A 57,671-nucleotide genomic window follows, 5' to 3' on the forward strand; every position below is an offset into this window, starting at 1 on the left:
TAAATAAGCACTATTTTAGCTGTTTCGTCAAGTTTGCCATTTCAATTGCAGCTGTAGCTGCATCCCAGCCCTTGTTGCCAGCCTTCGTTCCGGCACGCTCAATTGCCTGTTCAATGTTCTCTGTCGTCACCAGTCCAAAGATGGTCGGCACACCTGTTTTCAGGTTAATTGCCGCTACACCCTTCGCCATTTCATTGCAGACATAATCATAATGCGTAGTCGAGCCGCGAATGACGGTTCCAAGTGTGATCACGGCATCATATTTTCCACTTTCAGCCATTTTCTGAGCAATCAGCGGGATTTCAAAAGCTCCGGGAACCCAGGCTACATCCACTTCGTTATCCTGTACACCATGACGTTTGAACGCATCCAGCGCCCCGCTGAGCAGCTTGCTTGTAATAAATTCATTAAAGCGTCCTACCACCACACCATATTTCAAGCCTTCTGATACTAAATGTCCTTCAAAATAATTAGGCATTCTCGTCATCTCCTGTCGATAGGTAAGTTATAGATTCTGCTGGAGCTTCTTAATACCAGCTTCAGTTCAGCTTCATTTCCATTATTTAATTAGTTCGTTTCCAGCATCTCACATCCATGGATTACACAGATGTTTAGATGAAGCTACTGTTCGTTCTGCTCGATATCATCAAACTTGAGCATATGTCCCAGCTTCGCTTGCTTTGTGTGCAAATAAGCCGTATTGTCTGCATTTTCCTTCATCTGAATCGGCACTCGCTCGACCACTTCCAGTCCGTAACCTTCCAGACCTTTGATCTTGCGCGGGTTGTTCGTTAACAAACGAATCTGGCGAACACCAAGGTCCTTGAGAATCTGCGCTCCGATACCATAATCGCGAAGATCAGCGGCAAATCCAAGCTTCTGATTGGCTTCCACCGTGTCGAGACCTTCCTCCTGCAGCTTGTATGCCTTGAGCTTGTTGATCAGACCAATACCTCGGCCTTCCTGTCTCATGTAGAGCAACACACCGTTTCCCTCTTCATGAATCTGTTTCAGCGCAGCATCAAACTGCGGACCGCAATCACAGCGATGAGAGTGGAATACATCTCCAGTCAGGCATTCCGAGTGAACACGAACGAGCACAGGCTTGGAGCCATCAATCTCTCCCTTGACCAGCGCGATATGCTCTTTATTGTCTACAGCATTGGTATAGGCCACCGCCTGGAATTCCCCGAAATCCGTTGGCATGCGAACAGACACCTCGCGCTGCACAAGCTGTTCCTTCTCATTCCGATAACGAATCATATCCTGAATGCTGATCAGTTTAAGATTATGCTTGCGTGCAATCTCCTGCAGATCAGGCAGTCTGGCCATAGTACCATCTTCCTTGATCACTTCACAGATTACGCCTGCCGGATAAGATCCGCACATGATTGCAAGATCAACAGCTGCTTCTGTATGTCCGGCACGACGAAGCACTCCTCCGTCCTTGGCAATCAGCGGAAACATGTGACCCGGCTTGCGAAAATCATTGCTTTTGGCATTCGGATCAATCAAACCTTTAACTGTGATGGAACGCTCATGCGCCGAGATGCCAGTTGTTGTGTCTGTATGGTCCACCGAGACAGTAAAGGCTGTCCCGTGAAAATCCGTATTCTGTTGCACCATCGGCTTCAAATTCAGCTCGTCTGCACGCTGCTGCGTAATCGGCACACATACCAGCCCTCTGCCTTCTGTAATCATGAAATTGATGACCTCCGGGGTTGCCTTTTCGGCCAGGGCGATAAAGTCTCCCTCATTCTCCCGATCTTCATCATCAACCACAATAACCGGCTTACCACGCATCAGATCATAAATCGCTTCTTCAATTGAATCCAGAACGGATGGTTCAGCTTGTTCTGACATGGATGCACCTCCTGCTTCCAGTTTTATTTAATACCTGATTCTGTGAATCCTTGCTACCCCTAATTATGCAAAGCCATGATTGGACAGAAACTCCTCACTGATGCTGCGCGGCTTGCCAGCACTCGGCTCTGCATGACCTTTACCGTACTGCAACAGATGATCTACATATTTCCCCAAAATATCACATTCAATGTTGACGGTATCCCCCGTCTTTTTTACATTCAGCACGGTTTCTCCGATCGTATGCGGGATAATCGAAACCGTAAACGAGCCTTGGCTCGTTTGAACCACTGTCAGACTTATGCCATCAACAGTAACAGATCCTTTCGGAATCAAATACTTGAACAGCTCTCCGTCATTCGGCTTGATCTCAAACACAACTGCATTCTGATCCCGCGAGATATTAGCAATTACACCTGTGCCATCCACATGACCTTGCACAATATGACCGCCAAAACGCCCGCCCGACAGCATCGCTCGCTCCAGATTCACTCTGCTGCCGGATTGAAGCTGATTGAGATTGGTATGACGATACGTTTCAGGCATAACATCTGCCGTAAAGCCTCCGCTCTCGAGCGTCGTGGCTGTCAGACAAACTCCGTTCACCGCTACACTGTCCCCAATCTTCAGATCATGCATAACGACAGACGCGCTGATGTTCAGAACCAGGGCTTCGCCTTTACGGCCAATGCGCCGAATCTGACCCACTTCTTCCACCAAACCCGTAAACATGCTGCCGCCTCCCCTAGTTTCAAAACGCTGTACACTTTTAATCCTATTTCTTATAAGACCTTATCTCGTTCCACTCCGCCTTATTCTGCCTGTCACTCCGGCCAGACTGGAATGCCGCCAATGCTAATATTATCTCCAACTTGCTCAATTTCCAGCTGATGCAGCTGAATTGCCTGACTCATTCGCTCCACACCTTCAAAACGGAAGCTGCCAGGGGTATCGTACCCACCCACTATTTTCGGAGCAATAAACATGAGCAGTCGATCCACCAAACGTGCTTCCAGCATTGCACCGTTTAATGTGCCGCCGCCTTCAAGCAATATCGAACCGATCTCACGTTCTCCCAGCTTGCTCAATCCATGTAACAGATCCACACGCGGTCCAGGACCACAGCGTATCACTTCAACACCGTATGCCTCAAGGCGCTCAGCCGCTTCCTGACTGGCCTCATCTGTCGTAAGCACCCAGGTAGGTGCAAGGCCATCCTTCACCATTTTAGACCCCACAGGCAGACGCAGCTTGGAATCCACCACGATTCTTACAGGACTGATGCCCTCTACCTGCAAACGCGTTGTCAGCTCAGGGTTATCGGCGATGACCGTATCCACGCCTACCATGATGCCCTGATGGCGATGACGAAGCGCATGTACAATTTCACGTGCAGGCTCGTTGGAGATCCATTTACTATCGCCACTGCGTGTTGCAATTTTCCCATCCAGTGTTGAAGCTGTTTTCAGCGTGACAAACGGCAGACCCGTCGTAATAAACTTGATAAATTTCTCATTCATGCGTCTTCCGCGTTCGCGCAAAACACCCACTTCAACCTCGATCCCTTGTTGACGAAGCATACTGATGCCTGTACCGGATACCTGCGGATTCGGGTCCTCACAGCAGACAACAACTCGTTTGACCTTCTCATGAATCAATCGTTCACTGCACGGCGGTGTTTTGCCATAATGACTGCAAGGTTCAAGTGTTACATAAACGGTGCTGCCCTGCGCATCACTTCCAGCCATGTTAAGGGCGTGTACTTCTGCGTGACCTGTCCCACGCTTGAGATGACTTCCCAAGCCAACAACCCGGCCATCTTTGACAACAACACAGCCAACAACTGGATTAATTCCAGTCTGTCCTTGTGCTCGCTCAGCCATATCCAGTGCTAATGCCATATAAAATTCATCATTGATCATTTCCATATCCGTCCACCCCGCGGTATATAATCTTGAATTAAAAAATCCCCGCCGAACAATCCGTTCGAGTGGGGATGATGAGAGACTAATGTCATCTGCAAGAGTAAAAAGAATACACCATACCCGTACTTCACCCAAAATCACATTTCAGGCAAGTGAAAACAAACACATACCCTGATAAATACAATGTTCAGGTAAAGAGTTTCTTATAAAACGGTATGACGTACAGGAAGCTTCACTCAACTACGAACCTTCCTTGCACAGCGTTGCGAGCTATTGTGAAACGGCTGTGCAGCATTACTCCTGCGGAGTGCAGCCTGTTAGGCATGCACACTCTCCTTCTCCCATCCAGACTATACTGTCGGTTCTGGAATTACACCAGATCAGCCATCTGCCACAGGCAGACAGGTCACGGACTTTGCAATGTTGAATACGTATGCTGTCTCAACATGACATCACCGCCGGTAGGGAATTTCACCCTGCCCTGAAGGATTCGCTATCGTTATTAATTGGATGTTAGCACTTTAGTGTCAAAAAATCAATTTATTTTTGTTTCTTTTTGTCACATACTAACTTTTAATAAGCATTTATGTAATCGAATCCTATTTCGCACGAGACACGAATTCTAATCCTACTCGAAAATAACCTTCTAAAGATGAGGAAAACACCATCTCGCCATATGCCTCAGCTCCTTAGCAGCACTGAACGGAATACGGTCCGGTGCTGGCTGTTCAGCAACAGGAGCCGGCATATTCCTGGCTACTCTTCTAACCCAGCTCGTAGAGTCCATTCCGATGGCTGAACGCTGCCAGCGTGCATCGTGCCTTGGGCGAACCGTCAGAATAAGGTCTTCTTTGCCTGGCATATCTGGAAACACTCCCTCCAAATACTCGACAATGGTAAGATCGTTACTTATGTTCTTCATTCCGGGACTCCATGCCATGTCATAATACCCCACTATGGAGTGCCAATCACGATGTCTTCAGCTTAGAATAATTCAGATTTCATCGACTCGCCAGCTCCTTTAAGCTTATTTTGACAAGATCAAACAAGACTTTCATTAAAAAAATCGAATACCTACACAAAACCCCTGGGACTTCTGTAATAGAAGTTACCAGGGGTTCAGTAGTTATATGTTTATGCTGTAGCCTGAGATTAAACCTCTACAACCTCAACCGTTTCCATCTTGTCGCGGCCTTCAAATGCATCAACAAACTCCATACCTTTCGTTACTTTACCAAATACAGTATGTTGTCCGTCCAGATGTGGCTGTGGTTGGTAGCAGATGTAGAACTGGCTTCCACCTGTGTTGCGTCCAGCATGTGCCATTGCAAGTGTTCCACGCTCGTGTTTGTTCGGGTTAATCTCACAGTTGATCGTGTAGCCAGGGCCGCCAGTACCGGTACCGCTAGGGCATCCGCCTTGAGCTACGAAGCCCGGAATAACACGGTGGAACACAAGACCGTTGTAGAAGCCGGAGTTTGCCAGCTTTTCAAAGTTCGCTACTGTATTTGGAGCTTCCTGATCAAACAGATCAATCAGAACTTCTCCGCCGTTTGCCAATTTAATTTTCGCTTGTTTCGCCATATGTAAATGACTCCTTTCAATTTTGAGCAAAGTGAATTGTTGTGACGTAACACCAACCCTGAGGTCGAGAATTACAGCACTTTTCTTAGTTTACACCGAAAATAGATGAATCGCAAAACAAACAGCAATTTTTTTGGATTTTCCTGTACGAAGCACCAGATCAATTCACATGCTCCAGACGTCCTTAATCCGCATGACAAAAGGCGGAAAAGGGCTTGCCCCTCTCCCGCCTCTTATTAATGAATCAACGAGTAACCGGCTGTTTGCCAATACGCGCTGGAACGAGGTCGTTCTGGATAATGTCCTGGTACGACTCGCGACGCACGACAACATCACCTTGACCGTCTTTGACAAACACAACAGCTGGACGACGAATCCGGTTGTAGTTGCTTGCCATTGAGTAGTTATATGCGCCTGTGCAGGCCACAGCCAGCAGGTCGCCGCTCTCCACTTTTGGCAGATCCAGATCCCAGATCAGCATATCACCGCTCTCGCAGCATTTGCCAGCTACAGAAACCGTTTCTGTAGCTGCTTCGTTTGCACGATTAGCCAGCACCGCTTCGTATTTGGACTCATACAGTGCAGGACGCGGGTTATCCGTCATACCACCGTCTACCGCAACATATTTACGCACACCAGGAATGTCTTTGCTTGTTCCAACCGTGTAAAGTGTTGTACCTGCTTCACCTACGATCGAGCGACCCGGTTCAACCCAGATTTCAGGCACTGCATAACCGATTTGAGCAAAATGATTTTTCACTGCATCCGTAATGGCCTTCACGTACTGTGCCACTTCCAGCGGCGTGTCTCCGTCAATATAACGAATGCCGAACCCGCCACCAAGGTTTACAACCTTAAAAGCAACGTTCAGGCGCTCATACACACTTGCTGCAAATTCAGCAACACGTTGAACCGCCATCTGGAAACCTTCCACCTCAAAGATTTGCGAACCGATGTGAGAATGCACACCAAGCAATACAAGGTTTGGCTGATTAGAAGCCAGTTCAATCGCTTCAAAGGCTGTGCCGTTCCCAATATCAAAGCCGAACTTCGAGTCGGTTTGTCCTGTCGAGATATACTCATGCGTATGTGCTTCAACACCTGGCGTCACACGCAGAAGGATGTTCACTTTGCGATTTTTATCCGCTGCAACAGCTTGAAGCAGGTGCAACTCGTTAAAGTTATCTACTACGAAGCAACCGATCTCGGCATCCAGTGCCATTTCGATCTCTTCCAGCGTTTTGTTATTGCCATGGAAGTGAATACGCTCGGCAGGGAATCCCGCCTGCAACGCTGTGAACAGCTCCCCGTCAGATACGACATCCAGGGAAAGACCTTCCTCAGCTGCAAGAGCACACATAGCCATGACACAGAATGCTTTACTCGCATACGCAACCTGGAAGCCCAGACCGGAAGCGCGGAATGCCTCCATGTATTCTCTGCAGCGCTCGCGAACCAATTGCTCGTCCACAACATAGAGCGGTGTGCCGAATTGTTCCTTCATATCTGTTACGTCTACTCCACCAATCTCCAGATGACCTTGCTCATTTATTCTACTTGTACCGTGTAAATACATCGTCTGCATTCCTCACTTTTTATATACTGGAACATTTGCTATTCCAATGATTTTACACCAGTATACCAAATTAAGCTGGGAGATGAATGGATTTTTCGGCACATCATTTGTGTTTTTTACTTTTTTGCAACTCGCCGTCAGGATCATCCGACATCTTGGTGTTGTCACGTGTTTTGTTGATTGATGGACGTTTCTTGCTAACAAGCAATGGAAGCCTGAACAGGAAGCTGCCAAATGCCTTTGCATTAAACGGTATAAACGGCCAAAGATAAGAAGAATTGTAGGAGCGGTGAATGGTCAGAGCTACAATCAGGATTGTCGTTCCAGCAACGAGACCGGGCACCTTAAATATCGCAACCGCAATCAGTAATAACAACCTGACCAGTCGATTTGCCAGACCTAACTCATAGCTCGGTGTAGCGAACATTCCAATGGCTGCAATAGCCATATACAACACCACTTCATTAACAAAATAACCTGTCTTCACCGCAATATCTCCGACCAGAATGGCCGCAATCAACCCCATGGCTGAAGCTAGCGGAGTTGGTGTATGAACGGCTGCCATTCGTAGTAGGTCTACCCCGAGTTCAATGAGCAGGAACTGCAGAATGATCGGCAGCTTTACACTTTCCTGAGGACCGATGAAATCAAGCCCCGGTGGTTTGAGAGAGGGTTCAATGACCATAAGCATCCACAGTGGCAGCAAGAACAACGAAATCAAAATGCCAGCAAAACGTACCCAACGCAGATAGGTTCCCATCAAAGCCGTCTGCCTGTTCTCTTCAGCATGCTCGCAAAGGTCAAAAAAGGTCGTAGGCAGGATCATCACACTCGGAGACGTATCTACAAAAATAACCACACGTCCCTCCATCAGATGAGAGGCTGTAACGTCAGGCCGTTCGGAATACCGAACCAGCGGGAATGGATTCCAGCCTTTATTGATAATCGCTTCCTCAAGCTGCTTATCAGCAGCGGGAATGCCGTCGATATCCACTCGCTTTATTTTTTCACGAACGGAATCCACCTGCACCTTGTCAACAATGTCGTCAATATACACCACACACACATCCGTCTGCGTTCTCCGCCCGACCTGCATGAGTTCAAACTTCAAGCCAGGGTCCCGTATTCTGCGGCGTACCAGCGCCACATTCGTCAGCAGCGTCTCCGTAAAGCCATCCCGCGAACCTCGAACGACACGTTCCAATGAAGGCTCCTCGGGCGATCTTACCGGATAACTCCGGGTGTCCATAATCAGAACAGAGCGGTCTCCTTCCACAAACATAGCACTCATGCCCATTAACACCTTACGGATGACAGCACTCATCTTATCGACACGTTCCACCTGAATATGGGGAATATAACATTCAAAATAGGATTTGAGCGCGTGCTCCGATACCTGGTCCGGGGAGAGATAGGTTAGTCTTTTTAACACTTCCAGCAATATTTCATCCTTCGCAAAACCTGTTAGCAGCAGCAATCCCACATGCTTGCCACCAAGCACCATTTCTCTCAGATCGACATCGAAGGACTCGCCAAGCCCGAGCACTTGTTTAAGCGTATTTTTGTTATCACTCATACGTGGGGAGATGTCATCGTTGTGCTGCCAATACTGTACGGATTCCTCAATGCTGTCGGACATCTCGTTTTGTTTTTTCTTCTGCTGTGCCCTCTCCTCCTCTTCCATCTGGATTTCGTATGCGGACTTGTGTATCATGCCTTCTGTAATCCCATCACCTTGTTCATAACCCGCGTGTTCTGAACGCTCTGTATGTTCGTCCATGTCCATCCTCCTTTAACCTGTGATGCCGATTTACCGCCGATATATGAAAAAATCAAACAACGAACCTGTCATTTTGCCCAGAATCATCGCCAGCAGCAGCCCAAATAAATACGATCTCATGCCCAGCCTTTTGGCCAGAATGGGCAGTACATTCAGCACCTCTGTCAGCGCCGCTGCCAGCAGACCGATAAACACACCACAGAACATCCCGACAATAGGACTTAGCAACATGACCCCATGCAACTTCCAATGCCAGAAATCCGCTACCGTTCCCAGTAATGAACCTCCAATGAGAGCACCCTCATACCAATGGGTTTTATCATAGGATTGTGTCACCTGTGCTAGTCTTGGAATCATATCCAGCACCAGAATGAGTGCAATAACCCCACTCCCCACTGCAATGCCTCCCGCAATGCCAAGTACAATGCTGATCGCCCCGTTAAGCACGCTCATCGTCGTTCAGCTCCCTGCGGTACCGCTCATGCATACGCTCGGTCTCTTCGATGACCACAAATTGATCCACATTTTGCTGATATAGAAACATCTCTACTTCGAGTGGTGTCGGTTCCTCATTCCATTTTTTCTTAAACAGATGATTAAAGAAGACAGCCATGCCAAAGCCGATCCCCAAGGAATAAGCCAGCTGAAACAAATACGGATGCTCATCCCGTTGACCCGTCAGCATCTCCACAATCCGAATCTGAACCTCCTGCATGTTGACGTCCGCATGAAAATTCATAATCGTCAGCGCCGAGCCAAAAAACAGCAGCAGCCATACGAGAATAAAGAGCGATTTCGAAGGCTGACCATTACCTGCCATCACTTCAACCAATGTATGTCCCGATCCCATCAGCTCCACGTTTACGTCCGGCAACTGCTGCCGAATCCGGGGAATAATCTGCAAAATATCAATGAGAATCAGGTTGCCATCCTCCGGTCCGGGCCGCAGCAGTTCGAGCTCCAACAATCTGTCCTCCTGTTGCTCGGATGAGGCCAGCACATGGGCAATATCCCGCAGCTTAACCACTCGACCTCTCTGGATGCGAATTCGACTGCGCATGCGAACGTAGACCGTCGGAGGGGGTGTCTGGAACATCCAAAGCACTCCTTTACTGCGTAATTTAGGGTGTATCTGAAAACACTGGAGGAGGCAGATTTTGCTGATTTTTCGCTCCAGGCCAGGAAACTTTCCGCAGGCGTGCCGGGGCATTTCAAGGGAAAGTAACGAGCATGGGGCGAAAAGGTGGTAAAAGATGCACTTCAGCGGTTTCAAGACACGTCCTTGGTTAGTATTTGAAGAATGTACAAATTTATTACATTTAAGTTGGAAAAGAATATGGAGGGGGCGTTGGACGCCGCGGCATGGATCGGTATCGGGCGCTGGTTATCCCCGCATTTCTGGTTTTCTCCTTTCCAAGGAGGAAATCAGGTGATAAACGCGCTCGCTTCGCTCCTTTTACCGATTCCATCCCTCCGCTGGCCAGCCTCTCTTTTTTCCGAAAGAGATGGAAGTGACAAACAAAACGACAAATAACCTCATCGCCAAATAGCACGAATTGAGGTTGTTAGTTGTCGTATTATGATGAATATGCACCATCATTATTGATGCAATCCTCCATGATTCATTTCTGAATCACTGTGCGATCTGATCGCGGATGGATTGTAATATTTTTTTCTCCAGACGTGATACCTGCACCTGGGATATACCCAGCCTGCTTGCCACCTCGGATTGGGTTTGATCCCGGTAGTATCGCAGATATACGATGAGTCGTTCCCGCTCACTGAGGCCGCCGATGGCTTCATTCAGCGCCAGCTTGTCGAACCACTTCTCCTGCGTTTCATCCGCGATCTGATCCATCAGTGTAATCGGATCACCATCATTTTCGAATACCGTCTCATGAATGGAGGTCGGTGGTTTATTCGCCTCCTGGGCGAATACGACTTCCTCCGGAGTAACCCCGAGTTCAGCGGCAACCTCCTTGATCGTTGGCAGCCGATCCAGATGTTTAGACAGCTCATCCCGCTTTTTGCGGACCTTGTTAGCCATCTCTTTCAGCGATCGACTAACCTTGAGGGTCCCGTCATCCCGCAGGAAACGCTGAATCTCACCAATGATCATCGGTACCGCATACGTCGAGAACTTTACGTCATAACTAAGATCAAACTTGTCCACTGACTTGAGCAGGCCGATACAGCCGATCTGGAATAGATCCTCCGGCTCATATCCCCTGTTCATAAAACGCTGCACGACGGACCAGACGAGTCTGATGTTGCAGTTCACCAGCGTATCCCGAGATACATGGTCACCCGACTGACTGAGCGCAATCAGCCGTTTGACCTCGGCATCGTCCAAGTAGGTCTGTGAAGATGGTTTCACTTCAGCATCCATAAGAATACCAACCCCTAATTATACAATGCTTTCTTGGATTCAATCCTTTTTTTCATCTTGATGGAGGTGCCTCTGCCGGGCTCGCTGCTGACTTCGAATTCATCCATGAAGTTTTCCATAATGGTAAAGCCCATGCCCGACCGCTCAAGTTCAGGTTTGGACGTATACAGCGGCTGTTTGGCCAAATCCAGATCTTCAATGCCTTCACCGCGGTCCTCTACAATAATCGTAATCATATCCTCACGAATCTCGGCCTGAATGGTCACTACACCTTCCGGGTTGTTATTGTATCCGTGAATGATACTGTTGGTCACCGCTTCGGAGACCACTGTTTTCAGGTCACTGAGCTCGTCCATCGTCGGATCAAGCTGCGAGATAAAAGCAGCAACCGTCACCCGTGCAAACGATTCATTCTCCGACTTGGCCGCGAATTGCAGATTCATGAAATTTGTCCCTGTTCCTTCATTCATGAGACGACCTCCAGACCTGAGAGAGCTGTTCCCTCATTTTCGTATATCGGCATGATTTTGAACAAGCCCGACATTTCCAGCAAACGATATACCGGCGCATTGACATCACAGACGACCATTTTGCCGCCTTTATTTTTGATCAGTTTATATCTCCCCAAAATAACACCAAGCCCTGAGCTGTCCATAAATTGCAGATCCTTCAGGCTGAGCACCAGGTGTTCACTTTGTCTACGCTGAATCGCTTCGTCCATCTGCATACGAACCATATCGGCTGTATGGTGATCCAGCTCCCCGGATAATCGTACAATCAAAATCCCGCGGTGATGCTCCATGTCCACATTCAAATTCACGTTTGCCCACTCTCCTCCCTGTCTTGAACAAGGATTTCTACGCTGCCAGAAGCTTTTCCTGCCCCACGACAAAACTAGAAGAAAACCCCTATTTAACTACATAAATCGTTCAAGGTGCAAGGAGAAAGACGTTTTTTGCCATTTAATCAAACAAGCCCGAGGTTGTACGCTTGAATAGCTTCCACCAGCCTGCTTTACCTACATCCTGTGGAGCCTGGATATCAAATTCCTTAATGACTTCGTTGCCTTGATATACAACGAGCTTGCCTATGCTTTGTCCTGCTTTGATCGGTGCTTTCAGTTCCTTGGCGACAATCAATTCATGACGAATATCATTCGACTTGGCCCCTTTGCGCATCAGGACACTGTAGTTTTGGGATGCATTCAGCGGAAGCTCGGCGACATCGCCTTTTTCAATCTTCAGGCTGCCCAGCAGATCGCCCGCTTTGTAAAGTGACTTCATTGTGTATTGAGCAAAGGCATAGTCGAACATTGAAGAAACTTCACTGTTTCGGGTTTTGGTATTCGGCTCACCCAGAACAACAGCAACGACACGCAGCCCATCCTTCGAGGCGGTAGCCGACAGACAGAATTTGGCTTCCGAGGTGTACCCGGTTTTCAAACCGTCTGCACCCTGATAGAAACGCACAAGTTTGTTCGTGTTCACAAGCCAGAACGGCTTCTCCGAGTCTTTACGCAGGTAATCCTGATAAGCACCTGTATATTTGGTGATGCCTTGATGCTTCAACAATTCACGGCTCATCACCGCAATATCGTGTGCAGACGAGTAATGATCAGTCACAGGCAGACCGTTCGCATTGGCAAAACGTGTATCCTTCATGCCCAGCTCCTGCGCACGCTCGTTCATCAGCTGCACAAAGGCCTCTTCCGAGCCAGCCAGCTTCTCTGCCATCGCAACCGATGCATCATTACCTGAGGCCATAGCGATCCCTTTTAACATGTCATCCACGGACATTTCCTCACCTGGCTCCAGAAAAATCTGTGAACCGCCCATAGATGCCGCATATTCACTCGTTCTTACTTTATCCGTTAACTTTAACTTGCCCGAATCAATTGCTTCCATCGTAAGCAGCATTGTCATAATCTTCGTAATGCTTGCCGGAGGCAGCTGATCATGACTGTTTTTCTCATAAATAACGGTGCCCGTGTCCGCATCCATCAGAATGGCAGAGCGTGCCGATGGAGCCAAATCCGCTCCTCCACTAGCCTTTGGTGCCTCTTCTGCCACCGCCGGAGCTGTCATCAGAGGCAGCAGCATACAAACAGTCATGAAAGATGCCCATATTCTTTTTCTCACTAGGTTCCCTCCTCAAATGAAATGCTTGGTGTGTGTCCTCGCATGTACTGCTAACCATTGTCGGCCCGTTCGCAGTAAATTATTCCATTCTCAGCAGGTTTTCCCTAACTTTTTTTGGTGAATTAAAAGACATAGCTATTCTTCGTTGAAAGAGTCTGGTTATTGAAGGACGATATTTCCCTGATTAGGAGAGCGTATACGTTCATAAAATGTTTCATTACAGCCGTGTTCACGATATCCTATCTCCTCATTATCACTAAAAAAGGAACAAATAATGGAGAATACCTCATCCCATTACTTGTTCCCTGCTCAATTTACAATTTATTAAACTAAGGAAGATGAATTCAATTCAACCTTAGCTCTATCAACATTACATCTTCGGAATTACAGCCAGCACAAGCGCAAGGAATGCTTCGCGAACACGCTCCGTTGTTTCCATCACCTCGTCATGTGACAGCGGCTGATCCAGTATACCGGCAGCCATGTTGCTGATACAGGAGATGCCGAGCACTTCCAGGCCCGCATGACGAGCAACAATGACCTCGGAAACGGTAGACATGCCCACCGCATCTGCACCGAGAGTGCGAAGCATTTTGATTTCAGCAGGTGTTTCATAGTTTGGTCCAAGCATACCTGCATATACACCCTCCTGCACCTTGAAGCCCTGTGCAGCTGCCGTATCCTTCGCAAGAGCACGCAAGCGGCGACTGTAGGCTTCAGACAAGTCCGGGAAGCGTACACCAAGCGCTGCATCATTCGGTCCAATTAACGGATTTCTGCCCGTCAGGTTCAAGTGATCCGAGATCAGCATCAAATCTCCCGCTTGATAAGACGTGTTAACACCACCAGCCGCATTGGTTACAAGCAGGCTGCTTACGCCCAGTGCTTTCATGACACGAACCGGGAATGCCGTCAGTTCCGGGCCATATCCTTCGTACATATGAAAACGACCTTTCATCATGACAACGGGGCGACCTTGAATCGTGCCAATCAGCAGCTCGCCTTCATGTCCTTCGACAGTGGACACTGGAAAATGCGGAATGTCCTGATAAGCAATGCTCACGCCATCTTCAATCAGTTCGGCGAGCACACCGAGACCTGATCCGAGAATCAAGCCAACCTCCGGCTTGATCGAACTTTTACTTTGAATATAAGATGCCGCCTCTGTAATCATTTGTTGATTTAAAGCTGTCATAAGATGTAGTTCCTCCTTGAATAAAAACGATCCGTTGATGAACAGCGACTGCGTCACCTGTACCCGTCTGGGCAATCAGGTATATTTCAACACACAGCTGTCTATGTATAACGGCGTTTGGTTTGTTCGAATTTATTTTACCCTAAAATGTTCCATCACTCTTCCCGCCATTGTGAAAAATATACGGCAAAGGTTATCTTGCCCGCGGATGATGGGTTTCATAAATTTCTTTCATCGTTTTGCGTCCATGCTGGCTGTATTGCTGCCCAGGCTGCTCAACATGACCAAGCATGTCCTGCACCGCGCGAGTGTCTGCACCGCTTGCGATCAGATGGGCTGCAAAGGAATGGCGCAGCGTATGCGGCGTAATCTCGCCTGAAATGCCTGCGTCCACTGCCGCTTTTTTCAACAGCTTCCAGAACCCCTGCCGGGTTAATCGTCTGCCCGACACGTTGACAAACAGCGCCTGCTCGTCCGCTGCACCTTTAAGCATTTGATTCCGAAAATCGTTGATATACACGCTGGCCCAATGGGCAGCAGGAGCACCTATTGGCAGTATGCGCTCCTTCCCCGCTCCGCCACATCGAATGAAGCGCATGCCAGGCTGCACATCGCGAACATCAAGTGCAATTAGCTCCGACACCCGTATGCCCGTGGCATATAACAGCTCCAGCATTGCCCGATCTCGTACTCCTTGCGAAGAAGTCACATCAGGAGCAGCAAGCAGTAATTCGATCTCCTCCACGCTCAGCACTTGAGGTGGTGTTTTGTCTGCCTTAGGTGCCTCGACATCAAATGTAGGGTCTTGAATAATCTCTCCGCGCCGCATCAAAAAATGAAAATATGAGCGCAGCGACACGATGCTGCGGGCAATTGTTGCATTCGCACGGCCATCCTGCTTGAGCTGACCAACAAACAAAACAACGTGTGTCCGCCTTACCTCGCTCGCTTCGCGGATGTTGTATTCCTTTCTCACAAATTCCACGAACTTGTCCACATCTCGGAGATACGATTCCAGCGTACTGCTGGACATCCCCTTATCTTCTTCCAGGTATAACGCATAGGCGTGTATGGTCTGATTCATGTTCAACACTCCTCATCTGACAGCAATGCCAACAGGCAGACTGCTGCTCCCGTATTTGCATCCTGGCTGCCCCAAACTGCCTGCATGGGCTGACAGCTATTCCCCGTACCAATAGAAGAGACGGAGCCGCTCGGCCATCGTAGGACGCGCTTCTCCAATGCCTGACCAATCCGTTTCCTGAAATACCTTGACTGCGTTGCCGGTTGGCATCTGATACTGATCCACAGGAGAGATCCAACCATTAAACAGATCAAGCACGTGATAGAACAAATACACAAGCGCTGCGAAAAATATAATAAAACGTATAAAACGGAGCCCTCTCCGTACAGATATAATCATGGAACGATCCCCTTCCGTGTTCAAGTCCAGTATGGCCCTTGAAACAGGGTATGTTCGTATAGAAAGGATTATACCTTGGTGAGAAGAACCTCACACGAGGTCCGGGACCAAAAAAGCTCCCCCGTCAAAACCGCCGGTGAGAGCTTGAAGATAGGCTATGTTATTCTTCATCTTTGGGCTTTTGTTCATTTTTAGCTTTGCAACGATAACAAATTCCATGAAAGTCCAGTCGGTGATCTACGACCGAAAAGTTAAATTCCCGCTCCAGTCGCTCTTCAAGCGGTCCAAGCCAGTCCTCACGTATTTCATCCATACTTCCGCACTGAACGCAGATTAAGTGATGATGGTGATGCTTGGATGTATCTCCGCGCAGATCATAACGCGCTACACCGTCGCCGAAGTTGATTTTCTCTACAACATGCAGCTCACTCAGTAGTTCGAGGGTACGGTACACGGTTGCCAGACCGATTTCGGGAGCCTTTTCTTTAACGAGCATGAATACGTCCTCTGCGCTCAGATGATCTTCTTCATTCTCTAAAAGGACTCTGACGGTGGCTTCCCGCTGGGGCGTTAATTTATAACCTTGGGACTGTAGTTGCTGCTTAATTTTATCAATCCGTGCTTCCATTTTCTCCCTCCCCCTAGGAAATCACTGCACACTGCAACTTAACCCACTCTTTTCATTATAGGGGGAGTTCAATATTAAAGTCAACATTTTAGACCATGCTGCCCAAGCTAGACGGGAAGCAGCATCGGAGTCACCCAGCGCATCATAGCAGGCGTGACCCACGCTTCAAATGACGCCACACCAAGCAGCAGCACAGCCATAGCCAGTGTCAAAATAACATAGGAAGCAAATGGTCTTTGGCGACTTGGTGAACGATGCATTAACACCCGATTTCGAATGATATACAATGAAAACGTCATAGCAGCCACACTGCAGATGAGCAGGATCGGAATGACAAACAGATTATGTGGAGCAACCGACACAAGTGCAAACAGCAGCCCTTTCCAAGAATACTGTCCGACGAGGTAGCCTACCGTAAAACCGATCAGCACCCCTTTCAAAAAATCAAGCACCAGTATGCCCGGCAATCCAACGACAGACAAGCCAAGAATAAAAATCAGCCCGACCCATTTCAGATGAAGCATGGCAATATCCCAGTAGGTTCCGCTATCCACGCCTTGGGAGCTATGCTGCACGGTCATGAAGAAGTTGCCCAAGTATCCTTCGAGGTCCTGCCTTTGCTCCAGGGACAGGGCGTTGACCATTAATGCACCAAAAATAACACCTACCAGAAACAACACGGCGACGAATACATATAACGAGGTTTGCCCTTTGAACGTAAAATAGGAAGAACGCATCCAGGTACGAGTCCCCTTTCCGATAATCCTGCTGCAAGGATTCGCTACGATCTCATCATCCTTATAGTTCAGCCTATGAACCGGAACTCGCCTGTATGACATCTTGTCCGTTTTGTAATGCGCTACGCCCTCTGTGCTTTTGAATCCACTTTACCATACGTACCACCGCCGCCGGAGGACAGCACCAATTGCCCTTCCCGTGCAGCAACAATTAGCTCGGCCAGCACCGAACCAACAACCTCGGCCAGCTGACCTTCGTCCGTGCGATGCAGTACAGCCATTTCTGTGCCGAAACGATCCAGCAGCTGACGCAGCTTGGCTTTCCCAAGCCCCGGAATGAATTCCAGCGGAACCTGATAGTGATACGGAGGACGACCCGCAGGAAGCTCCGGCTGCTCCCGATCCGCAATGGCCAGTATCCGATCAAGTACACCTTGAACCAGCTTTTGACTGCCGCAAAGCGCGCACCGCTCCGCTGATAGATCGTGCTCATCCATTACACTGCCACATGCTGCACAATACGTCCGGTGATACTTCCCAAGCCTTGGATTCAAGCCGTAATTCGCTGTAATACGTCTTCCTTCTTCGCCTTTTAGTGCCAGACGAAATTCATCAAAGGAAGGAGCGGCAACCAACAGCTCATTGTATTCTCGTCCGATCTTCCCCAATGAATGGGCATCCGAGTTGGTTAGAAATCCCATCTGATCCAGTTCTAGGATATAACTGGCCATCGACGAATCCGAGCTGAGTCCCAGCTCGATTGCATCCACAAGGGTTGTATCCAGCACATCCGCCATACGCGGCGCTGTACTGCCGTAGATGCCCTTGTGCGGTGTGAACACATGAGCAGGCACAATCAGCCCGCCGCGGGCCTTGATCTCCGCTTGCATCTCAAGGGCAGAAACGTAGACCCGCTGGGAGCTAAGGTTTACATTTTTCATGTACGGTGTCATCCATGCGGTAAAGGACTTGATGGTGCTCAGATCACGAAAGTAGGCCAGCATATGAAATTCACGCATTTCAGGCTCACGCAGCTCAATCTCTGTGCCAAGTAAGATCGTTGTATCCCGATAAGCGATGCCCCCGCCCTCAACCTCGGACATCGTTCCATTCTCCAATAGCTCATCAATATCTCGTTGCACCACAGGTGAATGACAATCAATGACACCAAGCAATGGAATGCCTTTGCGATGTGTGGCCTCCCGGGCAATGTTCTCAAAGGTCAGATCACGGCTGCCGCTGATTTTAACCGCTTCACCGCGGGAAGTACGCCCGATGTGAATATGCAGATCTGCATAGCAGGGCTGCAGCAGCGCCGTTGTTTCCATTTCCTTTGTCATCCCTAGAACCGCCCTGTCGTTCTGTAAATGTCCCATGCATAGACAGCCATCATCGTTTTGGCATCACTGATCCGGTTTTCATCCATCAGCTTGTAAGCTTCCTCGAGCGTGATCTCCGAAACTTCAAGAAACTCGTCTTCGTCCAGCGCCATATTTCCGGCCTCCAGTTCTTCAGCGATGTACAGATGAATAATCTCGTCTGCGAAGCCTGGTGAGGTGTAGAAGGATCGCAAGTGTCGCAGCGATTGGGCTGTATACCCCGTCTCTTCCTTCAGCTCACGTGCAGCTGCAACCTCTGGCTTCTCCCCCGGGTCCAGCTTGCCGGCAGGAATCTCCACCTCAGTACGTCCCATGGCCTGACGGTACTGATCCACAACCAGCATCCGGTCGCCCTTCAGTGCCAGCACCGCTACCGCTCCCGGGTGCTTGATAATCTCCCGGGTTGCGGTCTGACCATTTGGCAGCTTGACCGTATCCACTTGAAGGGAGATCACCTTTCCCTCAAAGATCGGTTTAGTGGATACCGTTACTTCATCGAGCTTCGGGTTCGCGGGTTGCTTGGCATAGATTGATTCAGCAGATGTTTTGGATTTCATGTTTTTTTTCAGCTCCGTTTCTAATGGTGGTAAGTTCAAGTGAACTGAGATGTATAAATCATTGCTTTTGGGCATATGGTGAGTCTATAGGAAGCTAACCACGCTTTACTAAGAGCAAACGAAAGGTTAGTTACAAGGGGGACAACTTAAATGAAAAGTTATCTTACACCTCAATCTGCGCATGTTGTTGGACAAGCCAGACAAGTACAGCTCATTATCCGACAGTGGGTACGCGAATGGGGCCCTGACACCAAATTAAGCGAGATGCTGGCTGGACGCAAGGCTTAATTATACGGTTGTTCAAAAAGTCCGAACCCGGCCTTCACCGAATTCGGACTTTCTTTTCCGTTGTATCTTTTGTCTCTTACTTCCCTGTCGCCGTTTCCTGTACAATTGCTACAACCACCTGGGATAACTTAACGATGTCCGCAGCACGAATCCGCTCTTTCGTAGTATGAATATCTTCGTACCCCACCGCAAGGTTCACTGTAGGAATACCGAAGCCGTTAAATACGTTGGCGTCACTGCCCCCGCCGGAAGCAAATGTGCTCGTTTCAAGACCGAGGCTGCGGATCGCCCGCTGTGCCAGCTGCACGACCTCATGATCGTCATGAAAGCCAAAGGCAGGATACTTGATTTCACTGCGGAACTCTGCCGTAGCTCCATATTTGCGGCAGGTCGTCTCCAGCGCTTCACGCATCTCGGCCACCTGCCGTTCAATCTTCTCCTGCACAATGCTCCGAGCTTCCGCTTCAATCTGAACGAAATCACATACAACATTCAGTGCCGATCCGCCCTGAAAGCGTCCGATATTCGCAGTAGTCTCACCATCAATGCGTCCAAGCTTCATCGCTGCAATCGCTTTTGCTGCAACCTGGATTGCACTGATGCCATCCTCAGGATTCACACCAGCATGCGCTGACTTGCCATAGATGTTCATCAGAATCTCAGCTCTGGCCGGTGCCGCTACACAGATTGTGCCGACCGCACCGTTGGAGTCAAGCGCGTAACCAAATGCAGCATCAATGTCTTTGGCATTCATCGCACGCGCACCCGCAAGTGCAGATTCCTCACCAACGGTAATAACAAACTGGATTTTGCCGTGTGGAATGTTATTTTCCTGAATAACACGAATGGCTTCGAACAGCGCCGCGATCCCAGCCTTGTCATCTGCTCCGAGAATCGTCGTGCCGTCACTGCGAATCCAGCCATCCTGACCCAGCTCCGGCTTGATGCCTTGACCGGGGGTTACGGTGTCCATGTGGCATGTGAAGAAGATCGGATCTACACCTTCCACACCCGAGGCCTCCATTGTAATGACCAGGTTGCCCGCACCGTGACCTGTCTGGTTCATCGTATCGTCCTCATAGACGTGAAGGCCGAGGCCAGCGAACTGTTCTTTTAACACCTTGGATATGTTTTGCTCATGCTTGGTCTCGCTATCTATCTGCACCAGCTCCATAAACTGCTGAATAACACGTTGCTCATTAATCATTAGACTTTCCTCCCTATTGTAGATACGGTACAATAAAGCTACTATGCTTGTTTAAAAGGTCTGAAAGGAGTTCACTTTTCATGCAAAAAAAGAAATGGTTCAAAATTGTGATCTATCTCATGCTGCTCGCCATGATTGGCTCCACTCTGTTCATTGCACTAGAGCCGCTGCTATTTGGATAGTCCCTTGAAGCCCATCTGACGTGTTGTTATAAACGCTGGAGGGCTTCTTTTTCTGTATTCCACATGATGTCATATGGAAATATCCGCTGAAAATATGGAATCATCTCCTGAGCCACCTGCTCCACTGTATATCTCTTGCCCGTAATATCCTCGAGAGAGGTGACGCCATACTGCTGGATGCCACATGGAATAATGCCTTGAAACCCGGCATGCTGAATTCCTGAAGTAATGTTGAAGGCAAAGCCGTGACTCGTTACAAAACCACGTCTATGCTTGCATCGGTTAAACTTGATGCCGATGGCCGCGATTTTCAGATCACCAATCCATACACCCGTATACCCCTCTTTACGACCGGATTCAACCCCCTGAGCCGCAAGATAATCAATCATCACCTGCTCCAGCTTGCGCAGATAACCGTGCAGATCCAGCTCCTCATCCCGGCCTAGCACCAATAGAGGATATCCTACCAGTTGCCCCGGTCCATGATAAGTAATATCCCCGCCTCGATCAATTTGAAACAAGGAGATTCCCTGAGCCTTCAGCTCCTCCTCGCTCCATAACAGATGCTCGGGATGATTCTGAGAACCGATTGTATAGGTTGGCGGATGCTGCAACAGCAGCAGCTGTTCAGGACCATCGCCCGCGTCCAGCTGCTGCACGATAGATTTCTGAAGATTCCATGCTTCTTCATAATCCAGCATCGGTATGTATGCCACATTCAGCGATTTGCCCATCATTCCACACATCCTTCTGCCTCATTGATTAATATATGAAGATAAACCCGTCCGTAGACAATCAGAAAAGTGCACGGCCTGAGGCACATACACTTTCCCGTCATTTGTATTATACACTTAGTAAACTTTTGTCTCCATGTTGTAGCCTTCCAGGTTCTCCTTGACACGCTGCAAGAACCGGCCACAGATGACTCCATCCAGAATACGGTGATCCAGAGAAAGACACAGGTTCGCCATCGAGCGTACAGCGATCATATCGTTAATAACCACAGGTTTTTTCACGATGGATTCGAAGGTAAGAATCGCCGCCTGCGGATAGTTGATAATCGGCTGGGACAGAATCGAACCGAATGACCCCGTATTGTTCACGGTAAAGGTTCCACCTTGCATATGATCCAGCTTGAGTGTGCCTTCACGGGTCTTGCGTGCCAGATCATCAATCTCGCGAGCAAGCCCTGCAATGTTGCGCTGATCCGCTTGTTTGATTACTGGTGTAAGCACAGAGTCTTCTGTACCCACGGCCATGGACAGGTTGATGTCCCGCTTCACAATGATTTTGTCAACAGCCCATACCGAGTTCATGATCGGGTAATCTTTAATCGCATTGACGACACCCTTCATCATAAACGAAAGATAGGTCAGATTGATGCCCTCTTTGCGTTTAAACTCATCCTTCAGCTTGTTGCGCAGCATCACGAGATTGGTAACATCCACTTCAATCATCGTCCAGGCATGCGGAATTTCGGACACACTTTGACGCATATTCCGTGCAATCGCATTGCGCACAGGTGTCACATCAATGAAATACTCCGATCTTCCCTGACCGCCGCCCTCCACTTCAATCTGCGGAATTTTAGGACTTTCCGTCAGATGAATTCCGGAATGGCGTACAGGAACCCCCGCATCGGATGCAGGAATCGTCTGACCTGCTGCACTATTCGCAGATGCTGAGCCAGTATGCAAGCCAGCATCACGGTTAATCCCGCTGAAAGGCGATGAGGATGCTGGCTGTACTGGTGGACTAGCCACGTTATTGGTTTGCACCGATGCTGATGCTGCACTCGCTTGACCGCCCTGTGCAACAAATGAAAGCACGTCCTTACGTGTGATGCGTCCACCTGCACCTGTTCCCTGAATATGCTGCAGATTCAGTCCATGCTCTGCTGCCAGAGACTGCACTGCTGGCGAATAACGATTGCGCATCGGTTGGTTCGGATCATATGCCGCAGCAGTTGATCCAGTAGCGGCAGGCTGACCTGCATTCCGCTGTACCAGCGATGGCTGTACCTGCTGCTCTTCATATGCAGCAGGTGTTGCTTGCTGCGCTGCATCTTCTTCGGAAGCAACCACCTGCATACGGCAGATTGCTTCACCTACAGCAATGGTCGTTCCTTCTTCTACCAGCAGATCTCCCATCGTTCCGTCTACTGTAGATGGAATCTCGGCATTGACTTTATCGGTAATGACTTCACAGATCGGCTCGTACTGCTCCACAGGTTCACCCGGTTTTTTCAACCATTTGGCTATGGTCGCCGAAACCAGCGATTCCGCCAGCTGCGGCATGATGACGTCGATCCATTTCATACGTTCAGCCATTGATTTATCACTCCAAACTTTACTTTTAACCTTTAATGGAAGTATATACCATTAACGATCATTAAGATATCTTCTTTAAATTAGTATTCGGCAAGTTCACGCATGGCTGCTTTGGCCTTGTCCTTACTCAACATGAAAAATTTCTCCATCGTCGGGCTGATCGGCATGGCTGGTACATCTGGACCGCACAGACGCTGAATAGGGGCATCCAGATCAAATAAACATTCCTCACTGATAATAGCCGCAACCTCTGCACCAACACCACCCGTTTTATTATCCTCATGCACGATCAGCACCTTGCCCGTCAATCGGGCAGAAGCAATAATGGCTTCGCGGTCGAGCGGTTGCAATGTGCGCAAATCCAGTACATGGGAGGTAATGCCTTCTTCCCGCTCCAGCTCCTCTGCAGCCTGCATGACAAAATGCAAAGGCTGACTATATCCGATGACCGTAATATCTGCACCTTCACGAAGAACGTTCGCTTTTCCGATCGGAACGATGTAATCATCCTCAGGAACATCTTCCTTGATGAGCTTATAGCATTTTTTGTTTTCGAAAAAGAGTACAGGGTCCGGGTCACGGACAGCTGCTTTCAGCAGTCCTTTGGCGTCATACGCAGAATATGGAGCAATAATCTTCAATCCGGGCGTACCGAAAAAGATGGATTCCGGACATTGAGAATGGTACAGCCCGCCAAAGATCCCGCCCCCGATAGGCGCCCGAATGACGATTGGACAGCTCCAGTCGTTGTTGGAGCGGTAACGTATTTTGGCCGCTTCACTAATAATCTGGTTGGTTGCAGGCAGCATAAAATCCGAATATTGCATCTCGGCAATCGGCTTCATGCCGTACATCGCCGCACCAATTGCAACGCCCGCAATGGCGGATTCAGACAGCGGTGTATCCATCACACGCATCTCGCCAAATTGATCCTGCAACCCTTTGGTTGTAGTGAACACGCCACCTTTTACCCCGACATCCTCACCAAGAACAAACACATTTTCGTCCCGTTCCATCTCTTCTTTCATTGCGAGACGAATTGCATCAATATATTCCATCATAGCCATGATTACCGTCCCCCTTCTTCACTGTCCGCATAGACATGCGTCAGCGTGTCCTCAGGTTTCGGATATGGCGCATTGTCAGCATATTCAGTTGCTTCCTTCATCTCCAGCGCAAGCTGGGAAGCCAAATCCGCATCCCGAGCCTCATCCCAGATGCCACATTCGATCAAATAATTTTTCATGCGCAGCACGCCGTCCTTCTTCCAGTTCTCCTCAACCTCTTCCTTCGTCCGATAGGCCAGATCATTGTCCGAAGTGGAGTGCGGAGACAGACGATACATCATCGCTTCAATGAGTGTAGGTCCTTCACCTGCAATAGCACGCCGACGTGCTTCCTTCATAGCCGCATACACCTCAAGTGCATCGTTCCCATCTACCCGCAAACCAGGGAAGCCATAACCAAGTGCACGATCCGACACTTTACCGCTGAGCTGCTTGTGGAGCGGCACAGAGATTGCATATTGGTTGTTCTCACACATGATAATCACAGGCAGCTTGTGCACCCCTGCAAAGTTAGCCCCTTCGTGGAAATCCCCCTGGTTGCTTGACCCTTCACCAAAGGTAACAAAAGAAACAAATTGCTTCTTCTGCATCTTGGCAGCCAGTGCAAATCCAACGGCATGAGGAACCTGCGTCGTAACCGGGCTGGAGCCCGTAACAATTCGCAGCTTTTTGTGTCCGAAGTGACCTGGCATCTGCCGCCCACCACTGTTCGGATCTTCCGCCTTCGCAAATGCAGACAGCATCAGCTCGCGCGGCGTCATGCCTACAGCCAGTACAAAGCCATAGTCACGATAATAAGGTAAAAAATAATCATGATCCCGGTCCAGACCAAATGCCGCGCCAACCTGCGCAGCCTCCTGACCTACACCGGATACGTGAAAGTTAATTTTGCCGGCCCGCTGCAAGAGCAAGCAGCGCTCGTCAAACTTGCGTGCGAGCAGCATGTATTTGTACATATCCAAAACTTCACCATCGCTAAGTCCAAGCTGTTCATGGCGGTGGACCGCATCTGCAGTACCTTGTGAACTCATATGAGGTACCTCCTTTTAGTCAGAGCCTGTTCAGCCTTACTACCCGATCTTATAACCTGGTACTAAGACTTGGCTTAACCTTATTATAATCTCTTTTCCCCGAAAAAGGAAAGGACCTTTCTCATAAGCCTGTCCGGCTTACATGCCAATCGCTTTACCATCCACGGCCAGCATAGCCTCGCCCATAATTTCAGAGAGGGAAGGATGCGGGTGAATGGTCTGTCCAACCTCCCACGGAGTGGCATCCAGCATCTGCGCCAGCGAAGCTTCAGCAATCAGTTCGGTTACATGGGTGCCAATCATATGTACGCCTAATATATCATTCGTTTTAGCGTCTGCGATTACCTTCACAAAGCCGTCGCGGCTTCCATGAATCACCGATTTGCCGATTGCCTGGAAAGGAAACTTGCCCATTTTGATCTCATGACCGCGAGCTCTGGCTTCTTTCTCCGTAAAACCGATGCTTGCCGCTTCTGGACGTGTGTACACACAGCGCGGAATCCGGTGAGCCTCAACCAGGTGTACACTCTCACCCGCAAGATGATTCACAGCGAGTATACCTTCATGGCTTGCGGCATGCGCCAGCTGTAATCCGCCAATACAATCCCCGATCGCATAGATATGGCCTTCACCCGTTTGCAGATGCTGGTTCACTGCAATGAAGCCACGCTCTACTTTGATATCTGTGTTTTCCAGTCCAATATTTTCGACATTAGCCTGACGTCCAATCGACACTAGCATTTTTTCGGCAGTCAGCGTCTCGAGCTTATCTCCTGCAAGCTGCACATCCACATACACGCTTTGTTCCTCTGCACGATAGCTGTCCACCAGTAATTTCGCACCCGTAAGGAAACGAACCCCCCGTTTGCCAAGCAAACGCTGCATTTCTTTGGCTACATCCTCATCCTCTGCCGGAAGCACATGGTCCGCCGACTCCACCACCGTCACACTCACTCCAAAATCATTGAGCATTGACGCCCATTCCAAACCAATAACACCGCCGCCTACAATGATGATTGAAGCAGGCAGCTCGTCCATGCGAAGCGCCTCATCGCTGCTCATGATATATCTTCCATCCGGCTCAAGCCCAGGCAATATACGTGGACGTGATCCCGTGGCTATGATCAGGTTCGTTGGAACAACCGTATCCATCTCGCCGTCCTCGAACTCCAGCGCTACAGCACCGCTTTGCGGCGAGAAGATGGAAGGTCCGATCACACGGCCCTTGGCGTGTACAACCTCGATTTTATTTTTTTTCATCAAATACTGAACACCCTTATGCAGCTGCTCAACAATAGCTTCCTTACGAGCCTGTACTTTAGGAAACACCAGCGTGGCTCCTGTTGTCTCAATGCCATAGCTCTCGCTGTCCTGTATTTCGGCGTATATCTCCGCACTTTTCAGCAACGCCTTACTCGGAATACAGCCACGGTGCAGACAGGTTCCGCCCAGCTTGTCCTTCTCGATAATAACAACCTTCTTGCCCAGCTGTGCGGCACGAATTGCGGCAATATATCCTCCGGTTCCTCCACCCAGTACGGCAACATCACATGGTATTGGCATCTCTACGTTCTCCTCTATACAGTCATTTTGGGGTATTCAAAAATAATAAAATAGGTGCTTGCATCCCAAACAATGGCATGCCCTCTACTTCTCATTGTACTCTCCTTGCGCAGTCAACTCAAAATTTGATGAATCTCACATGGACAGCCCGTGCATTCCAAGCTATGATATAAACAGGAATTCTCTGTAAGCGTAACCTTTATATTATGTCTACTCTGGCAGAAAGGGTATAATGCTCATGAATACAAAAATAGTCTTTGCGCGCTTTCTCGCGATTATTGTACTTGTTATCCCCGGCTTGATGGCCATGAAGGGCTTCCTTATGATGAAAGACGCCCTGTTTCTATATTACGCCGAGCATGGAAATGACTTGATCTCTCCCGGCTTCCAGTGGCTCTCCTTCTTCGGCGGACTCGTCCTGTTTGTGGCAGGTATGAGTTTTCTGGGCGGCTGGATTCTGTTCCGCGATCGTAAACGCAACTATGTAGGCCCTCGTTTCCGTTCGAAAAAGCAGCCTGAACAGGTCGAAACACCCGGAAGCAGTTCATAATTCCGGGCTTTTTTGTTTTCCCCATTTTATATAGACAGGAAGGTTGGTTATGGTTTCCTTCGTACTGACATTAAAACGCCTGCTTAAAGGCATATTTCACGCATTCAAAGACCCGAAATTTCTGGCTCTGTTCGTTTTAACAACAGCAACCTTGCTTTCGGGCACGCTGTTTTATACCCGGGTGGAAGGACTACACTGGATCGACGCCCTCTACTTCTGCGCAGTTACGTTAACAACTGTAGGCCACCCTGATTTCGTGCCATCTACGGGATTCGGCAAAGCGTTTACCGTCATTTATATGTTTGCCGGAATTGGTCTCACCTTTGCCATGATTGCAAGAATCACAGCCGGTATTTTGTTCCCTCACAGATTAAAATCAGAGGAGGATACAGAATAAGCTTGCTCTGTTCCTTCATCTGAATTAGCTGAGCTCCAGCCGTTATTCGTATAATGCATCTCGCAGTTTGGTGGACATACGCGACTCTTTGGAGGAGGATCTCAGAATGGTTCTGCGCAAGGTGAGATTACTCGCCTGCAGTCGTTCTGCCTCTGCCATTAACTCGGCAAATAAAGCCTGAGCGCTCTCATCCAGCTTACCCCGTGTTTGCAGCTCTTCGTAACGCTGCTTCAGCGAGTTCAAAGCTTCGTTCATTGGTTACACCTCTTTTCAAAATAATTCATTTCACTCTACATCTGCCGTGACCAATATCGCAACAAACCATATCGTAACACAAACTGCTCCATTTTAGTTCTGGCTCTTTTCAAAGCAGATGTGGTAATCTGTAATGGTCGCTTTTTTTGAATTCCGTATGCGAGAGGGGTAGTAGCACCGTGCAAACTGGACGTATTACCGTCATTACTGGACCGATGTTCAGCGAAAAATCCGGTGAACTTATTCGCCGTTGTCAGAAGCTTATTCAATTTGGCCGTAAAAAGGTCGTTGCCTACAAACCAGCCGAGGATGATCGTTTCGCTCAGGATGAGATCGTGAGTCGAATTGGCTATAGACTTCCCGCACATTCCATTCCCCGGCAATTAACGCCGGAATCTATAGAGACAATTCTCAAGCAGACCATAGATGCCGATGTGGTTGCCTTTGATGAAGTGCAATTTTTCAGCAGTGCAATCATGGAACTCGTTTCTGAACTGGCTTACTGCGGTAAACATGTCATTGTTGATGGACTGAATATGGATTATCGCGGCAAGGAATTCGGATATATCGGCGGCCTGCTTGCCATGGCGGATGATATTGAGAAATTATCTGCGTTCTGTGCTGTTTGCGGCAGCCCGGACGCTGCGTTCACACAGCGCATTGTCAACGGAGAACCTGTGACCTTGGGTCCAGTGGTCATGATCGGTGATTCGGAGGCTTATGAGCCCCGCTGTCGCTGCTGCTTCATTCCTCCTCATAAAGTCGAGTGTCCGTCTTAAAAGCCCTGCTGGGCTTTTTTGTTTACACTGAAGATGTGCATTATGAAGTACTATTTATAGATCAGCAGTACGAAGCATGCACATCACGCATAAAAAAAGCATCGCATAATGCGATGCTCCCAAATCAGTTCCCGCTAATCCCGGGAAACAAAATATTTGTTGGTCATGTAATACGCATCTCCGCGCGACGTTTCAACCATTCCTTTTTTGGCATCCAGGAACACAATTTCTTTGCATTTCGTGCAATACCATTTTGTACGCTTGTAAGGGGATTCCGTCACGTAAGCCGTGCCACATTTACAATCAATCTTCATTAATATCTCGGTTGATTTATAAGCACTGGACAAACGATCCAGGTTATCCTGCTGCTGCGTAGGCATAATCGTCTGCTGATAGTCGGATAGATGATTTTGAACCTTAAAGTCTGCAACCAGCCCAGCATTTAATCCAAAAAACTCTTTACCGATCTCCGTCACGAAGCGCTTCTCGTTTCTATAACAATCGAGCCATTCAATAATCTGCTTGTTGGACAGTGGAACCGTACCCTTGATACCGCTGTTTAAAGTGTAGGTCATGATGTATAAAGTATCGTCTTGTCTTCCTGAGTACATTAGAATCCTCCTTCGAATACATTTGCTAATGTACTACAAAAACGCGCATAAATCAAAATAATATTGTTTCCTTAGCGCATTTCTTCTTATTAAATGGGGAACATACCCCTTTCGTCCGCCAAAGACTTACAGGAGCTGCATATACCTGTAACATTTCCCTGCGGAGCTGCGTAATGCACGATGTTTTTCACGTGCTTCTTGCAAATGGAACAGTAGTACCTCCTTTCCTTTTTTGGAATGTAGTCCGATAGCTTCACTACGTTTTGCCGCCGTTTAAACCGCCGCAAGAAGCTCAGCCAATTCATATTCGCCTCACTCTTTTCTGTTCGCCAGTCTTGTAGTCGCTTCTAATCCTTGGCCTTAAAATCGCGCCACCTGTTATGTATACGATTCCAAGTTGTGCGTGTCTATCTCATATTTTATTCGACGTTTTTGGTGTTTTTCCTGTTTTAATCTCGGTACATATTAAAAAAAAACGACTGCACCTCTCTCTCTCACAATGGAGAAACAGATGACAAGTCGATTTTTTGCTTGTTTCTTATTTGTAAAATGTACCTAGCACCTCCAGATCTGCTGAACGCTCAATCCGAAAAGGGTAGATAAACCCCTGCTTGACTTTGGAAAATCTACGCCCCCACAGGTCCAGTCCCGAAGTAAACGTATACGCCTGGTATATAAATTTGGAACAATAGTTTCGTTCAATGCTTCGAAGATCCGTTTGCAAACGATAATACTTCACCTGCTGATAGTGATCCTTTACCCATTCTGCTGCCAGATCTCCGACTTGACGAAGCTTGGAGCGAAATACAATAAAGCGATCTCCTTCATAGAAACGGGTAAGGTACCAGTCCAGCGTATCTGCAAAAACAGGTCCATAAGGGTGCACATGATATACCTTGCCATCCAGACCAATAATGCCCATATGGCCGGCATAATACGTTGACTCCGAGCTTGGTGTATATAAGATATCCCCCGGTTCAAGCTGCATTGATGTTAATTCACTAAGCGGCAGGTCCTGCTGTTGTCTTCTGGCAGCTACGCGTTTACGGCGCCCCTCTATCACTAAACGATGAATCGCTCCGGCCAGGGCTAGATAGATTTGAGACCATTTGATGCGTTTTATGTGAATTCGATTAAACCAGCGCGCAATGAACGTAACATTTCGCCTTGAAGGTAAATTTTTTTTCATAGGCTACACTCCACTCTTGATGATTCATGAGAACCTGATATTCATTTACTTATTTATTCACTTATTTATTGATCGAATTTGATTATAGTTTGTTTGGAGCTGCTCTTCAAATTGTTCTATTCATCAAGCCTCTTCTAGCTTGTGCAGTCTGATTATCTTCATACCCGGCAGATAAAAAAATAACCTCGGGTTATTCCCGAGATTATTCATATCACTCTATCCTGTTCACAATGAATAAGCTATTCTTCTACCACACCGAGCGCCTTGTTTTTCTCTTTAAATCGGCTGTTATGTGAAGATACATATGCAACCTTCTCCGCATCCGGGTCCATGTACAGTTTCGCGCTATTTACTGCCAGAGCCGCATCTGTAAACGTTCCTGCAATCAGGTATAATTTACTGCCATACTCTACGAAATCTCCTGCTGCAAAAACACCCGGGATATTCGTTTGCAGTCTCTCCGTTGTGGTGACATGCCATTCTCCCAAATCTAATCCCCAATCACGAATCGGACCAAAATCACTCTTCATGCCATGATTAACAATGACGGCATCGACTTCAAGCATCTCTGTCTGTCCGTTTTCCATATGGGTAATGGTTACATGCTCGATCATTTCTCCGCTTAAGCTGTGCAGCTTCTCTATTGCGTAAGGTGTCCGCACGTCCACTGAAGATTCTTTCATTCGCAGCACGTTGCGTTCCAGCCCTCCAAAATGATCACGACGATGCACCACCGTTACTTGCTCGGCAAGGCTCTCCAGCTCATTAGCCCAGTCTACTGCCGAATCTCCCCCTCCGGAGATGAGCACGCGTTTACCACGGAACGGCTCCAGCTCCTGCACGGTGTAATGCAAGTTCGATACCTCGTAGCGATCTGCTCCTTCAAGCTCAAGCTTCGCCATTTTATAAATACCATATCCAATTGCTAGAATAACCGTGCGTGTCCAATGTTGTTCTCCACTTGCCGCAGTGAGCAGAATCGTTCCGTCAGCCTGCCGCTCAAATCCTTCAATCTGTTGTTCAAATACCAAAGTTGGATCAAAGGTACGTGCCTGCTGTTCAAGCTGCTTGATTAAATCTTCACACAGGATAGGAGTCACACCGCCAACGTCCCAGATCATTTTCTCCGGATAAAAAAGCATGCGTCCCCCAAGTCTGTCTCTTGCTTCAATCAGCTTGGTTTTCATATCACGCATACCACTATAAAAAGCAGAGTACATGCCCGCCGGGCCGCCTCCAATAATTGTTACATCATACAACTCCAGCTCCTGCTTCATCTATATAAACCTCCACGTGTTTGAATTTTCAGATCACCGATTATAGTTGATATTGATTATCATTATCGTTCATATTCTAGTTTAATGGTAATCTGTAGAAAATTCAATGGATATTTATTAATTGTTTCTCTTATACTCTAATCAAGCGAAGCCAGACCTAGGATCCGATGGGAAAACTGGTTGGCTTGCGTAATAATATGCAGGAGCCTGAAAGTCCAGGACAGCTAAAGTCTGCTACTTCAAACAGCTCAATATTGCCCATCCTTCGTCTAATTTTTCTGTGTATATTCGAATTGGAGTGGACAAGCACGCTGAATATATGCACAACCTAATGGTGCACCACCTCTCCCCTCCTATCATTTGCACAAATAATGCTGCCAATGATGGATTTGCAGCTTTTCTTCACGCGAGTAGCTTCATTAATAATTTGATTAATATCCTCATAGCGTTGAACCAGGTTGGTGACTACCGCAATAGACACGGACACTAAAGGAATAGGTCGATTCAGCCCTGAACGGCCTTCTCCCATCACATACTGATTATGCCAGTCCTGTTCGTTGTAAAAGCTGCGCTTCATTTGCTCAAAACGGGAAATCACTTCTTCACACACCTGCTTATATTGATGATGTGCCAGAATGGCGATAAAATCATCCCCGCCAATATGACCAAGAAATGCCTCCGGTATACCGAAATGCTCTCGCAATAAACTGGCCGTTGCCTGTATAAGCTCGTCCCCCATTTTAAAGCCATAACTGTCGTTGTATGATTTGAACTGATCCAGATCAATATATAACACACTGAATTGATCCTGTTTAAGCACCTGAACTAAACGATCATCTATAATCCGATTGCCAGGAAGACCTGTTAACGGATTCATAAATATAGCCATTTCGGCTCTTACATCTGCTACGGCCAGAAGGAGGCGACGAATGCTCACCGCACCATGAAATCGCTCCCCAGATGTTACTAGAACCAGATCATAGAGATCCGCTTCTTCACGTTCCATCGCAGCGACACTGACATTCGTGATCTGTTCTGCATAATCGACGACCAGTGCATTCACATTCATCAACAACTTCACAGGGCGGCCCATGTACAGATTGTAACCATACTGCGTTCCAATCTGCTGAAAGAATCTCGTTCTCATCATTAAAGATATGCCGTTTTTCCCTGTAACCGCTACACCTTCCAGATTCGGATTGGATTTAAACAGTTGATACAAGGCATCACACTTGGTTTCCGGCTGTACTACTGGAATCGGTTCAGCAATTTCACCTATCTGAGTAAACACACCTATCAACTCCCTTGCCGTAGTAGCAACCATGTCACTTTTGATCTATCAGTGGTCACATCGTACCACTTTTTACCTAAAAAAGCGTTAACTACAGGTAAATTTTTTTGAAAAAATACCAAATCCGCACCTTATCCTGCACAAAATTAGGTAAAAAGTCATAATTTCATCCAAAATAAAACACCTCTCCAATATTCGCTTGAAGCGAATGATTAGAGAGGTGCTGATCATAAAATGACAGGATTATGATACGTATTTGGGTGTTTAATCATCGTTGTCGTTATCTCGATCTACTCCCGATCCTTTCAGCTCACCTTATGCTCAATTCTAAGCTTGTCAGCGACCATCGCAATGAACTCGGAGTTCGTCGGTTTGGACTTGCTGATGTTGATCGTATAGCCAAACAGGTGGCTGATGCTGTCGATGTTGCCGCGTGTCCATGCCACTTCAATGGCGTGACGGATGGCACGTTCGACGCGAGACGGCGTGGTTTTGAACTTTTCGGCAATGGCTGGATACAATGTTTTGGTGATGGCACCCAAAATTTCGATATTGTTGTACACCATCGTAATGGCTTCGCGCAAATACTGATATCCTTTAATATGCGCAGGAACTCCGATTTCATGTATGATTGACGTGATGCTGGCATCCAGATTTTTGTGTTTGCCCATCGGCACAACGTTAGATTTGTTCATGAACATGGAGGATGAAGAGGATGAGCTGCTACCGGTTGACATCGTCGTTTGCGAACCTACCAGCTGACGTACCCGATTCGCAAGCACCTCCATGTCAAATGGCTTCAGAATGTAATAGGAAGCTCCGAGTTGCACGGCACGCTGTGTGATGTTTTCTTGGCCGAATGCGGTGAGCATAATGACTTTAGGCTGTGGAGAGAGATTCAGACTGCGCAGGCGCTCCAGTACACCGAGTCCATCCAGATGAGGCATTATTATATCCAGAATTAATACATCTGGCACATCCCGCGTTTGTTCCAGCAATTGCAACACTTCTTCACCATTGTAAGCAATTCCGGTGACTTCCATATCTTCCTGCTCGGATATATATTCGGCAAGCAAATTCGTAAATTCACGGTTATCATCGGCCAGCAATACCTCAATTTTTTGCAAAACGGTATCCTCCTTTTATTTAGAACATCAGTATCGTACATTTCCTTACAGGTTAAATTTTCGACACGTACAATGAAATTCCTTCTGTCGAAAATTATTTTTCTTTATTTTTTTTTCGTATTCCTTTATAATGAATATTTTATTTCAGCATCCGATATAATATGTTTACTTTCGACAAAAAAACCTTAGGGCTGTCTATCCAGCCTTAAGGTTTTTGGATTGTTCCTTTTTCATCATTACACCCGCATCCTGAAGCATCCATTCAATAAAGCATCCATACCCGGACTTTGGATCATTCACAAATACATGTGTTACAGCGCCGATCAGCTTGCCATTCTGCACAATGGGGCTGCCGCTCATGCCTTGAACGATGCCTCCTGTTTTGTCAATCAGCTTCGGATCAGTAATGCGAAGCACAAGTCCCTTTGTGGCTGGCTCTGACTGGTCTGCAACATGCACAATATCAATGGCAAACCGCTCCACCTGCTGACCTTCCACAACGGTTAAAATTTCAGCCGGACCCTCTTTGACCTCATGTGAAAAAGCGACAGGAATACCTTGAGAATATAAGCTGTGCTCTGGATTTTGAGACATCTTCCCGAAGATACCAAATGCTGTATTTCGCTCAATATTGCCTAAAATTTTGCTCTCTTTAAGAAAATGAGCACGTTTTTCTCCTGGGTCACCTGTCTCACTCTTTGCAATTGAGGTCACATTTGATTGAACAATCTGTCCGCTCCCTACAACGATAGAGGTCTGTGTATTCATATCCGTAATCACATGACCCAGCGCTCCATATACACCTTGATCAGGTGCATAAAAGGTCAATGTGCCCACACCTGCTGCTGAATCTCGAATGTACAGCCCCAATCTCCAGGCTTTGTCTTCTGCATCATAAGCTGGAGTCAGCTTGGTCTTAACGGTTTCATCTCCGCGCTTGAGAACGACATCAATGCCTTTGCTTTGCTTGCCTGCAAGCTCCACAGCTTCAGCTACACCCGACACACCATCCAGGCGTTTGCCATCCATGTGAGTAATCAAGTCACCTAATTTGATACCCGCAGCTTCGCCTGGAGACTTTCGCTCATCGGCACCCGAACGTACTAAGTGATGTCCGACAACCAGAATGCCGGCCGATTTAACCTTAACACCAATGGTTTGACCCCCGGGAACGACACGCAGATCAGGAATAACCTTGACATTAACGGTTTTGACCGGAATTTTACCCCATAACTTCAAGGTTAATTTGGCATGCCCCGTCTGCTGAGGATGGAGATGCAGAGGCATTTGTCTGGTTACTCTTAATGCAGACTGTTGATCCAGGCCTATGATATCCGGCCGATCCACTACTGCGCTTGAAGCGGCCGGTACTGCCAGCCTGACGTCTGTCTGCCTGCCTGCGAACACCTGCACTTCATCAGGCAGGGAAGCATAACTTTGCATCGGCTGTATAGCCTGGCTAAGTACACATAGAAAGAAGGCAAATAAAAGACCTAGCAATTTTTTCCTGAGGGGGGAATTCAATGGCTGTCACACTCCCTTTGCTTCTTTCGCTTGACGAAAGGTGGTCGCCAATTGCGTACCTATAAGATAACCCTGCCCCCAGGCTTTTATTACTGTCAAACATTACGCCAGCCGTCCGTTTCACCCTTTTTTGGCTTCCGCCAAATTCAGCATTTCCTGTGCATGATGCAGCGTTTTTTCTGTGATTTCCACGCCACCAAGCATACGTGCCAATTCCTTCACTCGACCTTCTTGAGATAACGACTCCACCTGGGTCATCGTGCGGCCATCATACACATGCTTTTCAATCAAATACTGATGATCCGCCATACATGCCACCTGCGGCAAGTGTGTGATCGAAAACACCTGACAAGTCGAAGATAGACGATATAGCTTCTCCGCAATGGATTGAGCCGCACGACCACTTACCCCCGTATCCACCTCGTCAAAAATCAATACCGGAATTCGGTCATGTCGAGCAAAGATGCTCTTCATCGCCAGCATCATTCTGGACAGCTCTCCACCCGAAGCGATCTTGCCAAGTGGTCTCAGCGGCTCTCCGGGGTTTGGCGAGATCAGGAACTCAGCATTGTCTGCACCTTGGCGGCTAAAGCGTATACGGCGACCATTCCACTCGATTCCCTTTGGATCTTCTGCAGGCACGATCTGAACACGCAATGATGTCCGCTCCATCTGTAGATCTTTGAGTTCACTCTCGACTTGAGCAGCCAGCTCCTCGGCACATTGCTTCCGTACCTTGCTCAGTTCCTCGGCAGATTCCATAACGTGTACCAGCAGCTTGTCTCGCTCTGAACGCAGCTTCTCCAAACGCTCATCTTTATTCTCAAGCTGGTCTGTTTCATGGCTAATCTGTTCATAATAGTTCAGAATCAATTCAACACTGTCGCCATATTTACGTCTCAGGCCCGAGATCAGATTCAGACGCTGCTCCACTTCCTCAAGCCTGCCCGGATTAAACTCGATTCGTTCCCGATAGTCCCGAAGCTGGAACGTCACATCCTCCAGTTGATAAAAAGCAGATTGCAGCTGTTCAACAATCGGCTGTAAACCTTTACTGTCGTAACCGGAAATATCCTCAATACGAGACAAAGCCAGACTGACCGCTTCCAAGCCCTTTTGTCCACTCAGCAATTCATATGCACCAACTACACTGTCCATCATTTTCTCGCTATGGGATAGTTTGACCCGTTCTTCACCGAGTAATTCATCTTCTCCTCGGGTAAGGCTGGCGGCTGCAATCTCTTCAAGCTGAAAACGGTACATATCCAGCAACTGATATGCCCGTTGGCTGGATTCCTGAAGTGCCCTTAGTTCCTTCTCTGCGGCGATAAATTTGCTGTATCGCTCCTGATACTTCGCCTTGACTGGACCTATAACTTCGGAGCCATACGTATCCAGCAAACCAAGGTGACTTTCTGCGCGCAGCAAGCTCTGGTGCTCATGCTGACCGTGAATGTTGATCAGCTTCTCGCCCACTTCACGAAGCATCGTCAGATTGACCAGCTGTCCATTAATGCGTGACGTGCTCTTGCCCTGTGTGTTTAATTCGCGCCGAATGACCAGATGTTCTTCAGGCTCACAGTGAATGCCAAGCTGCTCCAACGTGCTCCACACCGGATGTGTAGGCTCCATCTCGAACAGCGCTTCCATCTCCGCCTTATCACATCCGTACCGAATTAAATCGGCCGAGCTTCGTCCCCCTGCGATTAAGCCTAAAGCATCTATAATAATGGATTTACCCGCACCGGTTTCCCCGGACAAAACATGAAATCCCGGATGAAAGACAACGTCCACTTCCTCCACCACGGCCAGATTGCGAATGGATAACGTAACTAACATCTGCAAAAACACCTCCGGCTGATTTAAGCAATATATCCCATAATCCGTTCAATGACAGTCACACTGTTATCCTCCGTACGACAAATGATCAGAATCGTATCATCTCCGCAGATGGTGCCCATCACTTCAGTCCACTCAATGTTATCCAGCAATGCAGCAATGGAGTTCGCCGTTCCTGGCAAACATTTCATAACTACAAGATTGTTTGTGTGGTCAATATGCAGAAAGTTATCCACCAATGCACGCTTGAGCTTTTGAATCGGATTATAACGCTGATCGGTCGGTAAGGAGTATTTGTATCGCCCGTCATCCATCGGAATTTTAATTAATAGAAGTTCCTTAATATCCCTGGATACCGTTGCCTGCGTAACCTGAAAACCCGATTGGCGCAGTGCTTCAACCAGGTCATCCTGGGTTTCTATTTCATTCTGACTAATAATTTCACGAATTTTAATATGTCGTTGTCCTTTCATACATGCCTCCAGTAAAATGTATTGCAATCAAGCGGCTTACATCACCGCAATGCTGTCCTATGTCAAATTTTCGAGCGTCAAATTTCATGCTTAGTATAGATTAGTCCATATCTTCTCCATCATACACGTCTTCCTGATAATCCATAAGCCTGATAACAATAATATCGGAATTTTCAAGGTCAACATACAGTAAACCTTCACATCCAGGATATAAGAGCAGATAAGAAAGGAAACGGTCTCTGACCGCAGGTCCGCTCAGTTCAAGCGGCAGTCTGCGGCGGGATGTTTTCACTAAATATCGAGCATCCTCCCGCTCCGCAACATAATCAATGAACAGCCTGCTGTATAATACGGCCTCATCCGCTTCAAAGGCTAATGGAACCTTCATTTTGCCACCAATGACGTCATACCCATTCTCTTCAAGCAATTCCAGTGCAGGAGAAGGCTGAATATGTTCATTCAGCTGCAGCTCTGCCAGGCTTACCGGAATGGGACGATTCACCCAGCTACGCAGTCCAAAAAACAACCATACGATCAAACAGACAGCTAATACACCAATTACTATTGTGTCAGATTGCCCGTTCATCACTGCTCACCTCGAAAACATATTCGAGATTGAACAGCAGTTTTCCTTTATCCTGAAACATCTTTCCAGCGAAAAGAAACTCATCCTATGATGAGTTTCCCGTGAAAGTATGTGCCGCTTCCTTGGCCACCTGCTCAGCAAGTGTATCAAGCTCAAGTAAAGCGCTGTCGTTCTCTGGTTGTTCGGCCTCCGGTGCTTCCAGTCGCCAATGTGCGAGAAATTCAATATTACCCTCACCGCCTGTAATCGGAGAGAAGGTCAGCCCTTTCAGCGTTAAACCGAGTTGACTGGCAAAATGAAGCGTCGTTTGCAATACATCCTTGTGTACCTTCCAATCACGAACTACCCCGGATTTTCCTACCTTATCTCGCCCTGCTTCGAATTGCGGTTTGATCAATGCCACAATATCTGAAGGCTTCTGCAGCAATGCTAAAAGAGGTGGCAAAATAATCCGTAAGGAAATGAAGGACACATCAATGCTCGCGAAGTTTGGCACAGGTCCGAGTAAATCCTCAGGTGTGACGTATCTGAAATTCGTACGTTCCATAACTGTGACCCGCTCGTCGTTTCGTAAGGACCAATCCAGCTGATTGTACCCGACATCAATAGCATAAACATGGGATGCACCATGCTGAAGAGCACAATCGGTAAAACCGCCAGTGGAGGAGCCAATATCCAGCATGACAAGCTCATTCATATTTAGATCGAAGTGGCGGATCGCTTTTTCGAGCTTCAGTCCACCTCGACCTACATATGGATGTACAGAGCCCTTGACTTTAATCTCCGCATCCCTCGGAATTTTCATCCCTGCTTTTTCAATCGGCTCATTATTGGCATATACAAGACCCGCCATAATTGCAGCCTTTGCCTTCTCACGGCTTTCGTAATAGCCCTGCTCCACCAGCAGCACATCTATTCGTTCTTTCGGGAGTGACATGTCTTTCTCCTATCCACTAATAATCCACCCTCACTAAAGCAATGAATCATTCTTTTCATTTTAAACAGCTATTAAGATGGAAAGCGTGTTTTGGACATTCCGTATGAAGATTGAACCACCATTTTCCGAAGTTCATTGCACACGTTCTCCACCGTAAGTCCAACTTCCTCACGTTGCTCCTTGATGCTTCCATGCTCAATAAAACGATCAGGAATGCCCATCAGGTGCACTTGAACATCATGTATCCCTTGCTCGGCATAGAATTCCAATACCGCACTGCCCATACTGCCCGCCTGAGAGGTTTCTTCGAGAACAATTAATTTCGTTCCCCTCACAGCGAGATCTCGCAACATTTGCTCATCCAGCGGTTTCAGGAAGCGTGCGTTGATTACACCGGTATTGATACCTTCACGCTTGATTACCTCCGCCGCTTCCTCAGCCAGCTGCACCATAGAACCGGAAGCGATGATAGCGTAACCCTCAGCTGGACGCAGCTGCTCCCATGTCCCAATCGGAATAGGTACAAGCACCTCATCCAAAGGTACTCCAACCACATTGTTACGTGGATAACGGTAAGCAATCGGACCTTCGTTATAATCAAGCGCCGTTTTCATCATATGGCGCAATTCATTCTCATCCTTTGGCATCATCAGCACGATATTCGGAATGTGACGCATGAAGGCAACATCGTATACCCCTTGATGTGTCTCACCATCCGGTCCAACAAATCCTGCGCGGTCAATTGCAAACATTACATTGGCGTTATGACGACAAATGTCGTGCACAATCTGGTCATACGCACGCTGCATGAATGTCGAGTATACCGCATAGACCGGCTTCAAGCCTTCCATCGCAAGTGCCGCACACATCGTCGCTGCATGCTGCTCGGCAATACCGACATCAATCATTCGATCGGGATAAGCCTTGCTGAACGGGATCAGACCTGAGCCTGTCGGCATTGCAGGTGTAACAGCGACAATGCGTTTGTCCTCCTTGGCAAGTTCAACCAGCGTTTGTCCGAAGATCTCCGTATACATGGGCTTGCCGACGGCCTTCAGCACCTGACCCGATTCAATCTTGTACGGAGATATGCCGTGCCACTTATGCGAATCAGCCTCGGCAGGCTGATAACCCTTACCTTTTGTTGTGAGTACATGCACCAGCACCGGGCCGTCCACATTATCCGCTTGTTTGAACGCTTCGATTAATTGAGGAATGTCATGTCCGTCAATCGGCCCCAAATATTTGAATCCCAGCTCTTCAAAAAGCACACCAGGAACCATCATATATTTGACGCTATCTTTGATCCAGCTTGCCGACTTGGCCAGACGATCGCCAATGGCAGGAATTTTTTTGAGCATGCCCTCTACATCATCTTTTGCCTTCAAATAATGACGATCGGAGCGAATTTTACTCAAATATTTGTGCATCGCACCCACGTTAGGGGCAATGGACATTTCGTTATCATTCAGCACCACCATCATCTTCCGCTGCTCATGACCGATATGGTTGAGCGCTTCAAACGCCATACCACCAGTCAGTGCACCGTCACCAATAATGGGAATAACCTGATTATCTTCACCCTTCAGATCTCGAGCAAGAGCCATGCCCATAGCCGCAGACAATGAAGTGCTGCTGTGACCAGCTTCCCATACGTCATGCTCACTTTCGTTGCGTTTGACAAATCCGCATAATCCATTCTGCTGGCGAAGCGTGTCAAAGCGATCCATTCGGCCCGTTAACACTTTATGCACATAAGCCTGATGCCCTACGTCAAAAATCATTTTGTCTTTCGGACTATTATAGCAGTAGTGCAGGGCCACCGTGAGCTCAACCACTCCTAAGTTTGGTGCAAGATGCCCGCCTGTAGCTGACAGCTTCTCAATCAGAAACTGCCGAATCTCTGCCGACAAAAGGGCAAGATCATCATGGGACATCCCTTTTAGATCACTGGGTTGTTTAATTTGTGGAAGCAGCACGAGAATCTCCCCGCTTTCCTAGAATGTTTGTTTATTATTTGTTGTTTTTTCATTGAATGAAACGTAATTGATTCCATAACATTGAACCATTATACCATAAAAAAACAAGAATCATAATTTACGGCCTGTGCATCCGATCACAATTTCCGGTGGCCGGTTCATATGCGAAGCTCTGAATTATGTATCCTTGTACAATGAGAAAAGGGGCTTTCACGTACTGGCAAGAAAAGGCCATTACATTGTTTACACCATTCTTTCCTCTTTGAATCAGCACACTTCATAGGACGGTACGAAATTAATGGTCACGGCTCATCAGGTAATCAGCAATCTCCATTAACCTTGAAGCATCAGGCAGCTCGGCTCGTTCAAGGGCATCCTTGGCGGATTGTGTGAGCGACTTCACTTCGGCAATGGAAGCTTCCATGCCGATAAAATACGGGTAGGTTACCTTCTGCTGATTCACATCACTTTGTGTTTTCTTGCCCATCTTCTGCTCGTCACCCGTCAGATCGAGAATATCGTCCTGAATCTGGAATGCCAGACCAAGATCACGTCCAAACACACTTAACGCTTCAAGCTGCCCTTCCGTGGCCCCGCCAATCCGTGCACCTGCAATGAGTGAAAAAACAATCAGATCACCTGTTTTATGCAAATGGATATATTGGAGCTGTGACAAGTCCGTCATCCCCTGCTCGCCTTCCATATCCGCTACCTGACCACCGACCATGCCTCTGGCTCCCGCAAGCTCTGCCAGATCCTCCACAATCGACAACAAAGCATCAGCACTCACTCCGCTTTGGCGACCAGACTGAACAATGCTGTAAAAAGCATGGGTCAATAAAGCATCACCCGCAAGGATGGCTGTGGCCTCACCAAAAACTTTGTGATTCGTTAATTTTCCCCTGCGATAATCGTCATTATCCATAGCAGGCAGGTCGTCGTGGATCAAGGAATACGTATGAACCATCTCCACGGCGCAGGCTGCCGGCATCGCAGCTTTACGCTCCGCACCGAAGGCTTCCGCCGCAGCAACGACCAGAAGTGGACGAAGGCGTTTGCCTCCGGCCATTAAAGAATACTGCATCGCTTCCGTCAGCGAACGTGGTACATCCCAGTGCTCAGGAAGAATATGCTTCAATGCTTCGGTAACTTCTCCAGTAATCTCCTGCAAATAAACATCAAATGGAGCACGGTTACTCATTCATTTCACCGCTCTCATCATCCGCCGTACCAAACGGCTTTTTACGAAGCTCTCCATCTTCTTCTACGATCATCTCGATCTTGCGTTCCACTTGTTCGAGCTTGAGACCACACAACTGGGAGAGCTTCATACCACGCTGAAACAGATCAATCGCTTGCTCCAGAGGAACATCACCATGCTCCAGTTGACCAACGATGTCTTCCAATGCCGCCATTGCCTCTTCAAAATTCAGTTCCGGTTCATTTGCCATGGATGTTGTCGTCCTCCTTCATTCCCCAAACCTGACAGTCAAGCTGCCCGTCCGCTAATTTGATCTTAACCGAATCTCCAGGCTGTACATCTTTTAAAGATTTGATTAATCGCTGTTCATGCTCGTCATAGACGAGACTATAACCTCGAGACATGACTTTTAAAGGACTAAGTGCATCAAGATGCCGCACAAATGATTTCCATTGTTGCTGCTTGCTGCGCGTGATGGACCTCATCGCCAGTTCAAGCTGCTTTCGCGCTGCCGCATGATCACGACGCGCTGAGTTCACCTGTTCCCGAGGATTAAAGCGCTGCAACGCTGCACGCAAGCGTTCCTGCTTCTCCAGGGTCCACCTCATACGTGTATTCACACTTCGCTGCAAACGCTGCTGCAGCATATCGAGACGCTCTGTGTGCTGCATCAACGTCCTCCGTGGATGCACCAGCACTGGAGAGCGCTGTAATCGGGTCAACCGTTCCCGATGATATACCGCACGCTGTCTCAAACTGCTCTGTAGCTGCCGCTGTCTTTGAGCAATCTGTTCCAGCAGCTCTGCCCGATTCGGTACAGCAAGCTCAGCCGCCGCCGTAGGAGTCGCAGCTCGTAAATCTGCGGCAAAGTCCGCAATCGTAAAGTCCGTTTCATGCCCCACCGCGGAGATGACTGGAATGGTAGAAGCAGCAATGGCGCGAGCAACAATCTCCTCGTTAAACGCCCACAGCTCCTCCAGTGATCCCCCGCCCCGTCCTATAATCAGCACATCTGCTTCCTTCATGAAGTTTAAGTTCTGAATAGCTTTAACGATGGATGGTGCCGCACCCTTTCCTTGAACGAGCACGGGGTATAGCACCACCCTCGCAGACGGGTATCTCCGCTGGAGTGTAATCATGATATCACGTACAGCCGCGCCTGTAGGCGAAGTAACAACACCAATCGTTTGCGGGTAGCGGGGAATAGGTCTTTTGCGAGCGGCAGAAAAAAGCCCTTCCTCATCCAGCTTTTTTTTCAGCTGCTCATAAGCCAGATATAAGCTGCCTATGCCATCCGGCTGCATATGTGTAGCGTAGAATTGGTACTGACCATCCCGTTCATACACAGACACATTACCACGCGCAATAACCCTTGCACCCTCCTTCGGTACAAAGGGCAATCGCTGATTATGAGAAGCAAACATAATTGATTTAATTCGGCTATCCTTATCCTTCAACGTAAAATACATGTGGCCGCTGGAGTGATGCGTGAAATTCGAAATCTCTCCGCGTAGCCAGACGTCCGACAGAACCTGATCCGATTCCAGCTTCATCCGGATATAACGGTTCAGGTCCTTGATAGAATAAATTTTCTGCTCTGCCACAGACAGATACCTAGGCCAGTCCGTGAGCGCGCTTCGCCGCGATCAGCGTGTTCTGCATCAGCATCGTAATGGTCATCGGGCCAACGCCGCCAGGCACAGGTGTAATTGGGCCGGAGACCTCTTTAACACTTTCAAAATCAACATCACCTGCGAGTTTTCCGTTATCCAAACGATTCATGCCGACATCAATGACTACTGCACCCGGTTTAACGTACTCAGCATCAACGAAGTTCGCGCGACCGATGGCTACAACGAGAATGTCTGCCTGACGTGTAATTTCTTTCATGTTGGCTGTACGAGAATGACACATGGTTACCGTTGCGTTCTCACGCTGCAAGAGCAGGGATACCGGCTTGCCGACAATGTTGCTTCGGCCGATTACCACTGCATGTTTACCAGACATTTCAATTCCGGTACGCTTGATCAGCTCAATAACACCCGCTGGAGTACATGGCAGCAAGCTGTCATCTCCGATGACCAGATTACCAACATTAACAGGGTGGAAGCCATCTACATCTTTCTCTACAGCGATCGCATCAATCACTGCCTTTTCCTCAATGTGTCCTGGGAGCGGTAGCTGCACCAGAATCCCATTAATGGATTCCTGTTTGTTAAGCTTGTCCACCAGCGCAAGCAAATCTGCTTGAGATGTGCTTGCATGCAAACGATGCACTTCGGAATAAAAACCGAGATCATGGCATGCTTTTTCCTTGTTGCGTACATACACCTGAGATGCCGGATCTTCACCAACGAGCACAACTGCCAGACCAGGTACTACCCCCTGTTCGCTAAGCTGTTGCACTTCTGCGGTCATGCTTGCGCGGAGCTCTTGGGATACTTCTTTGCCGTTAATAATAGATGCTGTCATTGTACTCTCTCTCCCCTATATGAACATATATTAGATAAAACGATCTGGATGTAATCTCAAAAGAAAGCTGGCCTGCCTGCTCGTTTAAGAACGCTGGTCAGGATAATTTTTGCTTGATGCTGTCTACTTCCTGAATCATACGCCCAAGCACACCATTAACAAACTTGCCAGACTCGTCCGTACCAAAATACTTGGACAGCTCAATTGCTTCGTTGACCGAAACTTTAGCCGGAACATCGTCACGGAACACCATCTCATACGTAGACAAACGCAAAATTTGGCGATCAACACGCGACAAACGGCTGAGCTGCCAGCCTTTCAAATAATCAACCAGCAAACCATCAATGGCTTCCTTGTGACTCCAGGTACCCTGCACCATCTCGGTAACATAGCTGCGCATTACTTCTTCATTACGGATAACAACTTCCGTTTCATTTTCTTCCGCTGCTTCATTGATGAGCATATTCACCGCTTCAGCTGCGCTCACTTCATTCATTTCCATCTGATACAGACTTTGTACTGCAATTTCCCTTGCCAAACGTCTTTTCATGTCCTGCCTCCTGCAGCGCTCTTCTCAGAGCGTCATCATGCTTATTTTAAAAATCAAGGCACCATCCACTACCCTATTTAAAGGATACCCATGACACCTTGCTCCTACTTGCGCTCTTTTCTCACAAAAAAACCTGCAAAACGTTTCCTCCGAAAATCGGGCAACTCAAACTAAAGTTCTATTTTCGGAAGAAACATATTGCAGGGCTCAGACAGGTTATTTGAACGGACGCCAACGATCCCCAAGCCACTCTCGCAATTCCCCCCAGGGAATAAACGAGCCAAGCTTCGCATCGCTTCGTCTGCCAAACGTATAACCGATGAACACCAAGAGTGCAAAGAACAACATATCCCAGAAACCGATCCAAACATAAAGAAACCCTAACAAAATACCAAAAGCAACGCCAAGAATGCGGCCCTTGTAGTTATCCCAAATCTCTTTCCACAACATCAGTGAAACTCACCTCATTCCACGCGACTCTTGTAGTTAGGCGACTGGGTTACATTAGCAATATACACGGTGACAAAAGAAACCGGAATGCCCGTAATTTCTTGCACATGATCGTGTATCGCCCTTTGAAGATCCGTTGTCAACGCTGGAATAGGTGTCTCACCATCCACAACCGCCCGAATCTTGATCTCCAGTCCCGACTCCACCACACGAATACGCGCCTTGACGTCACGTACACCACGGAAACGGGAAGTTGCCTTCAAACAGAGATTTTCAATCGTCTCCATCGAAATTTGCACATCCCCGAACTCGGTACGCTGATCCACAGATGGCAACGAGCCGCGTTGACGCCGAATCGAGATGTAGAAAAAACGCAAACTCAGAACAAACAAAATCGCTGCTGTGACGATTGAGGCCACAATCACGTTTTGTTCCTGCTGGTAATTCAATTCGTATGGCAGCACACCGCTAATCAGTAAAATAACTGCTGCCGATATTGCTCCTACGCTTATGCTGTATATAAACAACAGAAGCCGATCCAGAATTTTAGCCACGAACTGCACAGCCTCCCTTGCTCACTCACATTACTAAACCTGCTGAAGGGTATGACGAGCATATCCTTGTCCAGCCAAAAGCAGGATATCGAAGACCTGTCCAAGACGGGATAACCCCCGGCAAGTGTGCCGGGGGAATCTGTCTCTTTTTATTTTACACGTTGCGTGTTCAGGTCAACTTCTTCCACTTTTTCAGGACTCTTGAACTGAACGTCATGAATATGCACATTCACTTCATTCACGTTAAGACCCGTCATGTTCTCAATGGAGCGCTTCACGTTTTGCTGAATTTCAGTTGCAACCTGCGGCAGACGGTATCCATATTCAATAATAACGGACACATCCACTGCAGCTTCACGTTGCCCTACTTCAACCTTAACCCCTTTGGAGAGGTTTTTGCGGCCAAGCAGCTCCGCGAATCCGCCCGCGAATCCACCACTCATGCCTGCAACACCTTTAACCTCCACTGTTGCAAGTCCAGCGATCACTTCAATAACTTCAGGTGCGATCTGGATTTCACCGATATCCGTACGTTCAAATTCAGTCGGTAGTGTACTCATAAATGTTTAACACACCTTTCGCGAGATAAGTTTGCGGCCATCCGTCAGGGCGCCGGTTCATATCCACAAGCTCCAGAACCCTTCCGGTCCGGCTTTACCGGAACTCCTGCAGCCTTTCCGCTGACGCGGGCTTATCCAGTGCAGGAGACATGCGCTCTTATTATTACATACTATATCATTTGAGCTGGTTTATGACAAACAAGCCCAATATGACTGTTAAATCTCGTTTTCCTCAAGAAATTTAATATCAAAATCTCCGCGAATAAACGTTGGATGTTCAAGCAGTTTCTGATGGAACGGAATCGTTGTAGATATTCCCTCAATCGCAAACTCTGCCAGTGCACGCTTCATCTTGGCAATGGCCTCTTCTCTGGTTGCTCCCCATACGATCAACTTCGCAATCATAGAGTCATAGAAAGGCGATATTGTGTACCCTGGATAGGCTGCACTGTCTACGCGAACACCAGGTCCTCCTGGCGCGAGATAAAATCCGATTTTACCAGGTGAAGGCATGAAATTACGCTCAGGATCTTCTGCATTAACCCGGCACTCAATCGACCAGCCGTTAATCACAACATCCTCCTGACGGAAAGAGAGCGGATGGCCTTCTGCCACAGAGATCATTTCACGGATCAGGTCGACGCCCGTTACCATCTCTGTTACTGGGTGCTCCACCTGAATACGAGTATTCATCTCCATGAAGTAAAACTCGCCCGTTGGACTGAGAAGAAACTCAAGCGTACCCGCTCCCGAGTAATCCACCGCAAGCGCCGCACGGACAGCAGCTTCTCCCATGAGAGTACGCACTTCCTCATTCAGCACAGGACACGGTGCTTCCTCAACGAGCTTCTGACGACGGCGCTGAACCGAGCAATCACGTTCGCCAAGATGCACAGCATTGCCATGTTTATCGGCCATGATTTGAATCTCAACGTGCTTCATGCCTGTCAGGAACTTCTCCAGATACACACCCGCGTTGCCAAACGCCTTCTGTGCTTCCTGCTGAGCAGCAGTGATCTGTTTTACCAGCTCTTGCTCGTCTTCAGCAATACGAATTCCTTTACCCCCGCCACCTGCAGTAGCTTTGATAATTACAGGGTAACCGATATCACGGCCAATCATAATTGCTTCTTCCGTTGTTTCAACAAGGCCGTCCGAGCCTGGGATAACAGGTACACCCGCATCCTTCATCGTCTGCTTCGCAACAGCCTTGTCCCCCATCTTTGTAATAGCCTCCGGCGATGGACCGATGAACGTAATATTGCAGGAACCACAGATTTCCGCAAAGTCAGCATTCTCGGCCAAAAAGCCGTAGCCCGGATGGATAGCATCACATTCCGTCAGAGTAGCTACACTCATCAGGTTCGTAAAATTAAGATAACTGTCTTTGGACAGCGTTGGTCCGATACAGTAAGCCTCATCTGCCAAACGGACATGCAGGGAATCCTTATCTGCTTCCGAGTAGACAGCTACTGTCGATATACCGAGTTCACGGCACGCACGAATAATTCGTACAGCAATCTCGCCGCGATTGGCAATCAAAATTTTATGAAATTTCATTTGGTTATTGTCCTCCTTCGAAGCTCATGCGGCTGCTGTTCGCCCGTTATAACAGGTTATTCTGGTTTTACCAGGAACAGAGGTTGTCCATACTCGACAAGCTGTCCGTTCTCAACCAGCACTTCAACGATTTGTCCCTTGATGTCAGCATCAAGCTCGTTCATCAGCTTCATAGCCTCGATGATGCATACCGTTGTTTTCTCAACAACTTTATCACCCACGCTTACAAAAGGACCTGCTTCCGGTGAAGAGGCTCTGTAAAACGTACCCACCATCGGAGATACAATTTTATGTAAATGACTTGTTGTATCCGCTTGAGGAGCAGGCTCATTCACAACTGCAGTAGCTGCTGGCTGTACCTGTTGTTGCGGAGCAGCGATCACTTGCGGCTGGATTGCAGCAGCTTGCACTATTTCCGTTTTGCCGGGCTTGCGGATCGAAAGACGTGATCCTTCATTTTCAATTTCCAATTCCTGAACGGAACTTTCATCCACCAATTTAATCAGTTCTTTAATTTCACTCAATTTAAACATTTCCATTATTCACTCCTTCGGCATCATGCCAGTCTCACGAGGACGGTCATATGGCTTTATGTATTATATCATAATCATTAAAAATGGAAAGAGCCCGAGAGTCGAACACGCTCCCGGCGCCCTTTACCACATTACCGATTACTGTTCCGTGACATATTGCACACTGATTTTATTTTGCGCTACAGATAATTCTTTCATCACCAGATCAACGATCGAAACCGCTTGTTTGACGTCCAATTTTTCACTTAACACCACCACTTTATACTTGTCTGCTTCCTCCTGAACGATGGCATTTGGATACTGCTGGGACAGTGTTTCTTCGATACCTGTAATTTTGGCCTGTTTATCTTCCAGCGCCCGTATCTGCTCTGTTGCTTTTGCATTTTCCTCCGGTGTTTTGCTTAAATCACCCGCCACCGTCAGCAGTTCCTCATACTTGCGATTGTTGCTCTCCTCACGCTGCCACTGGTAATTCTGGAATTGACTGCTGGCCGATACTGCCGTATTTTGCTGCTCCATCTCTTTGAGTACTTCTTCATCCGTCTTTGTTGCGTTCCCCTCTGTTTTACCTTCTGTTTCAGGCGCGGCTGTCGTTCCTTTTTCTGTAGTTGCATCCGGCTTCTTGCCGTTCTCACCTTCGGTTGCTCCCTGATCTCCTGCGGGCGCTTTCTCCTTATTGCCTGCTTCCTGTCCCTCTGCCCCTGACGCGTTACCGGCCGGATCTGCTGCACTAGCATCATCGGAAACCTTCCCACCATTAACCACCTCGTTGATCACCAGGCCATCTGTAGGGTCCATAATGCCAGCTGTCTCTTTCGCCTCTCCCTGCTTCATGCCATCCACTTGCTGACTGTCAGCCACAGGTGGATTTACAGGCCCCGAATCCTCCGTAAAGAGATAATACGCGGATAAAATAACCATCAGACTCAGCATGGAAACAAGCCATATCGTTTGACGTTTGTTATTCATTTATAACATCCTCCTCAAAATAGTGTTGATTGTGGCAGAATCATGCCTATATCTCGCAGCTCATGGATGAATGATCTTAATCCTGCTTGCGCGGAACGACCGAAATACGGTAGGCCGCAACGTTTAAACCTTTTTCAACAGCATCTGTTATCAGATCCTTGACCACCTTGTTCTCCGCACCTCTCGCCACCACAAGCACACCACGTATTTGCGGCTTCAGCTTTTTGGTGACAATCGGCGTCTGATCCCCTGATATTTCATAAGTAATAATCTCGCCGTCCCGGGTGTATTGCGTCATATGGCGTTTGCCGCCATTTGCATCCGTCTCTTCGGTAAGTTGCTGTGAATCTTTAACGTTCCGCTGAACGACCAGCTCTTCTGTTGAATCAACGGTAACCATTACATCAACCGTACCTACGCCGACGATATTTTCCAGAATCCCTTTCATTTTGTCTTCAAAAGCGCTCTCGATCGCCTGGAAAGGATTCTCTTCAAGCAGCTCATTCTGCATAGCCGACATCGAAGTTGCCTGCTCCGGCGGTTCACGACCAATGTTCTCGGAATCAATTTTTTTGACGTTAACAAAAGAATTAAACAGCATGATGCCTACCCCGATCAGTCCAAGAATGATCAGCCAGCGGAAGGTTTGACTTCGCTTTGCCCCATTTTCCCCGCCGCTCATCCAGGTCTCCAGCTTCTTGAGCCACCGTTTCATTGTTTCCCCTCCTTCTCCGTGCTGTTACAGCACTTCAGCTTGTTTCATCTCGGTCACCTGCACTTGACTCGCATCAATCTTCCATTGCTCGGTTAACAGCGTAATAATCTGGACAGCATGTTCAGATCGTGAAGCGCTAGCTGGCTGTGAATCATAGCCTTCATCTGCGCCTTGTGCAGCAACTGATTCTGACGTTTGATTGGAAGGTGTGACATTGCTGCTCGGGGGCTGACCTTTTGACTCAACCTGTACCTTGGAAATTTCTATCGGCTGAATCTCGATTGGCTGAGACCCTGGCTGATTCGCTTCAGCTTCATCTGTTTCATGCGTGGCAAAGATCGGTCGATCTATCGGCGCCTGCTCGTCTGCTTCTTTCTTATCTCCACCCGCCATCTGTACTGCAACACGCTGAATGACAGGCAAATCCACCGAAGAAGCTATTTCTGCGTCAGCACTTTGTTTCTTCATCGCTAGCTGCACCTCGACAGACTGCACCTTCGCACCAGTTGTATCCTCGATCTGTCCTTTCATCACGTTAGCCAGTTCTTTGGCCGTCCAACGGAGGGACTGCTGTTGTTCATTGGCTTGCAGCTGTCTACCTTTCGCCAGAATCTGTTCCAATGTTGCCTGCCCATCTGAGGGTGCATCCATTGCAGACATCGCTCGTTTCAGCTCGCTTACCGGATCACTTCGCAGCAGTTTGGTAATCGGTGACAGCAGGGTTAGCAGAATAAGGAGGCTCAGCACAAGCTTGACGTAACGCTCCATGGAACGATTCGGAAGCAGCATGTCAACAAATGTCGCTAACAAAATGATCAAAATCAGATCCTGTAGCCAACTGCTCAGCCACCCCATCCTCACCATCCCCTTTCTCTGTCTGCAATCCTTTATCGCATCATGACGGTCAGATTCCCTGCGGTTAGTAAAATGGTGATTGCCAGAAAAAACATCAGTCCAACGGCCGCCAGTGCGGCAAAGACATAAATCATGCTTTTGCCAATCGCTTGCAGACACTCCACAATGGGTGTATCCCCCAGCGGCTGCATAATCGCACCGGTCACGTTGTAGATTAAGGCCAGCGCCAGTATTTTGATTGCCGGAAAAGCACACAGAAACAAAATTATAATGACGCCTGTCAGCCCAATTGCATTTTTGACCAGTAATGATGCCGTTATGACCGTATCTGTTGCATCTGCAAAGGTTCTGCCGACCACAGGCACGAAGTTGCCGGCAATGTATTTGGCCGCCTTTAAACTGACGCCATCTGCAACAGAGCCCGATGCTCCCTGTACCGAGATGACACCAAGAAACATCGTCAGCAGAATACCCAGCAGGGCTACGCTAATATTGCGCAGCAGGTCCGCCATCTGTGTCAACTTGTACTTGTCTGAGATTGAACTCACCAGATGCAGCACAGCTGAGAAAAAGAGAAGTGGGAACACCAGCAAGTGAATCAGCGTGCTTACCATGTGGATCATGAATATGATCAGCGGGTGCGTTACCGATACGGTAACGACATTCCCCATGGAGGCCAGTAATGTGAATAAAAGCGGGACCATCGCCATCATAAAGTTAATCATGCTGGATATGGCTTCTTTGGCATAACCGATTGCAACGCTGAAGCTGTTGATTGCAATAATAATAATGACCATATAACAGATGGCATAAGCGATTTTGCTAATATTATTTTTCTCAAAGGCAGTCTGCAGTGTCTCTAGAATCATGCTGAGTACCGTTAACATAACAATCGTGACTAGCAGTTTGCCGTTATATAAAACCTCATGTAGCATAAATGTGCCAATCGCGGAAAATACAGCTTTAAGACTGAAGCCCTCATTCCCGGGTATTAACATATCCATGAAAGATGGCGTCTTGCCTTCGGGAAAAAAACCTCCATATTGCTTCATAAGCTGATCCCAGTATTTCTCTACCTGATCCTTCGGAAGCTGATCAGCCTGCTGCTGCATCCACTCGTTCGAAGGCGCACTGGCCATAACCTGCCCGAGCATGCCAAACATCAAACAAATCATCATCACCATCATGAGGTGCCAGCGCGGCTTGTCATGCAGAGATTTCATCGGTTGTCCGCACGCCCTTTCTACACCGGCATCAGTTTCATGACGGTTTCAATAATAATGCTGATGATTGGAATTGCCAGTACGAGAATCAATACCTTGCCAGCCAGCTCAATTTTGGATGCAATGCTTTCTTGCCCCGCATCCCTGACAATCTGAGCGCCAAATTCAGCAATATAAGCAATGCCTATAATTTTCAGGACCGTTTTGAGATAGATGCTCTCCATGCCCGACTGTTCAGCAAGACGCTTGAGCACTTCGATAACGGCTCCAATCTTGCCAATCAGCAGCATGAAAATGACCACACCGGCTGCTGCCGCAATCAGAAAGGCAAACATCGGCTTCTGTTCCTTGATGACGAGAATCAGTACGGTTGCAATGAGTGCCAGACCAACAACTTGAATAATCTCCACGGGTCACCACCATCCGGCTTCATGACCGTTCTTATTGAAAAAGAAATATGGATTTAATCTCTTGCAGCAGGCTGTCCAGCATACGGACGACCATAAACAATACAACGACAAATCCGATGACGGTCACCCAGTGAGCCATATCTTCCTTTCCCATTTGTTTCAGCACTGTATGAATCATCGCAATAATGATTCCAATGCCCGCAATTTGAAAGATTGCGTTCACTTCTAAATTCATGACCTTGGCACCTCGCTATCCCGGCTATTTCAGAAGATCAGAATGACGATTAACGCTCCGACAAGCATCCCCAGGCTGCGGCTCATCCGTTCATACTTCACTTGATCGGCCTGTGCGCGGGACTCCTCATGCATAAGTTGCTGTATAGCTAATGAAATGTGTTTGGTCTGATCCTGACGATCACTGGTGCCAAGGCTGAAGCTTAATTGCATCATAACTTCACGCTCGTCTGACTTCATGGCAGATCTTCCCCACGCCTGCTCGACACCGGATTGAAGACTCTCTCTGGCCGTGAGCCCGAGAGGGGGCTCCATCTGTGCTGCAGCATGCATAAATAGAGTCCTCACCGGTTCTTTTGTCTGTGCCCCCATCTTGCTCATCGCGTCTGGAAGCGGCGTTAGACCATAATTGATCTCTGTCATCAAACGCTGGAGTGCAGCGATTAATTCTCGAAGCTGCCTTGGACGCAATGCATATTGTCTCGCCTTATAAAAGCCTGCAAGTGAGCTGGCGATCATAATCAGCACTGCACCGAACATATTAACCAAAGGCTTCACCTCCTGCCCCGGCATGTTGCATGCCTCGCATCTTGCCGTCAGCCAGCTTGAAGCTCATGCCTCGGCTCGTCCGTTGCAGCAGCACATACCGCTGAAACATCTGCTCGGTTATTAACGTTCTCAAGGCAGGTCTGGCCGACAGCTCTGCCAGATCCCGACCGTGTGCAGTCGCGATAACGGAAACCCCTGCATGCAGAGCCTCCATCACCGCTTCGGCATCCTCCGGCCGGCCGATCTCGTCCACAATGAGAACATCCGGCGACATTGAACGAAGCATCATCATCATGCCCTCTGCCTTCGGGCATCCATCCATGACATCTGTCCGTGGCCCAACATCAAATCCGGGTACTCCCTTGTAGCTCCCTGCAATTTCAGAACGTTCATCCACAATGCCAACCTTTAACCTCGGGCGTATACCTTGTCTCATTTCGTTACCGGACGCCAGCTTTGTACCACTGCTAATCTGTCTTGCCAGATCACGTAGCAACGTTGTCTTTCCTTGTTGAGGTGGAGACAAAATTAACGTATGCAGCACTTGTCCGCTATTCATATCCAGCAGATAAGGAAGAACTGGGTCAGCGATGCCTTCAACTTCTCGGGCCACCCGAACGTTGAATCCGTTAATATCCCGTAAATATTCTACACGCCCTCCACTCAGCACGGTTCGACCAGCAAGTCCAATTCGATGTCCGCCGGGAATCGTGATGAAACCTTTTCGTAGCTCCTCTTCCAAGGTATACAGGGAATGATTACTTATGAGATCAAGCAGTCTGTGCGTCACTTCCTTCTGGGGAATATACGCCTCTTCCGGTTTACCCGTCATCAAGCCCTCTGCCGTAAGAAAGTGGTAGGTGTTGCCCGCATTAATCTCCAGGGGTCTGCCTTCTCGAATACGAACTTCTTCCACTTGGTCCAATTGGGCAGGTGGCATTCTGCCTAAGATGGTTCGGATCGGTTCCGGAAAAAGGTCCCTCCATTTCACTTTCATGTGTAGGCTCCTCCAACTTTGTCATTCATCTTATTTTTCATCTCTGACATTTGTTCATATCTCAAGTTTATGCCTGTACATTCATTTTATGACGCTAAATCTATCAATTATCATCAGGGCTACTGCGAGGGTTGGAAGATAATATATGCAAACAACGGTGCATACCAAAAAGAGGTGTACCCTGCCCTATCGGCAACGGTACACCTCTTCATCAACCTATTTTTACAATCCGTTATCTGCGGACTTGCGGTCCACCGATCACAGCTTGCTCTTCTGTATCCAGATCATATGCTGTATGCAATGCTTTAATCACATCATGCAGCTTCTCTCCATCAATAACACAGGAAACTTTAATTTCCGATGTGCTTACCATTTTGATGCTTACGCCTTCGCTGGAGATCACTTTAAACATTTTGGCAGCCACACCCGGATGACTTACCATACCTGCGCCTACAATCGAGATTTTAACCAGGTTCTCTTCGGAGGTTACTTCACGATATGGCAGGCGGCTGTGCAAGCCTTCAATGACATGCAATGCCTTTTCGCGATCCGATAGCGCAACGGAGAACGAGAAGTCCGCTTTGCCATCCATCACGCCGCTCTGTACAATGATGTCTACATCGAGCTGCTCGGCAGCAAGTGCACCGAATACTTCAGCCAGCACACCAGGCACATCGGGTACTCCCAAAATGCTGATACGTGCTACATTTTTATCATATGCTATCCCACTTACCACTACGCCTTGTTCCATTGCTGCTTCCTCCTTAACAACCGTTCCTTCATTATGGTTAAAGCTTGATCTTACAATCAAAGGTACACCGGAATGCTTCGCGTACTCTACCGCACGAGGATGCAACACCGCTGCTCCAAGATTCGCAAGCTCCAGCATTTCGTCATAAGAAATTTCCTTCAGCTTGCGTGCCACTTTGACGATCCGTGGATCTGTGGAATAGATTCCGTCCACATCCGTATAAATTTCGCAAGCGTCGGCCTGAATGGCTGCGGCCAGTGCAACCGCTGTCGTATCCGAGCCGCCACGGCCCAAGGTGGTGATCTCACCATCTTCCGTCATGCCTTGGAAACCGGCTACAATAACAATATTGCCCTCAGCCAGAGCTGCTTTGACACGTTCAGGACGAATATCCTGAATGCGAGCCTTGCCGTGAACCGGCTCAGTGCGGAAACCGGCCTGCCATCCTGTGAAGGATACCGCCTTGCGTCCAAGTGCCTGTATAGCCATAGACAATAACGAGATCGAAATCTGCTCTCCTGTTGTGAGCAGCATATCCATTTCACGAGCAGGCAGATCGCTGTTCAGCAGCTTTGCCTGATCAATCAAATCATCAGTTGTATCTCCCATGGCCGAAACCACGACAACACATTGATGTCCTTCATCCGCTTTTTCCACAACACGACCGGCTACACGCTTCATGCGCTCTGTATCTCCGACCGAGCTGCCCCCAAATTTCATGACGTACAATGACAACGCAAATCCACTCCCTACCTTGTGCAGTTATGCATAAATTGATGTCTTTCGTCATTATTCTCTCCGAGAAATGACTTTAACCCAGTATATTACGAAAGCGCCTGATAGGCTAATCTTTTTTCAAAAAAACCCTCTGCCGATGAGTGGCAAAGGGTTTTCATTCACGCTTAATAGCTTACAGCGTATGAAAGTTACGCACGGGAAGAGTATTTACCTTCACGTGTATCAATCAACAGCATATCGCCTTCGTTAATGAACAAAGGAACTTGAACGTTCAAGCCCGTTTCTACTTTAGCGTTTTTGGTAGCGCCTTGTGCTGTGTTCCCTTTAACGCTTGGCTCTGTTTCAATAACTTTCAGTTCAACGCTTGTAGGCAGGTCGATACCGAGAATTTCACCTTGGTAGCTGACGATTTTCACGTTCATGTTTTCTTTCAGGAAGTTCAATTCCCATTCCAGTTGATCACTTGTCAACGTGAACTGATCATAAGTTTCGTTGTCCATAAACGTGTGCTCTGTGCCACTTGCATACAGGTAAGATACACCACGGTTCTCGATGATGGCACGACCGATTGTTTCGCCTGCACGGAATGTTTTTTCAACGGTATTGCCGTTACGCAAGTTTTTCAACTTAGAGCGTACGAAGGCAGCGCCTTTACCTGGTTTAACATGTTGGAAATCAAGTACGGTATAAATAT

General features: G+C 48.0%; 64 protein-coding genes and 1 riboswitch (1 of these 65 cut by a window edge). Of the genes, 5 read left to right on the forward strand and 59 right to left on the reverse strand.

Annotation, left to right across the window (positions count from 1 at the left end; genetic code table 11):
• Positions 1-10: 10 nt before the first annotated feature.
• The 21 genes from ribH to DFQ00_RS05425 all read right to left on the reverse strand — a co-directional run bounded on the left by ribH (position 11) and on the right by DFQ00_RS05425 (position 19,174).
• Positions 11-478: a 6,7-dimethyl-8-ribityllumazine synthase gene (gene ribH, locus DFQ00_RS05325; protein ID WP_090922403.1), complete on the reverse strand. Its 468-nt coding sequence runs from the start codon at positions 476-478 to the stop codon at positions 11-13.
• A gap of 143 nt (positions 479-621) precedes the next feature.
• On the reverse strand, positions 622-1,863 hold the full coding sequence (locus tag DFQ00_RS05330) for a bifunctional 3,4-dihydroxy-2-butanone-4-phosphate synthase/GTP cyclohydrolase II (protein WP_110895186.1): 1,242 nt from the start codon (positions 1,861-1,863) through the stop codon (positions 622-624).
• A 63-nt stretch (positions 1,864-1,926) separates the two neighbouring features.
• Positions 1,927-2,595 (reverse strand): riboflavin synthase, encoded by a 669-nt coding sequence (ribE, locus tag DFQ00_RS05335; RefSeq protein ID WP_110895188.1) that lies wholly within the window; start codon positions 2,593-2,595, stop codon positions 1,927-1,929.
• 92 nt (positions 2,596-2,687) lie between these two features.
• The gene (ribD, locus tag DFQ00_RS05340) at positions 2,688-3,791 is read right to left on the reverse strand and encodes a bifunctional diaminohydroxyphosphoribosylaminopyrimidine deaminase/5-amino-6-(5-phosphoribosylamino)uracil reductase RibD (protein WP_110895190.1); all 1,104 of its coding nucleotides are present in this window, start codon (positions 3,789-3,791) and stop codon (positions 2,688-2,690) included.
• Positions 3,792-4,117: 326 nt separating this feature from the next.
• A riboswitch (FMN riboswitch) is annotated at positions 4,118-4,281 on the reverse strand.
• A 153-nt stretch (positions 4,282-4,434) separates the two neighbouring features.
• Positions 4,435-4,710 (reverse strand): hypothetical protein, encoded by a 276-nt coding sequence (locus tag DFQ00_RS05345; RefSeq protein WP_110895192.1) that lies wholly within the window; start codon positions 4,708-4,710, stop codon positions 4,435-4,437.
• A gap of 230 nt (positions 4,711-4,940) precedes the next feature.
• Positions 4,941-5,372: a peptidylprolyl isomerase gene (locus tag DFQ00_RS05350; RefSeq protein ID WP_110895194.1), complete on the reverse strand. Its 432-nt coding sequence runs from the start codon at positions 5,370-5,372 to the stop codon at positions 4,941-4,943.
• A gap of 244 nt (positions 5,373-5,616) precedes the next feature.
• Positions 5,617-6,948: a diaminopimelate decarboxylase gene (lysA, locus tag DFQ00_RS05355; protein ID WP_110895196.1), complete on the reverse strand. Its 1,332-nt coding sequence runs from the start codon at positions 6,946-6,948 to the stop codon at positions 5,617-5,619.
• A 103-nt stretch (positions 6,949-7,051) separates the two neighbouring features.
• Entirely contained in the window at positions 7,052-8,728 is a 1,677-nt protein-coding gene (locus DFQ00_RS05360) for a spore germination protein (RefSeq protein ID WP_110895198.1), read from the reverse strand.
• Between the two features lie 30 nt (positions 8,729-8,758).
• On the reverse strand, positions 8,759-9,181 hold the full coding sequence (locus tag DFQ00_RS05365; protein ID WP_110895200.1) for a stage V sporulation protein AB: 423 nt from the start codon (positions 9,179-9,181) through the stop codon (positions 8,759-8,761).
• Complete coding sequence (locus tag DFQ00_RS05370) at positions 9,168-9,824, reverse strand: stage V sporulation protein AA (protein WP_110895202.1); 657 nt, start codon at positions 9,822-9,824, stop codon at positions 9,168-9,170. Before DFQ00_RS05370 ends, DFQ00_RS05365 begins: the two co-directional genes overlap by 14 nt.
• Positions 9,825-10,361: 537 nt before the next feature.
• Entirely contained in the window at positions 10,362-11,117 is a 756-nt protein-coding gene (sigF, locus tag DFQ00_RS05375) for an RNA polymerase sporulation sigma factor SigF (RefSeq protein WP_110895204.1), read from the reverse strand.
• A 14-nt stretch (positions 11,118-11,131) separates the two neighbouring features.
• Positions 11,132-11,587: an anti-sigma F factor gene (gene spoIIAB, locus DFQ00_RS05380; protein WP_110895206.1), complete on the reverse strand. Its 456-nt coding sequence runs from the start codon at positions 11,585-11,587 to the stop codon at positions 11,132-11,134.
• Entirely contained in the window at positions 11,584-11,937 is a 354-nt protein-coding gene (gene spoIIAA, locus DFQ00_RS05385; RefSeq protein WP_110895208.1) for an anti-sigma F factor antagonist, read from the reverse strand. Before spoIIAA ends, spoIIAB begins: the two co-directional genes overlap by 4 nt.
• Positions 11,938-12,079: 142 nt before the next feature.
• Positions 12,080-13,201, reverse strand: coding sequence for a D-alanyl-D-alanine carboxypeptidase family protein (locus tag DFQ00_RS05390; protein ID WP_244213704.1), 1,122 nt, complete (start codon positions 13,199-13,201; stop codon positions 12,080-12,082).
• A 424-nt stretch (positions 13,202-13,625) separates the two neighbouring features.
• Positions 13,626-14,450 (reverse strand): purine-nucleoside phosphorylase, encoded by an 825-nt coding sequence (locus tag DFQ00_RS05395; RefSeq protein ID WP_110895212.1) that lies wholly within the window; start codon positions 14,448-14,450, stop codon positions 13,626-13,628.
• A gap of 193 nt (positions 14,451-14,643) precedes the next feature.
• Positions 14,644-15,534, reverse strand: a complete 891-nt coding sequence (locus DFQ00_RS05400) for a tyrosine recombinase (protein WP_110895214.1) — start codon at positions 15,532-15,534, stop codon at positions 14,644-14,646.
• A 96-nt stretch (positions 15,535-15,630) separates the two neighbouring features.
• A complete protein-coding gene (locus DFQ00_RS05405; RefSeq protein WP_110895216.1) occupies positions 15,631-15,873 on the reverse strand; it encodes a DUF4227 family protein in 243 nt (80 codons plus the stop codon).
• A 160-nt stretch (positions 15,874-16,033) separates the two neighbouring features.
• Complete coding sequence (gene fur / locus DFQ00_RS05410) at positions 16,034-16,501, reverse strand: ferric iron uptake transcriptional regulator (RefSeq protein WP_090922447.1); 468 nt, start codon at positions 16,499-16,501, stop codon at positions 16,034-16,036.
• Positions 16,502-16,608: 107 nt separating this feature from the next.
• Entirely contained in the window at positions 16,609-17,238 is a 630-nt protein-coding gene (spoIIM, locus tag DFQ00_RS05415; RefSeq protein ID WP_110895218.1) for a stage II sporulation protein M, read from the reverse strand.
• A 122-nt stretch (positions 17,239-17,360) separates the two neighbouring features.
• Positions 17,361-18,578: an endonuclease Q family protein gene (locus DFQ00_RS05420; RefSeq protein WP_244213697.1), complete on the reverse strand. Its 1,218-nt coding sequence runs from the start codon at positions 18,576-18,578 to the stop codon at positions 17,361-17,363.
• A 2-nt stretch (positions 18,579-18,580) separates the two neighbouring features.
• Positions 18,581-19,174, reverse strand: coding sequence for an NUDIX hydrolase (locus DFQ00_RS05425; RefSeq protein WP_110895220.1), 594 nt, complete (start codon positions 19,172-19,174; stop codon positions 18,581-18,583).
• Positions 19,175-19,324: 150 nt separating this feature from the next.
• Here DFQ00_RS05425 and DFQ00_RS05430 point away from each other — a divergent pair, with 150 nt between their 5' ends.
• A complete protein-coding gene (locus DFQ00_RS05430; RefSeq protein ID WP_110895222.1) occupies positions 19,325-19,462 on the forward strand; it encodes a Z-ring formation inhibitor MciZ in 138 nt (45 codons plus the stop codon).
• A gap of 76 nt (positions 19,463-19,538) precedes the next feature.
• Here DFQ00_RS05430 and DFQ00_RS05435 read toward each other — a convergent pair whose 3' ends face one another.
• Complete coding sequence (locus DFQ00_RS05435; RefSeq protein WP_110895224.1) at positions 19,539-20,669, reverse strand: M20/M25/M40 family metallo-hydrolase; 1,131 nt, start codon at positions 20,667-20,669, stop codon at positions 19,539-19,541.
• A gap of 80 nt (positions 20,670-20,749) precedes the next feature.
• Here DFQ00_RS05435 and prli42 point away from each other — a divergent pair, with 80 nt between their 5' ends.
• Positions 20,750-20,851 carry a stressosome-associated protein Prli42 gene (prli42, locus tag DFQ00_RS05440; protein WP_110895226.1) on the forward strand — a complete coding sequence of 34 codons (102 nt, stop codon included), beginning with the start codon at positions 20,750-20,752 and terminating at the stop codon, positions 20,849-20,851.
• Positions 20,852-20,877: 26 nt separating this feature from the next.
• Here the strand turns inward: prli42 and lipB are convergent, their stop codons facing one another.
• The 5 genes from lipB to lpdA all read right to left on the reverse strand — a co-directional run bounded on the left by lipB (position 20,878) and on the right by lpdA (position 26,842).
• Positions 20,878-21,588 (reverse strand): lipoyl(octanoyl) transferase LipB, encoded by a 711-nt coding sequence (gene lipB / locus DFQ00_RS05445; RefSeq protein WP_110895228.1) that lies wholly within the window; start codon positions 21,586-21,588, stop codon positions 20,878-20,880.
• A gap of 114 nt (positions 21,589-21,702) precedes the next feature.
• Positions 21,703-23,181: a dihydrolipoamide acetyltransferase family protein gene (locus tag DFQ00_RS05450; protein ID WP_110895230.1), complete on the reverse strand. Its 1,479-nt coding sequence runs from the start codon at positions 23,179-23,181 to the stop codon at positions 21,703-21,705.
• A gap of 80 nt (positions 23,182-23,261) precedes the next feature.
• Entirely contained in the window at positions 23,262-24,248 is a 987-nt protein-coding gene (locus DFQ00_RS05455; RefSeq protein WP_110895232.1) for an alpha-ketoacid dehydrogenase subunit beta, read from the reverse strand.
• 2 nt (positions 24,249-24,250) lie between these two features.
• Entirely contained in the window at positions 24,251-25,279 is a 1,029-nt protein-coding gene (locus DFQ00_RS05460) for a thiamine pyrophosphate-dependent dehydrogenase E1 component subunit alpha (RefSeq protein ID WP_110895234.1), read from the reverse strand.
• Positions 25,280-25,417: 138 nt separating this feature from the next.
• Entirely contained in the window at positions 25,418-26,842 is a 1,425-nt protein-coding gene (gene lpdA / locus DFQ00_RS05465) for a dihydrolipoyl dehydrogenase (RefSeq protein WP_110895236.1), read from the reverse strand.
• A 232-nt stretch (positions 26,843-27,074) separates the two neighbouring features.
• Here lpdA and DFQ00_RS05470 point away from each other — a divergent pair, with 232 nt between their 5' ends.
• On the forward strand, positions 27,075-27,392 hold the full coding sequence (locus DFQ00_RS05470) for a DUF2627 domain-containing protein (RefSeq protein ID WP_110895239.1): 318 nt from the start codon (positions 27,075-27,077) through the stop codon (positions 27,390-27,392).
• 49 nt (positions 27,393-27,441) lie between these two features.
• Complete coding sequence (locus DFQ00_RS05475; protein WP_110895241.1) at positions 27,442-27,789, forward strand: potassium channel family protein; 348 nt, start codon at positions 27,442-27,444, stop codon at positions 27,787-27,789.
• A 42-nt stretch (positions 27,790-27,831) separates the two neighbouring features.
• On the opposite strand, the gene DFQ00_RS05480 is transcribed toward DFQ00_RS05475, so the two are convergent.
• Positions 27,832-28,044 carry a hypothetical protein gene (locus DFQ00_RS05480; protein ID WP_110895243.1) on the reverse strand — a complete coding sequence of 71 codons (213 nt, stop codon included), beginning with the start codon at positions 28,042-28,044 and terminating at the stop codon, positions 27,832-27,834.
• Between the two features lie 179 nt (positions 28,045-28,223).
• Between DFQ00_RS05480 and DFQ00_RS05485 the strand changes: the two genes are divergently transcribed.
• Positions 28,224-28,823 carry a thymidine kinase gene (locus tag DFQ00_RS05485; protein WP_110895245.1) on the forward strand — a complete coding sequence of 200 codons (600 nt, stop codon included), beginning with the start codon at positions 28,224-28,226 and terminating at the stop codon, positions 28,821-28,823.
• Positions 28,824-28,957: 134 nt separating this feature from the next.
• Here DFQ00_RS05485 and DFQ00_RS05490 read toward each other — a convergent pair whose 3' ends face one another.
• The 31 genes from DFQ00_RS05490 to efp all read right to left on the reverse strand — a co-directional run.
• Positions 28,958-29,434 (reverse strand): hypothetical protein, encoded by a 477-nt coding sequence (locus tag DFQ00_RS05490; RefSeq protein ID WP_110895246.1) that lies wholly within the window; start codon positions 29,432-29,434, stop codon positions 28,958-28,960.
• Between the two features lie 538 nt (positions 29,435-29,972).
• The gene (locus DFQ00_RS05495; protein WP_110895248.1) at positions 29,973-30,623 is read right to left on the reverse strand and encodes a hypothetical protein; all 651 of its coding nucleotides are present in this window, start codon (positions 30,621-30,623) and stop codon (positions 29,973-29,975) included.
• A gap of 239 nt (positions 30,624-30,862) precedes the next feature.
• Positions 30,863-31,900: an NAD(P)/FAD-dependent oxidoreductase gene (locus DFQ00_RS05500; RefSeq protein WP_110895250.1), complete on the reverse strand. Its 1,038-nt coding sequence runs from the start codon at positions 31,898-31,900 to the stop codon at positions 30,863-30,865.
• A 328-nt stretch (positions 31,901-32,228) separates the two neighbouring features.
• Complete coding sequence (locus tag DFQ00_RS05505) at positions 32,229-33,191, reverse strand: GGDEF domain-containing protein (protein WP_110895253.1); 963 nt, start codon at positions 33,189-33,191, stop codon at positions 32,229-32,231.
• 305 nt (positions 33,192-33,496) lie between these two features.
• The gene (gene spo0A, locus DFQ00_RS05510; RefSeq protein ID WP_110895254.1) at positions 33,497-34,318 is read right to left on the reverse strand and encodes a sporulation transcription factor Spo0A; all 822 of its coding nucleotides are present in this window, start codon (positions 34,316-34,318) and stop codon (positions 33,497-33,499) included.
• Positions 34,319-34,513: 195 nt separating this feature from the next.
• Positions 34,514-35,842, reverse strand: coding sequence for a SpoIVB peptidase (spoIVB, locus tag DFQ00_RS05515; RefSeq protein WP_110895256.1), 1,329 nt, complete (start codon positions 35,840-35,842; stop codon positions 34,514-34,516).
• Between the two features lie 120 nt (positions 35,843-35,962).
• Positions 35,963-37,681 carry a DNA repair protein RecN gene (gene recN, locus DFQ00_RS05520; RefSeq protein WP_110895258.1) on the reverse strand — a complete coding sequence of 573 codons (1,719 nt, stop codon included), beginning with the start codon at positions 37,679-37,681 and terminating at the stop codon, positions 35,963-35,965.
• Positions 37,682-37,704: 23 nt separating this feature from the next.
• On the reverse strand, positions 37,705-38,154 hold the full coding sequence (gene ahrC / locus DFQ00_RS05525; RefSeq protein ID WP_110895260.1) for a transcriptional regulator AhrC/ArgR: 450 nt from the start codon (positions 38,152-38,154) through the stop codon (positions 37,705-37,707).
• Between the two features lie 100 nt (positions 38,155-38,254).
• A complete protein-coding gene (locus DFQ00_RS05530; RefSeq protein WP_110895262.1) occupies positions 38,255-38,740 on the reverse strand; it encodes a hypothetical protein in 486 nt (161 codons plus the stop codon).
• An 85-nt stretch (positions 38,741-38,825) separates the two neighbouring features.
• A complete protein-coding gene (locus tag DFQ00_RS05535) occupies positions 38,826-39,677 on the reverse strand; it encodes a TlyA family RNA methyltransferase (protein ID WP_110895265.1) in 852 nt (283 codons plus the stop codon).
• Positions 39,678-39,748: 71 nt separating this feature from the next.
• Positions 39,749-41,656, reverse strand: a complete 1,908-nt coding sequence (dxs, locus tag DFQ00_RS05540; protein ID WP_110895267.1) for a 1-deoxy-D-xylulose-5-phosphate synthase — start codon at positions 41,654-41,656, stop codon at positions 39,749-39,751.
• A gap of 295 nt (positions 41,657-41,951) precedes the next feature.
• Positions 41,952-42,857 (reverse strand): polyprenyl synthetase family protein, encoded by a 906-nt coding sequence (locus DFQ00_RS05545; RefSeq protein ID WP_110895269.1) that lies wholly within the window; start codon positions 42,855-42,857, stop codon positions 41,952-41,954.
• Positions 42,850-43,107 (reverse strand): exodeoxyribonuclease VII small subunit, encoded by a 258-nt coding sequence (xseB, locus tag DFQ00_RS05550; RefSeq protein ID WP_110895271.1) that lies wholly within the window; start codon positions 43,105-43,107, stop codon positions 42,850-42,852. The genes DFQ00_RS05545 and xseB overlap by 8 nt, the downstream gene beginning before the upstream one ends.
• Positions 43,097-44,461: an exodeoxyribonuclease VII large subunit gene (gene xseA / locus DFQ00_RS05555; RefSeq protein ID WP_110895273.1), complete on the reverse strand. Its 1,365-nt coding sequence runs from the start codon at positions 44,459-44,461 to the stop codon at positions 43,097-43,099. The genes xseB and xseA overlap by 11 nt, the downstream gene beginning before the upstream one ends.
• Before the next feature lie 10 nt (positions 44,462-44,471).
• Positions 44,472-45,329, reverse strand: coding sequence for a bifunctional methylenetetrahydrofolate dehydrogenase/methenyltetrahydrofolate cyclohydrolase FolD (gene folD, locus DFQ00_RS05560; RefSeq protein WP_110895275.1), 858 nt, complete (start codon positions 45,327-45,329; stop codon positions 44,472-44,474).
• Between the two features lie 97 nt (positions 45,330-45,426).
• Positions 45,427-45,879 (reverse strand): transcription antitermination factor NusB, encoded by a 453-nt coding sequence (gene nusB, locus DFQ00_RS05565; RefSeq protein ID WP_110895277.1) that lies wholly within the window; start codon positions 45,877-45,879, stop codon positions 45,427-45,429.
• A 216-nt stretch (positions 45,880-46,095) separates the two neighbouring features.
• Entirely contained in the window at positions 46,096-46,329 is a 234-nt protein-coding gene (locus tag DFQ00_RS05570; protein WP_110895278.1) for a DUF2273 domain-containing protein, read from the reverse strand.
• 14 nt (positions 46,330-46,343) lie between these two features.
• Complete coding sequence (amaP, locus tag DFQ00_RS05575; protein ID WP_110895280.1) at positions 46,344-46,883, reverse strand: alkaline shock response membrane anchor protein AmaP; 540 nt, start codon at positions 46,881-46,883, stop codon at positions 46,344-46,346.
• A 149-nt stretch (positions 46,884-47,032) separates the two neighbouring features.
• Positions 47,033-47,443 carry an Asp23/Gls24 family envelope stress response protein gene (locus tag DFQ00_RS05580; protein WP_110895282.1) on the reverse strand — a complete coding sequence of 137 codons (411 nt, stop codon included), beginning with the start codon at positions 47,441-47,443 and terminating at the stop codon, positions 47,033-47,035.
• A 216-nt stretch (positions 47,444-47,659) separates the two neighbouring features.
• A complete protein-coding gene (gene accC, locus DFQ00_RS05585) occupies positions 47,660-49,003 on the reverse strand; it encodes an acetyl-CoA carboxylase biotin carboxylase subunit (protein WP_110895284.1) in 1,344 nt (447 codons plus the stop codon).
• A 56-nt stretch (positions 49,004-49,059) separates the two neighbouring features.
• Complete coding sequence (gene accB, locus DFQ00_RS05590) at positions 49,060-49,536, reverse strand: acetyl-CoA carboxylase biotin carboxyl carrier protein (RefSeq protein WP_110895448.1); 477 nt, start codon at positions 49,534-49,536, stop codon at positions 49,060-49,062.
• Positions 49,537-49,674: 138 nt separating this feature from the next.
• Positions 49,675-50,505: a SpoIIIAH-like family protein gene (locus DFQ00_RS05595; RefSeq protein WP_110895286.1), complete on the reverse strand. Its 831-nt coding sequence runs from the start codon at positions 50,503-50,505 to the stop codon at positions 49,675-49,677.
• A gap of 76 nt (positions 50,506-50,581) precedes the next feature.
• A complete protein-coding gene (gene spoIIIAG, locus DFQ00_RS05600) occupies positions 50,582-51,220 on the reverse strand; it encodes a stage III sporulation protein AG (protein ID WP_110895288.1) in 639 nt (212 codons plus the stop codon).
• Positions 51,221-51,244: 24 nt separating this feature from the next.
• On the reverse strand, positions 51,245-52,075 hold the full coding sequence (gene spoIIIAF / locus DFQ00_RS05605) for a stage III sporulation protein AF (RefSeq protein ID WP_167433615.1): 831 nt from the start codon (positions 52,073-52,075) through the stop codon (positions 51,245-51,247).
• A gap of 32 nt (positions 52,076-52,107) precedes the next feature.
• Positions 52,108-53,262: a stage III sporulation protein AE gene (gene spoIIIAE, locus DFQ00_RS05610; RefSeq protein ID WP_425271005.1), complete on the reverse strand. Its 1,155-nt coding sequence runs from the start codon at positions 53,260-53,262 to the stop codon at positions 52,108-52,110.
• A gap of 56 nt (positions 53,263-53,318) precedes the next feature.
• Entirely contained in the window at positions 53,319-53,708 is a 390-nt protein-coding gene (gene spoIIIAD, locus DFQ00_RS05615) for a stage III sporulation protein AD (RefSeq protein WP_110895294.1), read from the reverse strand.
• A gap of 31 nt (positions 53,709-53,739) precedes the next feature.
• Positions 53,740-53,943 (reverse strand): stage III sporulation protein AC, encoded by a 204-nt coding sequence (gene spoIIIAC, locus DFQ00_RS05620; protein WP_017687585.1) that lies wholly within the window; start codon positions 53,941-53,943, stop codon positions 53,740-53,742.
• A 29-nt stretch (positions 53,944-53,972) separates the two neighbouring features.
• Complete coding sequence (gene spoIIIAB / locus DFQ00_RS05625; RefSeq protein WP_110895296.1) at positions 53,973-54,491, reverse strand: stage III sporulation protein SpoIIIAB; 519 nt, start codon at positions 54,489-54,491, stop codon at positions 53,973-53,975.
• Positions 54,484-55,488, reverse strand: coding sequence for a stage III sporulation protein AA (gene spoIIIAA, locus DFQ00_RS05630; protein WP_110895298.1), 1,005 nt, complete (start codon positions 55,486-55,488; stop codon positions 54,484-54,486). Before spoIIIAA ends, spoIIIAB begins: the two co-directional genes overlap by 8 nt.
• A gap of 232 nt (positions 55,489-55,720) precedes the next feature.
• On the reverse strand, positions 55,721-56,974 hold the full coding sequence (locus DFQ00_RS05635; protein WP_110895300.1) for an aspartate kinase: 1,254 nt from the start codon (positions 56,972-56,974) through the stop codon (positions 55,721-55,723).
• A gap of 191 nt (positions 56,975-57,165) precedes the next feature.
• A protein-coding gene (gene efp / locus DFQ00_RS05640; protein ID WP_110895302.1) for an elongation factor P crosses the window boundary here: on the reverse strand, positions 57,166-57,671 show its 3' portion. 52 nt of this gene lie beyond the right edge of the window; only the last 506 of its 558 coding nucleotides appear in the window; the start codon falls outside the window, past its right edge; its stop codon occupies positions 57,166-57,168.

Origin of the sequence: Paenibacillus barcinonensis (assembly GCF_003217495.1) — a bacterium.
GTDB lineage: Bacteria > Bacillota > Bacilli > Paenibacillales > Paenibacillaceae > Paenibacillus > Paenibacillus barcinonensis.

Bases quoted from the DNA above. Each gene is read 5' to 3' on its own strand.
- ribH (WP_090922403.1), bottom strand. From the start codon at position 478: ATGCCTAATTATTTTGAAGGACATTTAGTATCAGAAGGCTTGAAATAT.
- DFQ00_RS05330 (WP_110895186.1), bottom strand. From the start codon at position 1,863: ATGTCAGAACAAGCTGAACCATCCGTTCTGGATTCAATTGAAGAAGCG.
- ribE (WP_110895188.1), bottom strand. From the start codon at position 2,595: ATGTTTACGGGTTTGGTGGAAGAAGTGGGTCAGATTCGGCGCATTGGC.
- ribD (WP_110895190.1), bottom strand. From the start codon at position 3,791: ATGGAAATGATCAATGATGAATTTTATATGGCATTAGCACTGGATATG.
- DFQ00_RS05345 (WP_110895192.1), bottom strand. From the start codon at position 4,710: ATGAAGAACATAAGTAACGATCTTACCATTGTCGAGTATTTGGAGGGA.
- DFQ00_RS05350 (WP_110895194.1), bottom strand. From the start codon at position 5,372: ATGGCGAAACAAGCGAAAATTAAATTGGCAAACGGCGGAGAAGTTCTG.
- lysA (WP_110895196.1), bottom strand. From the start codon at position 6,948: ATGTATTTACACGGTACAAGTAGAATAAATGAGCAAGGTCATCTGGAG.
- DFQ00_RS05360 (WP_110895198.1), bottom strand. From the start codon at position 8,728: ATGGACGAACATACAGAGCGTTCAGAACACGCGGGTTATGAACAAGGT.
- DFQ00_RS05365 (WP_110895200.1), bottom strand. From the start codon at position 9,181: ATGAGCGTGCTTAACGGGGCGATCAGCATTGTACTTGGCATTGCGGGA.
- DFQ00_RS05370 (WP_110895202.1), bottom strand. From the start codon at position 9,824: ATGTTCCAGACACCCCCTCCGACGGTCTACGTTCGCATGCGCAGTCGA.
- sigF (WP_110895204.1), bottom strand. From the start codon at position 11,117: ATGGATGCTGAAGTGAAACCATCTTCACAGACCTACTTGGACGATGCC.
- spoIIAB (WP_110895206.1), bottom strand. From the start codon at position 11,587: ATGAATGAAGGAACAGGGACAAATTTCATGAATCTGCAATTCGCGGCC.
- DFQ00_RS05390 (WP_244213704.1), bottom strand. From the start codon at position 13,201: ATGACAGCTCCGGCGGTGGCAGAAGAGGCACCAAAGGCTAGTGGAGGA.
- DFQ00_RS05395 (WP_110895212.1), bottom strand. From the start codon at position 14,450: ATGACAGCTTTAAATCAACAAATGATTACAGAGGCGGCATCTTATATT.
- DFQ00_RS05400 (WP_110895214.1), bottom strand. From the start codon at position 15,534: ATGAATCAGACCATACACGCCTATGCGTTATACCTGGAAGAAGATAAG.
- DFQ00_RS05405 (WP_110895216.1), bottom strand. From the start codon at position 15,873: ATGATTATATCTGTACGGAGAGGGCTCCGTTTTATACGTTTTATTATA.
- fur (WP_090922447.1), bottom strand. From the start codon at position 16,501: ATGGAAGCACGGATTGATAAAATTAAGCAGCAACTACAGTCCCAAGGT.
- spoIIM (WP_110895218.1), bottom strand. From the start codon at position 17,238: ATGCGTTCTTCCTATTTTACGTTCAAAGGGCAAACCTCGTTATATGTA.
- DFQ00_RS05420 (WP_244213697.1), bottom strand. From the start codon at position 18,578: ATGACAAAGGAAATGGAAACAACGGCGCTGCTGCAGCCCTGCTATGCA.
- DFQ00_RS05425 (WP_110895220.1), bottom strand. From the start codon at position 19,174: ATGAAATCCAAAACATCTGCTGAATCAATCTATGCCAAGCAACCCGCG.
- DFQ00_RS05430 (WP_110895222.1), top strand. From the start codon at position 19,325: ATGAAAAGTTATCTTACACCTCAATCTGCGCATGTTGTTGGACAAGCC.
- DFQ00_RS05435 (WP_110895224.1), bottom strand. From the start codon at position 20,669: ATGATTAATGAGCAACGTGTTATTCAGCAGTTTATGGAGCTGGTGCAG.
- prli42 (WP_110895226.1), top strand. From the start codon at position 20,750: ATGCAAAAAAAGAAATGGTTCAAAATTGTGATCTATCTCATGCTGCTC.
- lipB (WP_110895228.1), bottom strand. From the start codon at position 21,588: ATGATGGGCAAATCGCTGAATGTGGCATACATACCGATGCTGGATTAT.
- DFQ00_RS05450 (WP_110895230.1), bottom strand. From the start codon at position 23,181: ATGGCTGAACGTATGAAATGGATCGACGTCATCATGCCGCAGCTGGCG.
- DFQ00_RS05455 (WP_110895232.1), bottom strand. From the start codon at position 24,248: ATGGCTATGATGGAATATATTGATGCAATTCGTCTCGCAATGAAAGAA.
- DFQ00_RS05460 (WP_110895234.1), bottom strand. From the start codon at position 25,279: ATGAGTTCACAAGGTACTGCAGATGCGGTCCACCGCCATGAACAGCTT.
- lpdA (WP_110895236.1), bottom strand. From the start codon at position 26,842: ATGCCAATACCATGTGATGTTGCCGTACTGGGTGGAGGAACCGGAGGA.
- DFQ00_RS05470 (WP_110895239.1), top strand. From the start codon at position 27,075: ATGCTCATGAATACAAAAATAGTCTTTGCGCGCTTTCTCGCGATTATT.
- DFQ00_RS05475 (WP_110895241.1), top strand. From the start codon at position 27,442: ATGGTTTCCTTCGTACTGACATTAAAACGCCTGCTTAAAGGCATATTT.
- DFQ00_RS05480 (WP_110895243.1), bottom strand. From the start codon at position 28,044: ATGAACGAAGCTTTGAACTCGCTGAAGCAGCGTTACGAAGAGCTGCAA.
- DFQ00_RS05490 (WP_110895246.1), bottom strand. From the start codon at position 29,434: ATGTACTCAGGAAGACAAGACGATACTTTATACATCATGACCTACACT.
- DFQ00_RS05495 (WP_110895248.1), bottom strand. From the start codon at position 30,623: ATGAAAAAAAATTTACCTTCAAGGCGAAATGTTACGTTCATTGCGCGC.
- DFQ00_RS05500 (WP_110895250.1), bottom strand. From the start codon at position 31,900: ATGAAGCAGGAGCTGGAGTTGTATGATGTAACAATTATTGGAGGCGGC.
- recN (WP_110895258.1), bottom strand. From the start codon at position 37,681: ATGTTAGTTACGTTATCCATTCGCAATCTGGCCGTGGTGGAGGAAGTG.
- ahrC (WP_110895260.1), bottom strand. From the start codon at position 38,154: ATGAAAGGACAACGACATATTAAAATTCGTGAAATTATTAGTCAGAAT.
- DFQ00_RS05530 (WP_110895262.1), bottom strand. From the start codon at position 38,740: ATGAACGGGCAATCTGACACAATAGTAATTGGTGTATTAGCTGTCTGT.
- DFQ00_RS05535 (WP_110895265.1), bottom strand. From the start codon at position 39,677: ATGTCACTCCCGAAAGAACGAATAGATGTGCTGCTGGTGGAGCAGGGC.
- DFQ00_RS05545 (WP_110895269.1), bottom strand. From the start codon at position 42,857: ATGAGTAACCGTGCTCCATTTGATGTTTATTTGCAGGAGATTACTGGA.
- xseB (WP_110895271.1), bottom strand. From the start codon at position 43,107: ATGGCAAATGAACCGGAACTGAATTTTGAAGAGGCAATGGCGGCATTG.
- folD (WP_110895275.1), bottom strand. From the start codon at position 45,329: ATGACAGCATCTATTATTAACGGCAAAGAAGTATCCCAAGAGCTCCGC.
- nusB (WP_110895277.1), bottom strand. From the start codon at position 45,879: ATGAAAAGACGTTTGGCAAGGGAAATTGCAGTACAAAGTCTGTATCAG.
- DFQ00_RS05570 (WP_110895278.1), bottom strand. From the start codon at position 46,329: ATGTTGTGGAAAGAGATTTGGGATAACTACAAGGGCCGCATTCTTGGC.
- DFQ00_RS05580 (WP_110895282.1), bottom strand. From the start codon at position 47,443: ATGAGTACACTACCGACTGAATTTGAACGTACGGATATCGGTGAAATC.
- accC (WP_110895284.1), bottom strand. From the start codon at position 49,003: ATGAAATTTCATAAAATTTTGATTGCCAATCGCGGCGAGATTGCTGTA.
- accB (WP_110895448.1), bottom strand. From the start codon at position 49,536: ATGTTTAAATTGAGTGAAATTAAAGAACTGATTAAATTGGTGGATGAA.
- DFQ00_RS05595 (WP_110895286.1), bottom strand. From the start codon at position 50,505: ATGAATAACAAACGTCAAACGATATGGCTTGTTTCCATGCTGAGTCTG.
- spoIIIAG (WP_110895288.1), bottom strand. From the start codon at position 51,220: ATGAAACGGTGGCTCAAGAAGCTGGAGACCTGGATGAGCGGCGGGGAA.
- spoIIIAF (WP_167433615.1), bottom strand. From the start codon at position 52,075: ATGGGGTGGCTGAGCAGTTGGCTACAGGATCTGATTTTGATCATTTTG.
- spoIIIAE (WP_425271005.1), bottom strand. From the start codon at position 53,262: ATGATGGTGATGATGATTTGTTTGATGTTTGGCATGCTCGGGCAGGTT.
- spoIIIAC (WP_017687585.1), bottom strand. From the start codon at position 53,943: ATGAATTTAGAAGTGAACGCAATCTTTCAAATTGCGGGCATTGGAATC.
- spoIIIAA (WP_110895298.1), bottom strand. From the start codon at position 55,488: ATGAAAGTGAAATGGAGGGACCTTTTTCCGGAACCGATCCGAACCATC.